Below are 55,925 nucleotides of genomic sequence, written 5' to 3'. Positions count from 1 at the left end.
CTTCTTCGGCGTGGCCGTCGCCTGCCTGTCCGCCGTGGTCGCCGGGCACCGGTACGCCGCCTGGACCTCCGTCGGGCTGCTCTGGGCGGGGCACCTGGCGATCGCGCACTGGCTCTACCGGTGGCTGCCGCCCGCCGGGGACGGGCCGGCTCCGTGGGCGACCGAGGGCCCGGTCATCGCCTGGGTGCTGGCCCTGCTCGCCGCGTCCGAGGTGGTGCGCGTGCGCCGGGAGCAGCGGGCCCGCGAACGGGCCGAACGGGCGGTCGCGGAGCGGCGCCGGGCGGACGAGGAGCGGCTGCGGATCGCCCGCGAACTGCACGACGTCCTGGCCCACAGCATCTCCGTGATCAACGTGCAGGCCGGGGTGGGGCTGGCGCTGTTGGATTCCGATCCCGAGCAGGCCCGAACCGCACTGCGCACCATCAAGGCCGCCAGCAAGGAGGCCCTGGGCGAGGTCCGCCAGGTACTGGACACCTTGCGCGCCCCGGGCGCGGCGCCCCGTACGCCCGCTCCCGGACTCGACCGGCTCCCCGAGCTCTTCGCCCAGGCCGCGTCGGCCGGGCTCACGGTCTCCCTGGAGGGCGCCGCCGACGGTCGCGGCCTGTCACCGGGCACGGACCTGGCCGCGTTCCGGATCGTCCAGGAGGCGCTGACCAACGTGGTGCGGCATTCCGGTTCCCGCACGGCGCGGGTCCGCATCAGCCGCCCACCCGGCGCACTGGAGCTCCGGGTCGACGACGACGGACCGGCGACGGGCGGCGACCCGGGCGGCAGCGGCAACGGGCTGACCGGCATGCGCGAACGGGCCGCGGACCGGGGCGGCTCCATCGAGGCCGGACCGCGACCGGACGGCGGTTTCCGGGTCGTGGCCCGGCTGCCACGGGACACCGGCGCGGACGCGGGAGCGGATGTGCACGGGGAGCGGGCGTGAGCGGGGACGCCCCGGGAGGCCGGCGCCCGGGCCGTAGCCTGAGGCCCATGAACGGGACGACCGCGGACCACCGGCCACCGGTGCGGGTGCTGCTCGCCGACGACCAACAGCTCGTACGGGCCGGCTTCCGCGCCCTGCTCGACGCGCAGCCGGACATCGAGGTGGCCGGCGAGGCCGCCGACGGGGCCGAGGCCGTCGCCATGGCGCGCGCCCTGCGTCCCGACATCGCCCTGATGGACATCCGGATGCCGGTGCTCGACGGGCTGGCCGCCACCCGTGCGATCACCGGGGACCCCGCGCTGGCCGCCGTCAAGGTGGTCATGCTGACCACCTTCGAGCTGGACGAGTACGTCTTCGAGGCGATCCGCGGCGGGGCCTGCGGGTTTCTGGTCAAGGACACCGAGCCGGAGGAACTGCTGCGCGCCGTACGGTCGGTGGTGGCGGGCGACGCCCTGCTCTCCCCCGGCGTGACGCGCCGTCTGATCGCGGAGTTCGCGGCCCGCTCGAAGGCTCCGCGGGACCCGGCCGTGGCCGGGGAACTGCGGCGGCTGACCCAGCGGGAGCGCGAGGTGGTGGCCCTGGTGGGCATGGGGCTCTCCAACGAGGAGATCGCCCGCCGCCTGGTGGTCAGTCCGCTGACGGCCAAGACGCACGTCAGCCGGGCGATGGTGAAGGTGGGCGCCCGCGACCGGGCGCAACTGGTCGTACTGGCCTACGAGTCGGGGCTGGTACGCCCCGGCTGGCTCGGCTGACCCGGGCACGGCGGAGGCCGGACCCCTCGCGACCGGCGGGCGTCGCTCGGCCCGCCCGGCTACTCCCCCGGGGGTACGCGCGGTGCCGCCGGGGGTACGACGACCGGGGCGCCCTCCCGGGGCGAGGCTCGGGGTGACGGATCAACCCCTTTCCGAGGAGCGCAGTCGTGATGAACACCCTGGCGTACGACGGGCCCGGCCCGTGGATCCTGTTCTTCCCGCTGGTCTGGGCGGCCGTGATCTTCACCGTGGTCACGGTGCTGCGCCGCACCGTCTGGCGCGGCCGGCGCGGTGGTCGCGCCCCGTGGGCGGCCGCCGGTCGCGTTCCCTACGGCGAGAACTCCCCCATCGTGATCATCGGCCGGCGGTTCGCCACCGGCGAGATCGACGAGGACGAGTACTGGCGTCGGCTGTCGGTGCTGGACGAGCAGTTCGGCCGGGCCGGTGTCGAAGGCCCCGGACGCGGCCGGGACATGTCCGACTGACCGACCGGGCCGCCTGGCCCGACCGGCCCGACCGGTGGTCCGGTGCGCCGACGCGGTGCGCCGGACCACCGGTCGGACCGGGCGGTGCGGGTCAGGGGGCGCGGCCGGCCCCGGGGTGGGTCCTGGCCAGGGCCGTGAAGGTCAGCAGCCAGGCCGCCAGCGCGATCCAGAGCAGGATCTCGCCGAGGGGGCGCAGCCACCCCACGCCGGTCGGTCCGGCCGCCGAGAGGCAGGACGCGGCGGTCATGCCGAGCGGGAACACGGTGGCCCAGCGCCGGATGTCGTAGCGCGGGCGCGGCCGGGCCGCTTCGGCGGCCAGCAGGACGACGTACCAGGCGAGCGAGAGGCCGAGCGTGACCAGAGTGGCGGTACGCAGGGCTTCGTGCGCCCCGCCTCCCCATACGGGTGAGGCCGTGAGGGTGGAACCGGCGAGGGCGCAGATGGCGAGCGCGCCGCCCGCCACCCACTGGTCGCCCGCGCCGTGCAGCACCTCGCGGAAGTCGAACCGCACCAGGGCCTCGACGTAGCACAGCAGCCCGAGGCAGAACGCGCCGAGCGCCACCCGCGCGAGCCAGTCCTGACCGCGGTCGGCGGCGACCACGGCCGCCAGGACGGCCACTCCCTGGGTGGCGACGCAGACGAGGAACGCCACCCCCGTCTCTCCCCGGCGCCGGTGTCGCAGGACCGCGAGCATCAGCCCGGGCCAGAGCAGCACGGCCAGCGCCAACAGGACGACGGCGGCCGGCCGCCAGCCCAGCAGGGACAGCCGGGCGCCGAGCACCGTGGTGGCGGCGACGGCGGTGAGCGCCGCCGGAGTGTCGGCCTCGGACCGGAAGCGGCCGCGGTCGGCGAGCAGCCGGACCGCGAAGTCGGCGGCGAGTACGCACCACAGGGCTCCGGCGACGGCCAGTGCGACGAGCGACGGCACGCCGTGCCCGGTCAGGTGCAGGCCGACGGAGATGATGCCGGCGGCCATGACGGCGGCGCCCGCCGCCGGGGGCAGGTCGGCCCACCAGCGGGCACCGGGTGCGCGGTTCACCCTTCCAGCGGACACCGCGGCCGTGCGGCGCGCGAGCGTAGGGGGCCATTGGGGCCAACGGTCGGGCCCGCCCGTGAGGCGGAGGCGGGGCGCCGGCCCTTTGATGACCTCATGGCGGATCACCGGCAGCGGCAGCCCACCGCGACCAGGCGCGGCACGACGCGCTCGGCGCGCACGCCCCGCCGCGCCGCCGGACGGCGCGGGCGGCCGCGGATGTCCGCGGCACCCGCGCGGTACCGGACGTACCCGGCGGGGGCGGCGCGCGTGTCGCCCGTGCTGCGCACGGCCGCCGCCTACGCGTGGCGGCTGCTGGTCGTGGCCGCCGTGGCCTACGGCGTCTTCGTGGTGCTCGGGCGCTTCCACGAGATCGGGCTCGCCGTCTTCCTCGGGCTCGTCGCGACGGCGCTCCTGCGACCGCCCGCCGACCTGCTGGCCCGGTGGCTACCGCGGCCGCTGGCGGTGGCCTGCGCCCTGATCGGCTCCATCGTGCTGGTCCTCGGCGCGCTGGCGTTCGTCGGCGAGACGGTGGCCAGCCAGTGGACCGACCTGATCGCGGAGTTCCGGGACGGGCTGGCACGGATCGAACCGTGGCTGGAGCGGGCACCGTTCCGGCTGGACCCGCATGCGCTCAGCGACCTACAGGCCCGGATCGGCTCGTACCTCTCAAGCCATCGCTCCACGCTGCTCGACACCGCCGTGACCGGCGCGGGGAGGCTGGTGCAGGCGCTGACGGTCATCGCCTTGGCCCTCTTCTGCTCGGTCTTCTTCATCCACTCGGGCGACCGGCAGTGGGCGTGGTTCTGCGCCCAGTTCCCCACGGACGCGCGGCAGCGGCTCGCGGACGGGGGCCGGGCCGCGTGGCGGACCTTCACCGGATACACCCACGGCATCGTGCTGGTGGCCGCCACCAACGCCGTGCTCGTGTGCGTCGCGCTGCTCCTGCTGGGCGTGCCGCTCGCGGTGCCGCTCGCCCTGCTGGAGTTCTTCGCCGCCTTCATCCCGCTGATCGGGTCCCCGGTGGCGCTGGCCGTGGCCGCCATCGTGGCACTGGCCGTCAAGGGGCCGCTGGTCGCCGGCCTGGTGGTCGTGCTGATCGTGGTCATCGGCCAGATCGAGGGGCACCTGCTGCATCCGCTGGTGATGAGCTGGGCCGTGAGCCTGCACCCGGTGGTGGTGGCCCTGTCGGTGATCGCGGGGGCCATCGCCGCGGGGGTGGTGGGCGCGGTGGTGGCGGTGCCGCTGGTCTCGGTCCTGTGGTCGGTCCGCCAGGCCCTCCGCGCCCCCGCCCCCACCCCCGCTCCTCCCCCCGGCTCCTGACCCGGCGGGGGGGGGTCACTTGCCCAGACGGGCGCCCATCCACTCCATCGCCGGCGGGATCTCCCGGCGCCAGGTGTTGAAGCCGTGCCCGCCGCTGTCGAGGGTGATCGACGAGACGTTCGCGCGGTCCTTCACCTTCTCGACGAACTCCCGCGTCGGCTTGAGGTTCGACTCCCCGATGAGCGAGGTGGTGACCAGGAAGGAGGACTTGCCCTTCGGCAGCTTCTCCAGGTTCGTCATCAGGTCGGAACGCTTCTCCAGCTTCTTGTCCCCGTGGAAGAGGTCGCCGGACTGGGCGTCCACCTCGGGCTTGTAGTCGGCCGACAGGCCGATCGCCACGGAGTACGTCTCCTGGTGCTGGAGTCCCATCTTCAGCGCGCAGTACCCGCCGGTGGAGTCGCCCATGATGCCCCAGTCGCGCGCCTGGGTGCCGGTCCGGTAGGCGCCCGCGATCGTCCGGGGAAGATCGGTCCCGAAGAAGGTCTCCGTCGCCGGGCCGCCCGGGATGTCGATGCACTGCGAGTTGAAGGGCACGACGGTCGGCCGCATCATCACCAGGATCGTCGGCGGCATCTTCTTCTCCTTGGCCAGCGTCCACGCCGTCCGCGGGTACTTCAGATTGCGCACCAGGTTCTCGGCCATGCCCGGGTAGCCGGTGAGGACGACCGCCGCGGGGAACTTCCGGTGCTCGTTGCCCTTCTGGAAGTACTCCGGGGGCAGGTAGACGTACGCCTCGCCGCCCTGCCGGGACCGCTCGCCCTTCAGCATGACCTTCTCGATCACCCCGGCCGACCGGGGGTCGGCGCCGCCGGGCACCTCGGGCTTCTGCCGGCCGAGGACCTTGACCGCGACGCCACCGGGCAGGCCGTCGCCCTGCTGGGCGGCCTCCGTCTTCTGTCCGGCGAACAGGTCGCCCCACCCGGCGTAGAGCAGGAAGTGCCGGTTCGCCACCAGCCCGACCGAGGCCAGCACGAGCACCTGCGCGGTGAGGATCAGGCCGACGCGACCGAGCACGGCCCGCCAGCTGCGCCGCGCGAGCCGCGGCCACAGCCACACACCGGCCGCGAACACCAGCACCGTACCCAGCAGGATGGTCACCAGGAACGCGTTACTCATCAGACTCACGGATCAGAACTGCTCTCTGCGATGTTCCGGGCCGGACCCCCGGGTCCGGGGCGCACCGCTTCAGGTGCGCGACAGGGTAGACAGCCACACCGGACGATCCGTTCCACCTCAACGCCCCTCATATCACCCGGGCGGGTCACACCCGCGCCCAGATCCGCCCACGCGCCGCATGAAGTAAAGAAACATTGACACGAGGTCAAGCAGACCTTACGTTCATCGTGTCAAAGATGCTTTACACAGGAGCGGGATCGGGATCGGAGGGTGCACGTGTCGTTCGAAGAGAAGCGCGCCTGGACCATGGGGCTGGTGGCCGTCGCGGCGTACGCGGTGTACCTGTCCCTGGTGCTGGTGCGGGCAGGGAGCGGTTCCCCCGCGGACGTGCCGTACGTACCGCTGATGCTGTGGTCGATCGGCGGCTCGATCGCCGCGACGATCGCGGTCAACATCGCCCTGGGCATCGGCTCCCCCGGGAGCGGCCGGCGCACGGACCAACGCGACCGGGAGATCAGCCGGTTCGGCGAGCACATCGGGCAGTCGTTCGTCGTCATCGGCTCGGTGGCGGCGCTCCTGATGGCGATGGCCGAGCTGGACTACTTCTGGATCGCCAACGCCGTCTACCTGGCCTTCGTCCTGTCGGCGGTCCTCGGCTCCATGGCCAAGATCGCCGCCTACCGGCGGGGCTTCCAGCCATGGTGAAGCCCACGGAGGTCACCAACAGCATCCGCGCCCTGCGGTTCGCGCACGGGGAGATGACCCAGGCGGAGCTCGCGGACCGGATCGGCGTGACGCGCCAGACCGTCATCGCCATCGAGAAGGGGCGCTACTCCCCCTCGCTCCAGATGGCCTTCCAGATCGCCCGCGTCTTCCGGGTCCCGCTCGACACGGTCTTCCAGTACCCGGACGACGACGCGTCCGGGGCCGGCACGGAGACCGACACCCACACCGACGGCACCACCGACGAGAGAAGCGAGGGGTCATGAGGGCCATCGTCCAGGACGCGTACGGCTCGGCCGACGCGATGTGCTTCGACACCGCCGTCGAGCGGCCCGTCCCCGGCGACGACGACGTCCTCGTACGGGTGCGCGCGGCCGGGGTCGACGCCGGGGTCTGGCACCTGATGACGGGGACGCCTTATCTGATCCGACTGATGGGCTACGGGCTCCGCCGACCCAAGTACCGCATACCCGGCATGGACCTCGCGGGCACGGTCGAGGCGGTCGGGGCGCACGTGACGCGATTGCGGCCGGGCGACGAGGTGTTCGGCATGGGCAAGGGCGCCTTCGCCGAGTACGCCTGCGCGCCGCAGGCCAAACTCGCCCTGAAGCCGCCCTCCTTGAGCTTCGAGCAGGCCGCCGCGCTGCCGGTGTCCGGGCTCACCGCCCTCCAGGCCCTGCGCGACAGCGGGGGCATCCGCGCGGGGCACAAGGTGCTGGTCATCGGGGCCTCCGGGGGCGTGGGGTCGTACGCCGTGCAGCTCGCCAAGGCGTACGGCGCGGAGGTCACCGGGGTGTGCGGGACCGCCAAGACCGACCTGGTCCGCTCGCTCGGCGCGGACCACGTCATCGACTACACGCGCACCGAGATCGGCGCGGGGCCGGGTACGGGCGCGGCGGGCGGGGCGCCGGACCGCTACGACCTCGTCCTCGACATCGCGGGCGGCAGGCCCGTGACCCGGCTGCGGCGGGCCCTCACGCCCCGGGGGACGCTGGTCCTGGTGGGCAACGAGGCCGGCGGCCGCTGGTCGGGCGGGATGGGCCGGCTGCTCCGGGCCGTGCTGCTCTCGCCCTTCGTCGGCCAACGGCTGCGCCCGATGGCCGCGGTGGAGCGGTACGAGGACCTCGACGTGCTCGCCGGCTTCGTCGACGCCGGCCGACTGACCCCGGCCCTGGACCGGACGTACCCGCTGAGCGAGGCACCCGAAGCCGTGCGGAGCCTGGCGGAGCACCGCGTCCGGGGCAAGTCCGTCGTCACCGTCTGACGCGCGGCCCGACCCTGCGACGCGCGGCCCGCACGACGAGCGACCGGGCCGTCAGGCCGTGAGGCGGCGGACCGCGTCGACCAGGGCCGCGCGCCGCGCGGCGGCGATGGCCGCGATCTTCTCGTCGTAGTGGTCGGTGCGTTCGCACTGGGCGGCGGCCACCCGGTCCTGGCACCGGAGCCCTTCCCAGGCCAGCAGCCGGACGAAGTGCGGTGCCGCTGGTGGTAGTCGAAGATCCGGCCCGCGTAGTCCCCGAGGTCCTCGGCCTGCTCCGGCGCCAGCGGTACCGCGGCGGCGAGCTTCTGCAGTTCGGCCTCCAGGACGGCGACGAACAGCTTCCCCTTGCCGCCGAAGTAGCCGAAGTACTGGTAGATGCGCTCTTTGTTGACGCCCGCCCGGGTCGCGACGCGGGCGATCCGGGCGCCCTCGGGGCCGCGCTCGGCGAACCCCTCGACCGCGGCGTCCACCACCCCGCCCGCCGCCGCCGGCCGCCGCGCGAGGGGAGCCATTCGGCCAATTGCTTGACATGGGCCTGACATTTCAAGGTCCTTGTGGGACGTTCCACGGCGCGTCGGTCCACCCCCACGAGGACATGACAATGAGGAGCACATGATGAGCATCAGGAAATGGACGGGCCTGACCGCCCTGGCCGCCGCCACGGTCCTCGCCGGATCCTCGGCGGCGATCGCCCTCGGCCCCACCGCGGACCAGCGGGCCGACGGCGTCATCGTGGTCGCCGGCAACACCTGCACCTGGACCAACGCCAGGACGAGCGCGAATCCCCCCACCGCGCTGACGGTCGACCGCACCACCATCAACACGCCCGGCGGCAACCTGTCCTGTACGGGCGGCATCACCGCGACCCTCAACAACAACCCCGCCTTCGCCTTCGACGACGCGAGCGGCGTCGCGAAGACGGACGCGATCGACATCACCGGCAAGCAGAGCTTCATCTCCTGCCGCTACAAGGCCACCAACATCGTGTGGAACCGCGACGGCGCCACCCGCAAGTACCTCAACCAGGCCTTCACCGCGACCAAGACCTCGGGGAGCTTCCTGTGCCCCGGATCGGTCACCACGGCCGCCGGCGGCGCCTCGATGCTGTTCCACTGAGCCCCGCTCCGCCGTGCGCCGCGTCCCCCACCCGGGGGCCGCGGCGCACCGCGCGATCAGCGCGGGTCGAAGCCGACCGAAGGGGCCTTGTCACTCAACAAGGTGCGCCCTGCATTCCGGCTGTGGCGCCGGATGTCCCGAGGTCAGCGACAGATGCCCTGCTCGTAGTCGACCGTGGCGGTCGCCTTGGAGTACTGCCACTGCGGCGCGAGGAGCTGCGTGCGCAACTGCTCGGCCGCGGCCGGGCTCTCCACCACGTAGCCGAAGTCCTGGAGCCAGGCGGGGTAGAGGTTCTTCGACCCGATGTAGAAGGCGGCGTCGTCGACGGAGACGAGCTTGTGGTGCAGGGCGTACGGGCGCCCGTCCGCCCAGGTCGGGTTGGCCGAGCTGCGGAAGGTGGCGAGCTGGAGCCCGGAGCACATCACGGCCTTGGCGCCGGCCTGGTCGCCCGTGACCCGCGCGAGGCGGTCGCGGAGCGTGTCGCTGATCTCGGCGAGGGACTTGATCTGCGAGTAACCGCCGCTGCCCACGGCGCCGCGGTTGGCGGGGTCGCTCACGACGATCCGGACCTTGACGCCCGCGGCCAGGCGCGCGGCGAGGGCGTCGTAGGTCCGGACGTCGTAGCGGGGCAGGGGCGGGCAGGTCGCGTTGAGGTCCTGCTGCGAGATCTCGATGTGTGCGCCCGCGCTGGAGATGAGCGTGCGCAGCGCGCTCTCCTCCGGGTTGACCGTGTCGTAGTCGCGGTCGGCGTTGGTGCTGTCGTGCAGGCCGACGACGCACTTGGTGTCGGTCGCGGTGGGCAGGGTCGGCCGGAAGGTCGAGGTCGGGTCGTCGCGCCGGATCCCCACGCCGAGTCCACCGACGGCGATCACCGGGACGTCACCGCCCGCGGGCGTACGCGGCTGCGGTCGCGCCAGCGCGGGCAGGCACCCGGCGCCGTTGGAGGAGGCGAACCAGACGCTGGCGATGTTGCCCTTGTTCTGGCAGGTCCAGGACCACAGCTCGTCCAGGTACTTCCCGGCGGACGCGGCGGCGGGGCCGCTCAGCGCGAGGTCGACGTCGGTCACCGGGTGGGCGGTGTCGAGGTAGTCGTCCTTCCAACCGTTGATGCCACCGGTGACGACCGACTGGCCGTCGACCACGAGGAGTTTGGAGTGGTTCCAGGACAACCCGGTCTTGGAGGTGGTCATCGAGGCGACGTTGAGCGTGACGTTCGGCGCGTCGCCGCCGAGCTTGCCCACCAGCTCGTCACGGTACTTCGACGGCACGACGTTGAAGTGGTAGAGCGGGGCCGCGCCGACCAGCACGCGGACGGTGAGCTTGTTCCCGGCGGCGGCCGAGGCCTTGAGGCCGGCGACGACGGCGTCCTGGAAGGCCCCGTTGGGGAACGGCGCCAAGGTGGATATGTCCACGGTGTGCTGGGCCCGGGAGATGTTCTCGGTCATCTTGTCGAGCAGCCGCCGGGTCCCGGGGCGCTCGGTGCAGGTGGCGTCGCCCCAGCAGCCGGGGGTCTGGAGGAGCCAGTCCCCACCGCCCGGGGTGGACGCGTCGAGGCTGTTGCCCGCGGTGCGCTCCCACACACGGCCTTCGAGGCCGGGGCTGACCTGGCGGAGCGTCCGTTCGACGGAGTCCAGGTGCGGCGTCTCGGCGGCGGCCGCCGGGAGGGCGGGCACCAGGGCCAGCAGGAGCGCGGGCAGGACGGACAGCGCGACGCGGGTGAACGACGCGGCATGACGGTGTGACGGCTGGCGGACCAATGTGGGATTCCTTGCACGAGGGGATCGCCGGGCCACGCGGGGGCGACCGGCAAGATCAACTCGCGGAACGTATCAGTCCGATATGGGAAGTTGACACTCCGGAAATCGGATCAGGCCATTTTCGGCATTCCGGGATCGACACGGGCAGGAGCGGCCCCGCCGGCGCCTACGCTGGCGGTCCGGTGATCACGTCCGATGATCACATCCGACCCACGAGGAAACGGGAATCCCATGAAGGCTCTTGGCCGCGCCGCCACGTCCGCGGCGCTCGTCCTCGCCCTACTGCCCGCCGCCGGGCTGCTCGCCGCCGGGACCGCCTCCGCGACGCCCGCCGGCTCCGTCGCCGCGGCGGCCGACGGCGGCCCTCGCACGGACTGGCCACTGACCGGTGTGCAGTGCGGCTGGGACATCCGCACCACTCCCCCCACCGTCCAGCAGGGCAGCCTGGGCGCGACGGTCCGCGAGGCCCAGTGCCTGCTGGACTTCTGGGGCGTTCCGGTGTCCTGGTCGCAGGCCGAGCCCGAGGGCACCTTCGGCGCGGCGACCGCCGAGGCCACGCGGCGCTTCCAGCAGCAGCGGGGGCTGACCGCGGACGGGATCGTCGGCGCCGACACCTGGGCGCAGCTGCGCATGGGGCCCTTCTAGGGCGTGCTTCGGATCCCCGGCGGTCCCCGGTCCGGCCTCCCGGGACCGGGGATCGCCACGCTCCGTCACCCCCTCGCGTCCCGGGATGCGGACGCGCCGCACTGCTGCTTCGCTGAGTGCGCCCGCTCTCCCCACCGATCCGAGGAGTGATCATGAGCGTTGCAGGCGAGTCCGGCGGCCGGGCCGGGCAGATGCGCGCCAAGGCGCAGGAGCTGAACGAGGCGGCCGAGCGCGCCGCCGACCCGCAGGACCGCAAGCGGCTCCAGGACAAGGCCCGCCGGCTGCAGGAGCAGAGCGAGCAGGAGAGCCGTATCGACGACCCGGGCATGGACATGCGTTAGGGCGTCGCGGTCGGGCGATGATCTCGGGCGGCCCCGGGAGTCCTCCCTCCGAGGGGCCGGCCGCGGGAGCGCGCCCGGCGAGCATCGCGAATGGGGAGCGTGGGGACATGACCGGTCTGCGCGGGATGCTGGAACCCTCGGTGGACGCGGGGACGCTGCCGGGTGCGGTGGCACTGGTGGCCCGCGGGGACTCGGTCGAGGTGGCGGCCGTGGGGTCCTCCGATGCCCGGGGCGGCGCCCCGATCGCCCGGGACACGATCTTCCGCATCGCCTCGCTGACCAAGCCGATCACCGCCGCTGCGGCCCTGTTGCTGGTCGAGGAGGGCCTGCTCGCGCTGGACGCTCCGGTCACGCCCTGGCTGCCGGAGCTGGCCGACCGGGTGGTCGTCCGTACGCCGTCGGGCCCCGTCGACGACGTGGTGCCCGCGCTCCGCCCGATCACCCTGTCCGACCTGCTGACCTTCCGCGCCGGGTACGGCTTCCCGGAGGACTTCTCGCTCCCCGCGGTCGGCCCGCTCTTCAGCGAGCTGCTCCAGGGGCCCCCGCAGCCGCAGCGCGTCGCGTCGCCGGACGCCTGGATGGCGGCGCTGTCGCGGATACCGCTGCTGTACCAGCCGGGCGAGGCCTGGCTCTACCACACGTGCTCGGACATCCTGGGCGTATTGATCGCGCGCGTCGCGGGGCAGCCCCTGGCCAGGTTCCTGGACGAGCGGGTCTTCGCTCCGCTGGGCATGGTCGACACCGGCTTCGCGGTGCCGGCGGCTTCGCTGGGCCGCTTCACCGAGCAGTACCGGGCGGCCGCCGACGGGAGCGGCGTCTTGGAGCTGGTGGACGTCCGCGACGGTCAGTGGAGCCGTGAGCCGGCGTTCCCGTCCGCCGCGGGCGGGCTGGTCTCGACCGTCGACGACTGGTACGCCTTCGCGCGGATGCTGCTCGCCGGAGGGGCCGTGGCAGCGGGTGGCGGCCGGCTGTTGTCGCCAGAGTCGGTGCGCATGATGACCACCGATTGGCTGACTCCGGCCCAGCGCTCGGGGGGTGCGCTCTTCCTGGAGGGCCAGGGCTGGGGCTTCGGCGGGTCGGTCGACGTGCGGGCGCGCGATCCGTGGAACGTGCCGGGCCGCTACGGCTGGGTCGGCGGCACCGGTACGGCGGCGCACCTCGTGCCGTCGACCGGGGCCGTCTCGATCCTGCTGACCCAGCTGGAGCTGGCCGGCCCGACCCCGCCGCCGCTGATGCGCGCCTTCTGGGAGTACGCGGCGAACGGCTGATCCCCCTCCCCCGCGGCCCGGCGGTCGTCCGTCAGCCGCGGGCCGCCGCCCGCCGCGCCAGGGCCTCGTCCGGGCCGCGCACGGCGTCCGGGTCGGTGGTGCGGGCGCCGGGTCCCGCTGCCGCGCCGCCGCCGCACAGGGCCTCGTCGATGAAGACGCTCCTGGCCGCGTCGATGGCGTTCGGGAGCGGGTTGCCGCTGGCGTCCAGCCGCTCGTACTTCGTCAGGTTGGAGCCGAGGGCGAGCTGGCGCCCGCCGTCCGCCGAGGACAGGGCCAGCGTGCCGCCGCCGAAGACGGCGCCGTCGTGGCCCCAGACCGGCCCGCACCGGGTGTCGAGCCGCACGATGCCGAGGCCGTAGCGCATCGTCACCCGTCCGTCCGCGTCCTTGACGGGGACCGTGGTCAGCAGCTGCCGGAGCTGTTCGGGGCGCAGCAAGCTGCCCTGGAGCAGGGCGCGGTAGAAGGTGTTGACGTCGTCCATGGTGGCGACCAGGGCGCCCGCCGTGCCGCCCCACGACATGTCGTAGTCGCTGTAGTCGCGGGGCGGGTCGATGTATCCGAAGAACGACTCGTAGAGCTTGGCGTGCGGGCCGCGCACCGTGGTCTCGGCGCCGGGGAAGTAGGTGTCGCGCAGGTGGGCGCGGTGGATCACGTCACGGGTGATGACGGTCTCCGGGTCCTCGCCGGTGCGGGTCAGCAGGAGTTCGCCGAGCAGGACGTAGTTGGTATTGGAGTACGACCACCCCGCGCCGGGTTCGAAGACCTGCGGCGCGGCCACGCCGTACCCGATCAGCTCGGTCGGGGCGAAGCGGCGGTGGCGGTTGTCGTCGATGCTCCGGGTGGAGCCCTGGAGGAGGGACGGGAAGGCCGTCGGCAGGTAGTCCGCGATGCCGCTGGTGTGGTTGAGGAGCATGCGGACGGTGATCTTGCGCCCGCGCTCGCCCGGGACGAGGTCCGGCAGGTAGTCGCCGACGGGCCGGTCCAGCTCGATCCGGCCGCGGCCCGCCTGTTGGAGCACGGCGACCGCGGTGAACGTCTTGGTGACGCTGCCGATCCGGTGGCGCATGTCGGGGCGGGTGGGCCGCCGCGCGTCGACGTCGGCGAAGCCGGTGGCGCCGCGCCACCGGTCGGCGCCGTCCCGCACGGCCGCGTAGGCGCCGTACAGGCCCGCCGCGTGCACGGCGTCGAGGTCCTGGTCGAGCCGCTGCCGGTCTAGGGCGGGGCCCGGGGCCGGGCGGTCGGCGGCGGTCGCCGCCGGGACCGCGCCGGCCAGGAGGGACAGCAGTACGGCGGCGGTGGCCGCGGTCCTGCTGATGCGGTGGCGGTGGCATCGATCGAGGCATGGGGAAGGCACCTGCGGCTCCCGTTCTCTGCGATCCGCGGGCCCGGTCCGGCCACGGACATTCGTGATCATTCTCGCCTTCCCGGGCCCCGCCTCCACCCTTCCCCCGCGCTTTTGGCCGGAGTTGACCGCAATCACCGGACCGCGCCGCGGGCGCGCGCTACAGACGGACCTGCCACTCGACCGACGACCGCAGCTTGCGGGCGATCTCCGGGTCGCGCACCGAGGGGGTGCGGTCCTCGACCGTGACCGTCAGCCGGTGCGCCCGCAGGTCGAAGAGCCACAGTTCGCCGACGTGCACCTCCTTGCGGCCCTCGAACCGCTTCTGCTCGCGCCCGTCCAGGTACCAGCGGACCACCGGCTGCCGCCCGTCCGGACCGGTCAGCCGGGGTACGGATACCTTCGCGGCATCCCGCAGCCGCAGGGTGCGCCCGGTCGGGGCGAGCGGGGTGGCCAGCCGCGCGTACTGGTGGAACCCCGCGATCATCGCCTCGACACCGGGCAGGTTGAAGGGCTTGCCCAGGACCCGCATGATCGAGGCGTCGGTCGGCCGGTAGAGGCCGGTGACGAAGTAACCGCCGCCCTCGTAGGCGCCGACCGCACCGCCGTCGGGCGAGGGCTCGCCGAGCCAGCGGTACCACTTCGTCCGCTGTTCGCCCATCGGACCGGCCGCGAGGGTGGAGGTGTTGGAGTCGGCGGGCTCGGGACCGGTGTAATGCTCGTACTCCGGGACCCCGGGGTAGAAGTACTCGTCGGCCAGCTTGCCCAGCGAGTGGCCGGTCTCGTGGACGGCTACCTGACCGGACTTCGGGTTGCCCGCCGAGGCGGTCGATATGCCGGCGTAACCGAGGGTCGCGCTGGGCTCGTTGTATCCCGCGCCGCCGTACTTGGCGCTGTTGGCGAGGACGATCACCAGGTCGGCCGCGGGCGCCTTGGCCACGTAACCGTCCACCTTGGGCTGGTCGATGCAGAGCAGCCGCTCGATCTGCTCGCACCAGAAGTACGAACCGAGCGCGGTGTCGCGGACCGTCGCCGGGGCGGGGTCGCCGGAGACACCGGACTCCCGGGAGACGGCGTCGACGGTCCAGACGTTGAAGAGGTTGCGGTAGCTGGCGTAGGGCTCGACCGCGGAGAGTTCGGCCCACTTCTCCTTGGCGTCGAGGTGGAAGCGGTCCAGCTCCGCGGCGGTGTAGCCGTCGCCGACGACCACGATGTCGAGGCGGTCGGCCACAGCGCCGTTGTCGATCATCTTGGTGACGGCCCCATCGGCCGCCCGCCCGGCCTCGGGCAGCCGCAGCCCGGGCTTCGCCCGACCCCCGGCCGGTACCTCGACCGATCCGGAACCGGCTTCGCCGCCGTGCTCCGGCCCCGGCACCTCCACCGGCACGCGGGCGCCGCCGGGCGGTGCGGCGGTCGGCCGCGGCGCCGGGTCGGCGCCCGCCTCGCCCGGCCCCGCGGCCAGCAGCACGGCGGTGGCGCAGCACGCCACGGCGACCGCGCGCACGATCCGCCTCGGCGACCGCCCCCGCCCCGCGAAGTGCCCCGATCTCACGAAATGCGCTCGTCCCACGAAATGCCCCCTACGACAAGGAAGTCGAGCAATGGAAGTACGGAAGTTAAGTGACTGGTTAAGCAGACTGAATCGATTGCTTAAATTAGGGGGCGCAGCAGGCGTGCGCAATGGTCCGCGCGCCCCAATACTGTTCACTCGGCGGCGCGTTGGCGCGAACAGGGAGCATCGATGGACGAACCGATCGAGATCGGGCGCAGGGTTCAGCGACTGCGGGCGGAACGCGGTCTGACCCAGCGGCAGTTGGCCGAGCCCGCCTACAGCGCCGCGTACGTCTCGACGCTGGAGTCAGGCAAGGTCCGCCCCTCCGAGACCGCCTTGCGCTTCCTCGCCGGACGCCTGGACGTCAGTTACGAGGAGCTGGCCACCGGCCGGTCCGCCGCTCTGGCCACCGAGCTGCGGCTCGGCCTGACCGACGCGCAACGGGCGCTCGCCACTGGCGCCGCCGACGAGGCCGCCGACCGCTACCGGCCGCTCCTGGCCGAGGCGGAGCGGCTCGGCCTGACCGCGGAGCGGGCCGAGGCACTGCTGGGCCTCGGCGACTGCGCCCTGGAATCGGGTGAACTCACCGACGCCGTGGCCCGGTTCGAGGCGGCGGAGCGCCTGCTGGAAGGTGAACCGCTGCACCGCAGGGCCCGCCCGATCCGCGGCCGCGCGGTCGCGCTGCTCCTGGCCGGCGAGCTGCGCTACGCCTGCTACCTGCTCGAATCCACCATCGACGAGCTGAACACGGGCGGGCTGCCCGATCCCGAGGCGCTGGTGCTGCTCTACGCGGCCGTCATCGGCCCCTACATCGACATGGGCGCGCACGCGCGGGCCGCGCACGCGGCCGAACTCGCGCTGGCGCTCGCGCCCCGGGTCGGGGATCCGGCCCTGGTCGCGGGCATGCACCGGCAGGTGGCCCGGACCTTCCTCGCCGAGGGGCGACCCGCCGACGCCGACGCCTCGCTGGCCAAGGCGCAGGCGATCTACCGGCAGCTGCGCCTGGGCGCCGACCTCGCGCACTGCCACTGGATGCGGGGGTACGTACAGTCGCAGAACGGCGAACTACACGCGGCCGAGACCGAGTTGCGGACGGCGCGGGACATGCTGGCGGCGCGCCGGGCCGCGCTCTACACCGCGCAGGTCGAGGTGGAGCTGGCCGACGTACTGCGCCGGCTCGGCCGGTACGAGGAGGCGGCCGCGCTGCTGGCGGAGCTGCTGGAACTGGGTGACCGGCACGGCGCGGTGCACGCGGGCGGGGCCCACCGGTTGCTGGGGCTGATCGCGCAGGAGCGCGGGGACACCGACGCGGCCGAGGAGCACTACGTACGGGCGCTGGCCCTCCTGGAGCGCAGCGGGGCGTCGGGGGACCTCGCGGACCTGTGCCGGCTGCTGGGCGATCTGCTGCGGCAGGCGGGACGCACGGAGGCGGCGTTGGACGCGTACCGCACGGGCCTGGGGCACCGCGCGGCGCCGGGGACCACCACCCTCGGCCCGGCGCCCGCGGCCCCGACCGGTGCGCTGCGGCTGTCCCGGTGACCCGAGTCGGCCCGTGGACGAGCGGGCGGGCGGGCGGTGCAGCCGGACGGGCCGGGGCGGAGCGTCGCGCGGTGTGCGCGGCGGCGTCCGTCCCGGCCCGTGGGCCGTGCGGTGGGGGAACCGGTCCGTTCCCGGCTCAGGCGGGGCGTTCCCAGCGGTAGAAGCGCTGGGCCATCGCGTCCTTCGGGCCGCGCCAGGTCTCGGGGTCGTGCGGGCTGATGTACCGCGTCAGGCTGTCGCTGAGGCTGCGGAACTCCGGATGCTCCGTGACCCCGGCGATGGCCGGGCCCGGCGGGACGTCGGATTCGATCAGGTGCAGGTACACCTCGCCGAACTGGAACAGGCTGCGGCGCTTGACGCCGACCAGGTGAGGCAGTTCGCCCGCGTCCGAGGCCGCGAACAGGTCGGCGATGTCGGGTGCGGAGCCGGGCGCCATACGGGCCACGATGAGCGCTTGGTGCATGGGAGGGAGAGTGCCTTCCTACTCGTGGTGACGGGTTTCAGCGGCCACCGGCGACGGGGACGGGGCGCTCGGCCTTCTCCCGGCCGTGCCGCTCGATCTTGTCGCGGATCAGCTCCATCTGGATGCGGGAGTTGTGGTTGATCCGGTCGGTCATGCCCGCGTCGTCGATGGGGGCCTCGGGCTTCATCGCGAAGTCCTGCACCCACCTCATCCGGGTGCCGCCGGGGACCGGGGCGTACTCCCAGTGGATGTCCATGTGCGCGAACGGTCCGGTCTCGACGCGGCGGGCCCGGACGGTCAGGCCCGGGCGGTCGACGGTGCGCTCCGAGACCCAGCTCCACACGACGCCGTTCTCGTCCGGGTGCATCGCCAGCCGGAAGCGGGTGGTGTCACCGGCTCGGTCGAGGATCTCGATGGACGCGTACTCGCTGAAGAGCTGCGGCCAGTTGGGGAGGTCGTTGGTCATCTCCCACACGAGGTCGACGGGGGCCTTGACGGTGATCTCGTTGTCGGTGTGGCCGGCCATGTCAGGCTCCCGTCATCAGGCTGTTGTTGACCAGGTCGAGGAATTCCGCGGGGCTCTTGCAGCGGTCCGCGTCGGTGGGGAGCGCGCGGCCCCGCCGGTTCTCCAACTCGCCGACGACGCCGAGGAGCCCCAGCGAGTCGAGGCCGTAGTCGTCGAAGACGGCGTCCGGCCGGCTCGCCATCTCGGCGGGGTCGACGGTGATTCCGGCGGTCTTCATCAGGCCCGCGAGTTCTTCCATGGTGAGTCGGTCGGACATGGTGGGTGCCTTTCTCTCTGCGACTGCGACTACGGCTACGGCTGAGGCCGCGACCACGGCGGGGACTGAGGCCAAGGCCGCGGCCACCTGCCGGTGGGTGCTGCCGGTACGGGCAACGGCCCCTTACGGGTGCTGCCCGCGGACGACGAGCGCCGAGTTGGAGCCCATCAGCCCCCGGCTCAGTACGAGGGCGGTGCGCAGCTCCGCGGAGCGGGCGCCACCGGTGACCACGTCCAGGTCGTGACACACGTCGAAGACGTTCGGGGTGGGTGGGAGGATGCCGTGTTCCAGCGCCAGGACGGCGGCGGCCACGTCCAAGGTGCCGGCCGCGCAATAGGCGCGCCCGGTACCGCTCTTGGGCGCGGTGACCGGTACGGTCCGGCCGTGCGCGCCGAGGGCCTCGTGCAGGGCCCGGGCCTCGGCCGCGTCGGCCTCCGGCGTGCCGAGGGCGTCCGCGAAGACGACGTCGATCTCCTCCGGGGCGCAGTCGGCCTCCCGCAGCGCGCCCCGGATCGCGTGGGCGAGGCCCTCGGCGGACTCCGCCCAGCGGCCGGGTCCGGTGAAGGTCGCCGCGTGTCCGGCGAGGGTGGCGCGTACGGGCGCACCGCGCTCGGCGGCGGCGTCCGCGTCCTCGACGACGAACATGGCGCCGCCCTCGGCCGGGACGAAGCCGCAGGCCTTCTCGGTGAAGGGGCGGTAGGCCCGTTCGGGGTCGTCGCTGACGCTCAGCCCCGGGTATCCGAGCTGGCACACCACCGAGTACGGCGCGAGCGGTGCTTCCGTCGCCCCGACCACCATGGCGCGACTGCCCTGCCGGATGGCCCTGGCCGCGTGCGCGAAGGCGTCGAGCCCGCCGGCCTCGTCGCTGGCCAGGACCCCGCAGGGGCCCTTGAACCCGCGCCGGATGGAGACCTGGCCGGTGCTCGCCGCGTAGAACCAGGCGATGGACTGGTACGGGCCGACGTAGCGGGGTCCGCGTCCCCACAGGCGTTGCAGCTCGCGCTGGCCGAACTCGCCGCCGCCGGATCCCGCGGCGGTGACCACGCCCACCGCGTACGGGTCGTCCTCGTAGTCCGCGCGGCCGAGCCGGGCGTGTTCCAGGGCCAGGTCGGCCGCGGCGAGGGCGTGGTGGCTGAACCGGTCGGTCTGGACGAGGAACCGCTCCTCGACCAGCGTGGCCGGGTCGAAGCCGCGGACCTCGCCCGCGACGCGCAGCGAGAGGTGTTCGCAGCCCTGTCGGGTGATCCGGCCGATGACCGGGTCGCCCGCCTGGGTGGCCTTCCAGTAGGCGTCGGCGCCGATCCCGTTGGGGGCGACGACCCCGATGCCGGTGATGACGACCGCCGGGGGGCCGGACGGCCGACGGGCGCTACCGGTGGGGGCGTTGCCCCGCTCGTTCCCACGGGCGTTCACACGCGCACCTCCTTCGGCTGGGACATGACCACGGCGGACTGGAACCCGCCGAATCCGCTGCCGACGGAGAGCACGCTGCGCAGGGGGTGTTCACGGGCGGTGCGCGGGACGTAGTCCAGGTCGCATTCGGGGTCGGGGGTCTCGTAGTTGGCGGTCGGGGGCACCACCTGGTGGCGGAGCGCGAGGACGCAGGCGGCGAGTTCGATGGCTCCGATGGCGCCGAGCGAGTGCCCGACCATGGATTTGATCGAGCTCATCGGGGTCTTGTAGGCGTGGTCGCCGAGGACCCGTTTGACCGCTGCCGTCTCGTGCCGGTCGTTCTGCTTGGTGCCGGAGCCGTGCGCGTTGACGTAGTCGATCCCGCTCGCGGCGACCTGCGCCTGGGCCAGGGCCGTTTCGATGGCGCGGGCCATTTCCAGGCCCTCCGTGGTGAGCCCCGTCATGTGGTGGGCGTTGCCGAAGGTGGCGTACCCGCCGATCTCGCAGTAGACGGTGGCGCCGCGGGCCCGGGCGTGTTCCAGCTCCTCCAGCACGAGGACGGCGCCGCCCTCGCCGAGCACGAAGCCGTCGCGGTGCGCGTCGAAGGGCCGGGAGGCGTGGGCCGGGTCGTCGTTGTTCGCCGAGGTCGCCTTGATGGCGTCGAAGCAGGCGACCGTGATGGGGGACACGGGTGAGTCGGAGGCGCCGGCGATGCACACGTCCATCCGACCCTCCTGGATGGAGTGGACGGCGTACCCGATCGCGTCGAGTCCGGACGTGCAGCCGGTGGACACGGTCTGGACCGGGCCCCGCGCGCCCGTCTGCTCCGCCACGGCCGAGGCCAGGGTGGCGGGGGTGAACGCGCGGTGCAGGAAGGGCGAGGCGAGGCGCTGGTCCACGTCCCACCACTCGCCCTGCTGGCTGACCGCGACGTAGTCGTGCTCCAGGCGGGTGGTGCCGCCGACGGCGGTGCCCAGGGAGACCCCGGTGCGCCAGCTGCCGTCGGCGGTCAGGTCGAGGCCCGCGTCGGCCACCGCCTCGCGGGCGGCGACCAGGGCGAACTGGATGTACCGGTCCGCCCGGGCCGCGGTGTCCTCGTCCAGGCCGTGCGCGGCGGGGTCGAAGTCCACCTCCGCGGCGATCCGTGAGCGGAATCCGGCCGGGTCGAAGAGGGTGATGCCCCGGGTCGCCGTACGGCCGTGGGACAGCAGGTCCCAGAAGGCGGCCGTGCCGATGCCGCCGGGCGCGACGACGCCGACTCCGGTGACGGCCACCCGGCGGCGGGTCACGACACCACTCCCGTGCGGTCCGGCGGACGATCCCATTCGACGGCCGTCGTATGGGCCGACGCGTGCGCGGACGCGTGCGGGGATTCCTCGGTGTCGACGTGTCCCAGTTCCGGCCGGGGGGCGAGCGGGCCGAGGTGGAAGACCATCCGGGCCTCGGTGTCGCCGACGTTGCGGAAGCGGTGGCGCACGTTGAGGGGGACGAGCAGCCCCTGGTCGGTGCGCAGCGGGTGGGCCTCGCCGTCGAGGTCGACCTCCAGGTGCCCGGCGACCACGTACACGAACTCCTCGGAGTACGGGTGGTAGTGCTCGGCGATGGATTCACCGGGGGCCATCACGGCCAGGCCCATGAAACCGCTGGTGCAGCCCACCGAGGTCGGTGTGAGCACGGCTCGCAGATCTCCTCCGCGCCGGGTGTTGGGCTGCGTCTCGCTGAGGTCGACGATGCGTGGGCGTTCTCTGGTCATGGCGGACTTCCTCCGGGCGGAGACGGAGCCTGCACGAGGCTGTCGTCGCTGGGCGTGGGGGGCGGTGCGGGGTCGGCCCGGCGCGGGCGGCGCCGCGGCCGGATCAGGACCGCGCGGGAGCGTGCCGGTCCGTGATCAGCTTCATGGGGTGGGGCGCGGCCGGGAAGTGTCCGGCCGGGCCCACGAGCATCCGGGCGAGGACCGCCGCCTTGCGCGGCCCTTCGATGCCGACGGCAGCGGCGGGGCGGGCTTCGGGCGGTCCGCTGACGTCCAGGAGGCGTACCACGATGTCGTCGCGCTGGAAGACGCTGCTGCTGCGCACCGCCCCGCCGGGGCGCCGGGCCGCGGCCTCGTCCTGTTGGGAGAGAAACCGGGCCAGGGCGGGCCCGTAGCCCGGCTTGGCGGGGTAGAGGACGGCGTGCCGGTGGACCTCGGCCGGGGCCGCCTCCCCGTCGCGGGCCGCGATGTGGTGGACCGCGGGGAGCCCGGCGCGCATGAAGAACATCCGGGCCGATTCGGGGTCGGCCAGGTCCCGGTCCTGTTCCAGGTAGGGGTTCAGGGCCTCTTCCACCGCACGGACCTCGGGCTGTTCGGACACGTGGCGCAGGGCCGCCATCAGGTCGCCCTGGACCTCGACCGTACGCACCACCCGGTTGCCGTGCATGAAGAGGGAGGTGCGGCACAGCCGCGTGTGGTCGTCGACGCGGGCGGCCGGAGAGGCGTAGGAGGAGAGGATCTCCGCCACGGCCGCCTCGCTGCCCGGCTTGACCGTGAAGGTGAGGCCGTGGCGGACGATGCCGGCGCCGAGCCGGGGCGCGGGCTGCAGCCGGGCCCGGACCGCGGGGGCCTCGGGGGTGTCGTAGCGCTTGCCGGTCTCGCGCAGGACCGTGAACTTCAGCGGTCGCATGGCGCGGGCGCAGGCACCGAGCGGGCGGACCTGCTCGGCGTGCTCCTCGCTGTTGACCCAGGCGAGGTACTGCGGTGCGCTCTCCCACTCGCTGGTGATGAGCCATTGGGAGGGGTTCTCGAAGGACTGGCACAGCTGGTCGCCGAGGTGGCCCGGGACGGACGCGATGTCGTGGCGGAGCTGCTCGTACGCCTCGAAGAACCGCTGCTGGGTTCCTTCGTGGAGGTCCATCAGCAGGACGACCCGGAGCATCGAGCCGTCGAAGGCGGACTGTGACACCCGTTCGGCCAGGGTGTGGGTCATCTACTCACTCCTTCGTGAGGACGTGCGGGCCAACGCGTTTCCGCTGCGGGGGGTCCGCTGTCCCTCATGGTCATCCGGACCGGGACGAATCGCTACATCTCACAATCAAGCGGGTGACAAGCGGCGAATCGCCCGGGCTCCGTCGCCGATCGGGGGCATAAAGGAGTTCACTCCCCCGCACGATCCGCAGGATCCGCACAGAAATCAGGAGCCCCTTGCCGATGGAAGAGAACCCCGATGTCCGCGTACCGGTCCTCGTCGTGGGCGGCTCCCTCGTGGGCCTGTCCACCTCGCTGTTCCTGAGCCGCCACGGGATCAGGCACCTGCTCGTCGAGAAGCACGCCGGTACGTCCGAGCACCCGCGCGGACGCGGGATCAACGCCCGGACCATGGAGCTGTTCCGCACGGCCGGCGCGGAACCGGCCATCCGGCGGGCCGCGTCCGCCCTGGAGGGCAACAACGGCATCCTGCAGACCGAATCGCTCACCGGCGACCAGCACAACTGGCTGGTCAAGGAGGTCGACCCGGGCGGGGCGCTGGCCCGCTTCAGCCCCACCGGCTGGTGCCTGTGCAGCCAGAACAACATCGAGCCCGAACTCGCCGCACAGAGCCGGGCGCAGGGCGCCGACGTGCGGTTCTCCACCGAGCTGATGAGCTTCGACCAGGACGAGCACGGTGTGGACGCCCTGGTGAAGGACCGGGAGACCGGCGAGCACATCCGGGTGCGCGCCGACTTCCTGATCGCGGCGGACGGCCCGCGCAGCCCCGTGCGGGAGGCCCTGCGCATCCCCCAGACGGGTGGCGGCGAGCTGTTCCACAACGTCAGCATCACCTTCCGGTCCCAGCGGCTGACCGAGGTGCTGGGCGACCTGCGCTTCATCGTCTGCTACCTGATCCGCCCGGGCGCGGACGGTGCGCTGCTGCCGGTGGACAACGACACGCAGTGGGTCTTCCACGCCCCGTGGCACCCGGACCAGGGCGAGACCTTGGAGGACTTCACCGACGAGCGGTGCGTGCGCCAGATCCGCGAGGCGATCGGCGTCCCGGACCTGGACGTCGCGATCGGCGGGAAGGCACCCTGGCACGCGGCCGAACGGGTGGCGGTGCGGTACTCCTCCGGACGGGTGTTCCTGGCCGGCGACGCCGCCCACGAGATGTGCCCGACGGGCGCCTTCGGCTCCAACACCGGCATCCAGGACGCCCACAACCTGGCGTGGAAGATCGCGGCGGTGCTCGACGGCTCGGCCGGCATCGAGCTGCTGGACACCTACGAGGCCGAACGCCTTCCGGTGGCCAGGGCCACCAGCGAGCGGGCGTCGGCGCGTTCGGCCGAGCACAGCCACCCGGGTTACGCGCCGCCGCCGACGATGGGCGGGGGCGGCCCCAAGAGCGGGGTGCTGCCCACGGCCATGGGGTACTGCTACCCGGTCGGCGCGGTCGTGGGCGGCGACCGGGACCGCCCGGTCATCCCGGACGGGCTGCGCCTGAAGGGCGACGTCGGCACGCGGGCCCCGCACCTGTGGGTGACCCGGGCCGGGCAGCGCCTCTCCACGCTGGACCTGTACGAGCGGTCCTTCGTCCTGCTGACCTCGCCGGGCACCCCGTGGGCGGAGGCCGCCGGGAAGGCGGCCCGGCGCAGCGGCGCGCGCCTGGACTGCTACACGGTCGGGTCCGCCGGGTCGGGGGCCGACCTGGTGCAGGCGGACGACGCCGACTGGACCGAGGTGCACGAGCTGCCCGCCGGGGGCGCCGTACTGGTCCGCCCCGACGGGTTCGTGGCCTGGCGCACGGACGGCGGCGGGACACCGGAGTCCGGCGCTCCCGAGGCGGTCCTGCTCGACGTGTTGTCGCAGGTGCTCCGCACCGGCTGAGGCGGGACGGGTCCGGGACCGGTCCGCTGGACCGGTCCCCGGGCGTGCGGGTCAGCCGCAGGCCCAGCACCCCGCCCAGCATCCGTGGGCACGCGGCGCCTGATGCCGGTGGCGGGGTGCCCGGGCCGGCCGGGCGGGGCCGCCGGCTTCGCGGACGGCGTGCGAGGCGCGTCCCACGAGGCAGGCCACCACGACCGCGATCGCGGCCAGCTCCTCGGGTTCGGCGGTGCCGCGGTGGACCCGCAGCAGGCTCGATATCGGCGCGTCTGACTGCATCGACATGGCCTCTCATCAGGGGAGAGTTCACCGTGTCGGGCCGAGTGGCCCTGACGCTCACGACGCTACGAGCACCCCACCGCCCTGTCGTGCCGGGCGGCCCCGTCCACACCCATCCGGGCGACACGCCCGACGCCGGGGGGCGATCCGCCGCGGCGCCGGGCGGCGCGGCTCAGGACAGGGTGCGCACCCGCTGGTCGCGCAGCTCGTAGCGGGCCGCGACCACGGCCAGCCTGCCGGTGGCCACGCGCCGGGCCAGGTCGGGTTCCGCCGCCAACCGCTGCCGGGTGCGCCGGGCCTGGGCGTCGATGGTCGCGTCGACGCGGGCGGCGCCCTCGCGGGTGCGGTCGATCGCGGGTCGGATCTGGTCGGCCAGGTACTGGACGTGCGCGGGCAGCGGCTCGCCGCTCTCGTCGGCGTGGACGGCGGCGCCGACGGCCCCGCACGACTGGTGCCCCAGCACCAGCACCAGGGGGACGTCCAGTTCGAGCACGCCGAAGGCGATGCTCCCGAGCACCGCCTCGTCCAGCACCTCGCCCGCCGAGCGCACGGTCAGCAGGTCGCCGAGGCCCTGGTCGAAGACCAGTTCCGGCGGGACGCGGGAGTCCACGCAGCCGAGGACCACGGCGAACGGATGCTGGCCCGCCACGAGCTGGAGCCGCACGGAGGGCGTCTCGTGCGGGTGTTCCTGGCGCTGCGCGGCCCAGCGCCGGTTGCCGGCCGCCAGGCGGCGCAGTGCCTCCTGCGGGGTGGCGGGGCGGGGCCCGGCCCCGGAGCGGTCCTCGGGCGCGGGGGCGGCGGAGGCGGGGAAGGCGGAGCCCAGGGCGAGGACGGATCCGGCGGCGGCCGTTCCGGCCACGGCGGTGCGCAGCAGGGCGCGGCGACTCGGCGGGGCGGGAGCGGGGGCGGGTATGACCGGTGCGGGTATGACCGGTGCGGTGACGACCTGGGCGGACGTCCGTCTGTTCGAATGCATGGCCGGACGCTAAGCCGTGGTCCGCCGCACCGGACCGACTACCGGGCGGTATTGGCGTGATCGGCCCGGGACTCGGCGCGATCGAGACCGCCGCCCCAAGGGCTGGACGGCCCAACCCCCGCGCCGCGCGCGCGGCACGTCCAGCAGTTCGCCCCTTTTCTCCTACTATGGGCGGCGATTCGGCCCGAGGGTGCGGGAGATCACCCGGTGGCGCCCCCTCCCCTCTCGCGTCCAGGAGCCCCATGCCCCGCGCACACCGGTCCGCCGCACGCTCCTCCACCGCACGCGCCTCCACCTCGACCGCCGCCCGGTCGGCCCGCGCGGGCCTCGTCGCCCTGTCCGCCGTCGCCGCCCTGGCCGCCACCGCCCCAGCCCCCGCCACGGCCGCTCCCCGGGGCGCCGCGCCCCCGCCGGCCGTCGCCCACCGGCACGACGACGCAGCGGCGGAGCCCGCCCGGTCCGGGCCCGCACCGGACCCCGGTGAGGTCGCCCTGCTCGGCGAGGACCACGCCCGGGAACACGCCCGCCGGCGCCTCGCCGTCGGGAACACCGGCTCGGCCGAGTACCCGCAGGCCAAGCGCACCGCGAGCCTGGAGGCGCTGCGCTCCTCCCAGCGGACGACCAACGCCTCCTTCGACCCCGCCGCCTCCGGCCGGTTCACCGACTACTTCCCCTCCCCCGACTTCGGGGTCCACGTCGCGCAGTTGCCGACGGGCAAGGTCCTCCTCTTCTCCTTCGAGCGCGTCGGCACCGACCCCACCAAGGAGACCGGCCCCACCGACCGGATCGGCCGGACGAACGCCGGCCGCGCCTACCTCTGGGACCCGGCCAAGGGCACCGGAGCCCGCTCCTTCAAGAAGGTCGAGCCGCCGACCGTCCTGATGCCCGACGGCACCTACGCGCCCCGGCCCGCCCCCTTCTTCTGCGCCGGGCACGCCTTCCTGCCCAACGGCATGGTCGCCGTGTTCGGCGGCAACGTGGGCGGCAAGGGCGGCACCGGCGCCAAGCTGTCCTTCGTCTTCGACCCCTGGACCGAGACCTGGTTCCGCAACCGCGACATGTCCGTGGGGCGCTGGTACCCCTCGGTGGTGACGGGCGCGGACGGCCGCCAGCTCGTCATGTCCGGCCAGTCGGAGCGCGGTACGGGCACCCCCACCCCCGTCGTGGAGCGCTTCCCCGCGCGCTCGCGTCCCGTGCCGTGGCGCACGTACGACATTCCCGCGGGCCTCCCGGTGGAGCGGTTCGGAGCGGACGCGCCCTTCCGCAACGACTACCCGCACCTCTTCTCGCTGCGGGACGGCATGATCTACGGGCTCGGGCGCGACGCGGACCAGCAGTGGCTCTTCGACCCGGTCAAGGAGACGCGCGCCGACCTGGCCCGGCGGCCCGCCGACTTCCGCGGCTACGGCTCGGCCGTGCCGCTGCCCGCCGGCTTCCGCGGCCCCGACGCGGTCCTCGTGCTCGGCGGCGACCCGCACGACCCGAACACCTACCGGCTCGCGGGCGGCGCGTGGACCACCGAGGAGCCGCGGGCCTTCGGCCGGACCCAGGACGACACCCTGATCCTGCCCGACGCCACCCTCCTCACGGTCAACGGAGCCCTGGACACCCGGAACTACGGCCACGGCCCCTTCAACCCGGAGGCGGACCTCAAGTACCGGCAGATCGAGACCCGCGGGGCGGACGGCCGGTGGCGGCTCGGACCGGCCCAGCGGCTCCCCCGCGGCTACCACTCCAACGCCCTCGTACTGCCGGACGGCCGGGTCATGGTCACCGGCGACGAACTCCAGCAGATCGCCAACGACCCGGACGTCCGCGACGGCATGGACGGCAGCATCGAGCTCTACGAGCCCGCCTACCTGCACCGGGGCGCGCGGCCCGCGCTCGACCGGGTGCCGGCCGGGAACCTCGGCTACGACACGGAGTTCCGGGTGGGCACCAGCACGCCCGGCGAGGTCCGGCGCGCGGTGCTCCTCGCCCCCACGACCGTCACCCACTCCGTGAACACCAGTCAGCGCCACCTCGAACTGCGCCTGGCCGCGGTCCGGGGCGACACGGTCGACCTGCGCACGCCCCCCAGCGCCGCCGACGCCCCTCCCGGCCACTACATGCTCTTCCTGCTGAACGCCCGGGGCGTCCCGAGCACCGCCCGCTGGATCACCCTGGGCACCCGCTGACCGCCGGGCGTCCCGGTCGCGGGGTACCGCGATCTCACCCCCGGTCGGCCCGCTTAGTCCGCTGATCACGGGGGAACACGAATCGCGTGAACCAACGCATCGAGGACTACGCGCTGATCGGCGACCTGATGACCACGGCCCTGGTCGGCAGGGACGGCTCCATCGACTGGCTGTGCCTGCCCCGCTTCGACTCGGGCGCCTGCTTCGCGGCGCTCCTGGGGGACGAGGAGAACGGCCACTGGCGGATCGCTCCGGCGGTCGCACCGGCCGGGACCGGATGCACCCGCCGGAGCTACGTGGGCGACTCGCTCGTGCTCGAATCGATCTGGGAGACCGACGAGGGCACCGTCAAGGTCACCGACTTCATGCCGCAGCGCGATGTCGCCCCCGATGTCGTGCGCATCGTCGAGGGGCTCTCCGGTGCGGTGCCCATGGCGGCCACGATCCGGCTGCGCTTCGACTACGGCGCCGTCGTGCCGTGGGTGCGCCGCAGCGACGGCCACCGGGTCGCCGTGGCCGGACCCGATTCGACGTGGCTGCGCAGCGATCCGCCCGTGGAGACCTGGGGCGAGGACAGGAGCACCCGCTCTGAGTTCACCGTCGAGGCCGGCGAACGGGTGGCCTTCGTGCTGACCTGGCACGCCTCGCACGAGCCGCGCCCGGACCTCATCGATCCGTACGAGGCGCTGGAGCAGAGCCTGGAGGACTGGCGGGCCTGGTCCGAGCAGTGCCTGTACGAGGGCCCCTACCGCGAGGCCGTCATGCGCTCGCTGATCACGCTCAAGGCCCTGACCTACGCGCCCACCGGCGGGATCGTCGCCGCGCCCACCACCTCCCTCCCGGAGGAGATCGGCGGGGTGCGCAACTGGGACTACCGCTACTGCTGGCTGCGCGACTCGACCCTCACCCTCGGGTCGCTGCTCCAGACCGGCTTCCTCGACGAGGCGCGGGCCTGGCGCGAGTGGCTGCTGCGGGCGGTCGCGGGCGATCCGGCCGACCTCCAGATCATGTACGGGATCGCGGGCGAGCGCCGGATCCCGGAGACGGACCTGCCGTGGCTGGCCGGCTACGAGTCGTCCGCACCGGTGCGGGTCGGCAACGCGGCGGTCGACCAGCTCCAGCTCGACGTGTACGGGGAGGTCATCGACTCCCTCTACCTGGCCCGCACCGCGGGGCTGCCCGCCGAGCCGCACGCCTGGCAGATCAACGTGGCGCTGCTGCGCTTCGTGGCGGACAACTGGCACCGGCCCGACGAGGGCCTGTGGGAGGTGCGCGGTCCGCGCCGGCACTTCGTGCACTCCAAGGTGATGGCGTGGGTGGCCGCCGACCGGGCGGTGCGCACCCTGGAGGCGAACCCGGAGATCGAGGGCAACATCGAGCGCTGGCGCACGATGCGCGACGAGGTCCACCGCGACGTGTGCGAGAAGGGCTTCGATCCGGTGCGGGGCACCTTCACCCAGTCGTACGGCTCCACCGAGCTCGATGCGGCGACCCTGCTGATCCCCCGGGTCGGGTTCCTGCCGCCGGACGATCCGCGGGTCATCGGCACGGTGGACGCGGTCCGTCGCGAGCTGAGCCACGGCGGGCTCGTCCGCCGCTATTCGACGGAGGGACCGCCCGTGGACGGGCTGCCGGGGGCCGAGGGGACCTTCCTGGCCTGCTCGTTCTGGTTGGCCGACGCCCTGCTGATGACGGGGCGCGAGAAGGAGGCGCGCGAACTCTTCGAGCGGCTGCTGGAACTGCGCAACGACGTGGGGCTGCTGGCCGAGGAGTACGACCCGGTGAGCGGACGCCAACTCGGCAACTTCCCGCAGGCCTTCAGTCACATCGGGTTGGTGGGCACGGCCCTCGCCCTCGGCGGCAGCTGGCCGGTGACCGCCGGCGGGCGGTCGTCGGGCGAGTAGTCGCGCGGGGGGATGGTCGGGGGCAGGGCCGGGGGGATCATCGGGCGCACATATGCCGAAGCTGGTCTAGACCTTGACAGGTCCAGACCAGCTTCGCTTGAGTGGCGGTAGTTGCCCCCCACGGCAAGTCCCCCCACCCAAGGAGCAGTTCCGTGATCCGTGCGCTACGCCGCCGCGCCCTCGCCCTGGCCTCCGCCGCGGCCGTGACCACCGCCCTCGCCATCGCCCTGCCCGCCGGTCCCGCCGCCGCGGCCGCCGCGTGCGCGGGCCCGTGGGCCTCCTCCGCCGTGTACACGAACGGGATGACCACCTCGTACGGCGGCCACAACTGGCAGGCCAAGTGGTGGACGCAGGGCGAGACGCCCGGAACCACCGGCCAGTGGGGCGTCTGGTCCGACCAGGGCTCCTGCGGCGGCGGCCAGGACCCGGACCCGGGTCCCGGGCCCAACCCGTCCGGATTCGTGGTCTCCGAAGCCCAGTTCAACCAGATGTTCCCGAACCGGAACCCCTTCTACACGTACAACGGCCTGGTCGCGGCGCTGTCGGCCTACCCGGGCTTCACCCACACCGGCGACGCCACCACCCAGCGCCGCGAAGCCGCCGCCTTCCTGGCGAACGTCGCCCACGAGACGGGCGGGCTGGTGTACATCGTCGAGCAGAACACGGCCAACTACCCGCACTACTGCGACGCGTCCCAGCCCTACGGCTGTCCGGCCGGACAGGCCGCCTACTACGGCCGCGGTCCCATCCAGCTCAGCTGGAACTTCAACTACAAGGCGGCCGGCGACGCCCTGGGCATCAACCTGCTCGCGAACCCGTACCTGGTCGAGCAGGACCCGGCGGTGGCCATGAAGACGGCCCTTTGGTACTGGAACACCCAGAACGGCCCGGGCACGATGACCGCCCACACGGCCATGGTCAACGGCGCGGGCTTCGGCGAGACGATCCGGTCCATCAACGGCTCGCTGGAGTGCAACGGGGGCAACCCGGCGCAGGTCCAGAGCCGCGTGGACAAGTACCGCTCCTTCACGCAGATCCTGGGCGTCACCCCGGGCGACCGGCTGACCTGCTGACCGACTGACCTGCTGACGCGCACGGGCCGTACCCGCCGACCGGCGGGTACGGCCCGCAGGCTCACCGGCCGCTCAGAAGGGCTTGGTGGGGAGGTACTTGCCGTCGAGGGTGATGACGGCGCGCTCGCCGCCGTCCGGGTCCGCGACCTTCTGGACGTCGAGCCGGAAGTTGATCGCGCTGATGATGCCGTCACCGAACTGCTCGTGCACCAGGGCCTTGAGGGTGGTTCCGTACACCTGGAGCATCTCGTGGAACCGGTAGATGGTCGGGTCGGTCGGGATGCCGCCCGGGATCGAGCCGCGGGTCGGGACGGTCTGGAGCAGGCGCACGGCGTCGGCGTCCAGGTCGAGCAGCCCCCCGACGGCGACGGCCGCGTCGGCCGGCAGCGGGTGCTGGCCGAGCAGGGCGGCGGTGACGAAGGCGACCGAGAGACCGGTCACGTCGGCGATCTCCTGCCAGGACAGGTCCTTGCGGGTCTTGGCGTCGACGGCCGTGATCGCGAGGGCCTGCCGGGCGGAGGGGTCGAACTGGGCGTGCAGCATGGGGGCTTCTTCCTTCGGTAGGGGTGAGGGGGGAGGGGGGACGGGTCAGGCCGCGCGGGCGAAGTCCTCGACGGTTCCGGTGGGGATGTCGTAGACCCAGCCGCGCAGCGCGAGGGTGCCCGCGGCCAGGGCGCGGGCCACCGACGGGTGGGTGGCCAGGTTGGCCAGCTGGGCGCTGACGTTGTCCCGGATCAGGGCGCCGACCCGGTCCGCGGCGGCGTCCGTGCCGGCGCCACCGGCATGACGGGCACTAGGGGCGCTCCGGGCCAACGACGCGTCGGCATGGCGCAGCCAGCGTGCGACGGCGGGCAGGTCGGTCAGGTCGTGGCCCTCGGCGAGCGCCGTCATGGCGCCGCAGGCGGAGTGTCCGCAGACCACGATGGAGCTCACGCCCAGGACGGCGACGGCGTACTCGATGCTGGCCCCGACACCCTCGTCCCCGGGGGCGTAGGCGGGCACCAGGTTCCCGGCGGTCCGGATGACGAACAGCTCCCCCGGCTCCTGCTGGGTGATCAGCTCGGGCACGACGCGGGCGTCGGAGCATCCGATGAACAGCGTGTGCGGCCGGTGGGTGGTCGCCAGGCGGGCGAAGAGCCCGGCCTTCGTGGGGAAGACGTCCTGCTGGAAGTGCGCGACGCCCACTGCGAGATCGTGCATGGCCGCTCCTTTCGGTGTGCGTCGGCCTGGCGTCGGTGGTGCCGGGCTGACGAGATCCACCATGCACGACCTGGACCTATAGCGTCCAAGTCGTACTGAGCATGATCGATATTGGTCTCATCTATACCTGGGTCTATCCTGGGGTCCATGGCCCCGGAACTGCGTCACCTCCGCTATCTGCTCGCCGTCGCCGAGCAGGGCAGCTTCACCCGCGCCGCCGAAGAGCTGCGGGTCTCCCAGCCGACGCTGTCGCAGCAGATCAGGCAGCTGGAGCGGGCCGTGGGCGTCCAGCTCCTGGACCGCAGCGGGCGTACCGTGCGGGCCACCGACGCCGGGGCGGCCTACCTGCACTACGCCCGGCGCGCCCTGCGGGACCTGGCCGCGGCCGAGCGGGCCGTGCTCGACGTGGCGGACCTCTCCCGGGGCACCCTGCGGCTCGCCATGACCCCGACCTTCACCGCCTACCTGCTGGGTCCGCTGGCGGCCCAACTGCACCGGCGCCACCCCGGGATCGCCCTGGACGTCAAGGAGATGACGCAGGCCCAGCTGGAGTCCGCCCTGCTCGCCGACGAGTTGGACCTCGCCATCGCCTTCGACGGGCCGCACCTCGCGGGCATCGGGGCCACGGAGCTCTTCACCGAGAGCCTCGGCCTCGTCGTGGGCGACTCCCACCCGCTCGTCGGACGCACCGCGCCGCTGCCGGCCGCCGATCTCGCTCGGTGCGATCTCGCCCTGCTGAGCGGCGAGTTCGCGACGCGCTCGCACATCGACGACTACTTCGCCGCGCAGCGCGTCGCGCCCCGGATCGCGGTGGAGGCGAACTCGCTGGGCGCCCTCACCGAGATCGTCCGGCGCACCCCCCTCGCCACCGTGCTGCCCGACGCCCTGGCCCGCGACCGGCCCGGCCTGCACCCCGTGGACCTCGCCCCCGCCCTGCCCGCGCGCACCGTCGTACTGCTGCGCCGGGAGAGCGCGTACGAGAGCGCGGCGGCCCGCGCCTTCACCGCGCTCGCCCGCGGATGGAGCGGAGTCCCGGCCGCCGGAAATTCCGATGCGGCCGCGCGGCAGACGTGATGGGGTCATGACGGCCCCGCGCCGGCGCTCCGAGCGCCCGTGCGTGCGACGTCGTACGGCGTACGGGCCACCTCCCCCACCCCCGGATCCGAGGACCACGTGCCCGACACCCCGCCCGACCGCATCACCGAACTCGCCGCCGCGATGGCCGCCGCCGACCAGGACCGCGCGGTCCAGGAGGTGCAGACCCGGCACCGGGTGGAGCTGGTGCGGCACTGGGACATCGCGCCCGGCGCGCGGGTGCTGGAGGTCGGGTGCGGCCAGGGCGACATGACCGCCGTGCTCGCGGACGCCGTGGGGCCGCACGGCCACGTGCTCGCCGTGGACGTGGCCGAGTCCTCCTACGGCGCACCGGTGACCGTCGGCGACTCCGCCGCCCGGCTCGCGGCCGGGCCGCTCGGCCCGCGCATCGACTTCCGCTTCGGTTTCGACGTGCTGGACGAGGAGGCGACGGCGGGCATCGCGGACGGTTCCTTCGACCACGTGGTGCTGGCGCACTGCTCCTGGTACTTCGGCTCGACCGGGCAGCTGGCCGACACCCTGGCCCGGGTGCGCCCGTGGGCCCGTACGCTGTGCTTCGCCGAATGGGACCTCACCCCGCGCTCGGCCGACCGGATCCCGCACCTGCTCGCCGTATTGGCCCAGGGCCAGGCGGCCGCGTACGGGCACGGCGAGGGGGCCAATGTGCGGACCCCGATGTCCCGCGACGCGCTGCGCGCCCTGCTCGGCCCCGCGGGCTGGCGGACCGTGGCGGAGCGGGGTGTGCAGACCACCGGGCTCCAGGACGCGGACTGGGAGATCGCCATCTGCCGGGACATGTACGCCGCCCTCGCCCCGGACTCGGCGGTCGCCCGCGCCCTGCGGCCCACCCTGGACACCCTCGACGCGCTCGCCCGCCCCCGGGCCAACCCGCCCCTCGACGCGTACGCCCTGACCGCGCGCTGACGGTCGCCGTCGCCGGAGCGGCCCGAGCCGTTCCCGGTGCGACCGGTTCCGGCCAAGGAAGGGAGCGCCGGGGCGAGGGCGGGCCGGGAGGGGGAGCGGTAGGAGGCGCTGGTCGGGTCGGTGGGGGGTGTGGTCGGGGGCGCCGCGGGACGTCGATGGTCGGGGCACGCACGGCGGAATTCGGTCAGGCGTGCGGAAGCCGGACCCTTGCGGACACCAAGTCACAGAGTGTTTGCTCTGTTTCCGTCCGCGTCCCCACCGACGAAGAGCAGGACCCATGTCGACGACCCCGAAAGTCCACGAACTCCCCCAGACCAACCAGCTGCGCGCCCTGCACACGGTCATCCGGGACCGTGGCGCCACCCGCGCCGACTTCGTCCTGTACTCCCGCCGCGTGATCCGATTACTGCTCGAATCGGCCCTGGACCTGCTGCCCTTCGACAAGCACGAGGTCATCACGCCGGTCGGCGAGACCTACCACGGGCTCAAGTTCACCGGGAAGCTGTGCGCCGTCCCGGTGATCCGGGCGGGGGACGCGATGGCCGAGGCGCTGCGCGAGTTCATCCCCGGCATCCGGATCGGCAAGATCCTCATCCAGCGGGACAAGACCACCAAGCAACCGCACCTGCAGTACTGGAACCTGCCCGACGACATAGCCGAGCGGCACGTCCTGCTGCTGGAGCCGATGCTGGCCACCGGCGGCAGTGCGAACGCCGCGATCGGGGTGCTGACGGACGCCGGGGTGCGCGAGGAGAACATCGTCCTCGTCGACTTCCTCGCCGCGCCCGAGGGGATCGCCGCCGTCCACCGCGAACACCCGGCCGTCACCATCATCACCTCGTCCATCGAGGAGTGCCTGAACCCGAACGCCTTCATGATTCCCGGCATCGGGGACTTCGGGGACCGCTTCTTCGGCACCACCGACTCGGCCGTGGCCGCGCGGTGAGCGGCCACCGGGTCGCGGCGGACTCCGCCGTCACCGCCCTCGCCCCCGCCGTGTGGGGGTCCACGTACCTGGTGACGACCGAATTCCTGCCCGCGGACCGCCCGTTGCTCGCGGCCACGGTCCGGGCGCTGCCCGCCGGGCTGATCCTGCTGATGATCGGGCGCACGCTGCCGCGCGGGATCTGGTGGGCCCGCGCGCTGGTCCTCGGCGTGCTGAACATCGGCGCGTTCTTCACCCTGCTCTTCCTGGCCGCCTACCACCTGCCCGGCGGGGTCGCCGCGCTGGTGGGTTCGGTGCAGCCGATGTTCGTACTGATCCTCTCGGCCCTCCTGTTGGGCGACCGGATCAAGGCCGTGCACCTGGTGGCCTGCGCCCTGGGCGCCACCGGAGTCGGGCTCCTCGTGCTCCAACCGAACGCCGGGCTCAACGCCACCGGCGTGACGGCCGGCCTGTCGGCCGCGGTCTGCATGGCCTGCGGCATCGTGCTCACCAAGCGCTGGGGCCGCCCCGAGGGGGTCGGCCTGCTCACCTTCACCGGCTGGCAACTGACCGTCGGCGGGCTGGTCCTCGCCCCCCTCGCCCTGCTCGGCGAGGGCCTGCCGGACACGATCACCGGGAGGAACCTCGCCGGCTTCGGCTACCTCGGCTTCGTCGGTGCGCTACTGGCCTACGCCGTCTGGTTCCGCGGGGTGGAGCGGCTGCCCGCGCTCGCCGTCTCCTTCCTCGGCTTCATCTCCCCCCTCGCCGCCACCGCGCTCGGCTACCTGGCACTGGGCCAGACCCTGCGGCCGCTCCAACTGGCCGGTGCGGTCGCGGTCGTCGCGGCGGTCGTGGTCGCCCAGCCGCGCGGCGGGCAGCGCAAGGAACCCCTGCCGTCGCCCGTCGAAGCTCCCCCCGTGTCCAGCGGACCTCCGGCGCCCGCCGCGTCCCACCCGTCCGGAGTGGCCAGATGACCGCACAGCAGATCAGCGGGAGAGCGGATCCGATCAGCACGTGGGCCGCCCCCTCGACCGTCCTCTCGGACCTGCTCGCCGAGCAGGTCCGGGCCCAGCCCGACGCGGTGGCCGTCCGCTGCGCGGATCACCAGCTGACCTACGCCGAACTGGGCGCGGCAGCAGCCCTGTTGGGGCGCCGGCTGCGCCGGGCGGGGGCCCGCGCGGACGCCCCGGTGGGCCTGTACGCGGAGCCCTCCCTCGACCTGATGACCGCGGCGTGGGGCATCCTCGACTCCGGCGCGGCGTACCTGCCGCTGTCGCCGGACTACCCCGAGGACCGGCTGCGCTACATGATCGAGGACTCCGCCATGGAGATCGTCGTGACGCAGCGCCACCTCGTCGCGAGGGTGCGGGAGTTGGCGCCGATCGGGACCACCGTCCTGGCCCTGGGCGGCGAACCGCCCCGGACCTCGGGCGAACCGGAGCGCACGGGCCGGCGCCCCGGGAAGCGGCCGGCCGCACGCCCGAGCGACCTCGCGTACGTTATCTACACCTCCGGCTCGACCGGTCGCCCCAAGGGCGTGCTGATCGAACAGCACAGCATCGTCTCCCAGTTGGGCTGGCTCCTGGACCAGGGCCACCTCGGCCCCGGCACCACCGTGCTCCAGAAGACGCCCATGAGCTTCGACGCCGCGCAGTGGGAGATCCTCGCGCCGGCGGCGGGCGGCCAGGTCGTCATGGGGGCGCCCGGCTGCTACCGGGACCCGGAGGACCTGGTCGACACGATCACGGCGCGAGGGGTGACCACCCTCCAGTGCGTGCCCACCTTGCTCCAGGCTCTCCTGGACACCGAACGCCTGACCTCCTGCACCTCCTTGCGGCGGGTGTTCTCGGGCGGCGAGGCACTGACGGTGAAGCTGGCCCGCGCCTTCGCCGCGCAGCTGCCGGACACCCGACTGGTCAATCTGTACGGGCCCACCGAGTGCACCATCAACGCCACCGCGCACACGGTCGATCCCGCGGCCCTCGCCGGACAGGACGCCTCGGCGATCGTCCCCATCGGCGTACCGGTGGAGCGCACCCGGTGCTTCGTCCTCGACGGGGAGCTGCGCCCGGTGGTCGGCGCCGACATCAAGGGCGAGCTGTACATCGGCGGGGTGCAGCTGGCCCGGGGCTACCTGAACCTGCCCGAGCAGACCCGGGAGCGCTTCCTCACCGCCCCCTTCCTGCCGCAGATGCGGCTCTACCGCACCGGTGACCTCGCCTCGTGGAACGAGGACGGCACGATCCGCTTCCACGGGCGCGTCGACACCCAGGTCAAACTGCGCGGCTACCGCGTCGAGTTGGAGGAGATCACCTCCGCGATCGAGGAGCACGATTGGGTCCGGCGGGCCGCCGCGGTGGTCACCGACGACCCGCGCACCGGCTTCCAGCAGCTCATCGCGCTCGTCGAACTCAACCCCCGCGAGGCCTCCTTGATGGACCAGGGCGCGCACGGCGCGCACCACCAGTCCAAGGCGAGCAAGCTCCAGGTCAAGGCCCAGCTCTCCAACCCGGGCCTGCGTCCCGCTGCGGCCCTCCACGGGCGCCCGGTGGCCCTACTGCCCGGCCGGGAGGCCACGGGCGACCAGCGGCGGGCGGCCTTCGCCCGCAAGACCTACCGCTTCTACGAGGGCGGGAAGGTCACCCGCGCCGACCTGCGCGAGCTGCTCGGCTCCCCCGCCGGGACCGACCGCGGGCAGGAACACGGTCCCGCGCGCTCGGCCGCGGACCTCACGGCGGAGCAACTGGGCACCCTACTGCGCTGGTTCGGCCCCTTCGGCAGCGGCGAGCGGTTGCTGCCGAAGTACGCCTACGCCTCCCCCGGCGCCCTCTACGCCGTGCAGATGTACCTGGAGACCGGTGGCGGCGTCGCGGGACTCGCGCCGGGGATCCACTACTTCCACCCCGTCGACCACACCCTCGTCCGGATCGGCGACGGTCCGGCGGGCGCCGCGGCGGCCGGTCGCGGCACCCTCAGGGTGCACTTCCTGGGGCGCCGGGCCGCGATCGAGCCGGTGTACAGCACCAACATCGAGGAGGTGCTGGAGTTCGAGGCCGGGCACATGCTGGGCGTGTTCGAGGAGGTGCTCCCCGACTACGGGCTGACGGTGGCGCCCGCTCCGCACGGCGGAACGGCGGTGAAGTCCGCCCTCGACGTGGCCGACGAGGACCACTTCGTCGGGAGCTTCGAGCTGGTCCCCGACGACCGCCCGGCGCGTCCGGACCCGGTGGACCTCTTCGTCCAGGCGCACCCGGGCCGGGTGCTCGACCTGCCGGGCGGCCTCTACCGGGTCGACGGGGCGGAGTTCACCCCCGTGGCGTCCGAGATCGTCGAGAAGCGGCACGTCATCGCCATCAACCAGGGCGTGTACGAGGCCGCGAGCTTCGGTGTCAGCGCCGTCAGCCGGATCGGGGACGAGCGGCTCGCCTACGTGGGTCTGGGCCGCACCCTGCACCGGCTCCAGCGCAACGGCCTGCGGCTGGGGCTGATGTCCTCCGGCTACTCCTCCCGTTCGGGCCAGCCGCTGCCCTCCGCCCAGCGGATCGACGCGGTCCTGGCCGACGCGGGCATCCCCTCGGGTCCGTCGTACTTCTTCCTCGGCGGGAAGGTCAGCGAGGAGCAGGTCTCCTCCACCGGGATGCGCGAGGACTCCGTCCACATGCGGGGCCCGACGGAGATGATCCGGGACGACCTGGCCCGGCTGCTGCCGGACTACATGATCCCCAACCGGGTCCTGGTGCTGGACGCGCTGCCGCTCACCGCCAACGGGAAGATCGACTACGCGGCCCTGTCCGCCCGGGAGGAACTCACCGCCCCCGCGCGCGGTTCCGGCACTCCGGTACCGCCCCGGACCCGGACCGAGCGGCTGCTCGCCGGGGCCTGGGGCAAGGCGCTGAAGTACCGGGACGCGGACGGCGTGTCGATGACGGACAGCTTCTTCGCGTCCGGCGGCAACTCGCTGATCGCGATGACCCTCACCCGGTGGGTCAACCGGGAGTTCGGGATCTCGCTGCCCATGCAGACCCTCTTCGGCCACCCCCGACTGGCGGACCTCGCCGACCGGATCGCCGACGCCGATCCCGAACCGGCCTCCCGGCTGGTGCTGTTGCACGACAGCGGCCCCTCGGACGGCCGGTACGCACAGGGGCCGGGCTCGCCGGTGTTCTGCTGGCCCGGGCTCGGCGGCTATCCGATGAACCTGCGGCTCCTGGCCCGCGAGGCCCGTACGCGGGGCCCGTTCTACGGGGTCCAGGCGGCGGGCATCAACGCGGGCGAGGCGCCGTACCGGACCATCGGGGAGATGGCCGCCGCGGACGTGGCGGAGATCCGGCGGCTCCAGCCCGACGGCCCCTACACGCTGTGGGGCTACTCCTTCGGGGCCCGGGTGGCCTTCGAGAGCGCCTGGCAGCTCGAACGGTCCGGGCAGCGGGTCGCCGACCTGCTGCTGATCTGCCCGGGCAACCCGAAGCTGCGGGACGCGCGCGGGCGGCCGTACCCCCGCGAGTCCTCCTACGCCAACCCCGGCTACGTGACCATCCTCTACTCGGTGTTCGCGGGCGCCATCGGCCACCGGCCGGACCTCGACGCGTGCCTGGCGGCTGCCCGGGACGAGGCCACTTTCGTGGAGTTCGTGGTCGGCCGCTTCCCGGAGCTGGATCCGGGGACGGTCCGGCGGATCACCCGGATCGTCGAGGAGACCTACGAGTTCGACTACACCTTCCACGAGATGGCCGAGCGGTGCCTGAGCGCACCGGTGACCATCGTCCGGGCCGCCGGCGACGACTACTCCTTCATCGAGGGCCGGTCGGGGTACTCCGCCGCCCCGCCGGTCGTCATCGACCTGCCCGCCGACCACTACCAGGTGCTGCGCCCCGAGGGCATCGACGCCCTCGCCGCGGCCGTCCTGACCCGGACCCCGCCCGACGCCTGAGATCCGTCCGACGCCTGAGACCCGTCCGCCGCCCGAGATCTGCGCGACGCGACGGGGTCCGCCCGCCGCCGTGCCCGTCCAGCCCCGCCCCGCCCCCGTGCGAGGGCCGACCGAAAGGAGGGGCTCCGTGCCCCACGTCCACGTCCGTCACTTCCCCAAGGACCTCACGCCCGAGCGGCTCGCCGCCTTCGACGCGGCGGTCACGGCAGCCGTGACCGCGACCTTCGCCGTCGACGAGGAGGTCGTCTCGATCTCCCTCGAACCGGTGGCGCCCGAGGACTGGGACGAGCGGGTCGTCACCGACATCGCCGCCCACCGCGAGCTGCTGCTGAAGGCGCCGGGCTACTGGGACGGCGCGTGAGCACCGGCGCGGGGGTCCCCCTCGTGTACACGGAGGAGGTCCGCGAGGCCCTCCACGAGGGCCGGGCCGTCGTGGCCCTGGAGAGCAACGTCATCACGCACGGCCTGTCCTACCCGGACAACGCGGCCACGGCCCGCAAGGTCGAGGACGCGGTCCGGGCGGGCGGGTCGGTGCCCGCGACGATCTGCGTCGAGGACGGCGCGCTGCGCATCGGCATGACCGACGCCGACATCGAGCGGTTCGCCTCCCGCGAGGGCATCCCGAAGGTCTCCAGCAGGGACCTCCCGGTGGTCCTCGCCCGGGGCGGGCCGGGGGCCACCACCGTGGCCTCTTCGCTGGTGGCGGCCGAGCTGGCGGGGATCCGCTGGTTCTCCTCGGCCGGGATCGGCGGGGTGCACCGCGGCGCCCAGCAGACCTTCGACGTCTCCTCGGACCTGATCCAGTTCACCCGGTCCCGGGTCGCAGTCGTCTCCGCGGGCGCGAAGATGATCCTGGACCTGGGCCTGACCCTGGAGTACCTGGAGACGCACTGCGTGCCGGTGGTGGCGTACGGCTCGGACGACTTCCCCGCCTTCTACTGCCGTACGAGCGGCCACCGCGCCCCGCACCGGATCGACGACCCGGATGTCCTGGCGCGCGCCGTCGAGACGCACCGGGCGCTGGGCGCCCCCACGGCCTTCCTGATCACCACCCCGGTCAGCGAGGCGGACGCCGTCGACTCGGCGGAGGTGGAGGCGGCCATCGCGCGGGCGGTGACCGCGGCCGAGCGGGACGGGGTCTCGGGGCAGGGGCTCACCAGCTACCTGATGCGCGCCGTGGACGCCGCGACCGACGGTCGGGCGGCGCGGGCCAACATGGCCGTGCTCGTGACCTGCGCCGAGGCGGCGGGCCGGCTGGCCGCCGCGCACGGCGCGCTCCGCGGCGGCGCACCGGTAGGTTCGACGTCATGATCAGACTCGCTGTTTTCGATCTGGACGGAACGCTCGTCGACTCGCCGCGCGCCATCGTGGCGACCTTCGGGGCCGCCTTCGACGCGCTCGGCGTCACCCGGCCCGCGGACCTCGCCGTACGGGCCACCATCGGGCTCCCCCTGGAGCGGGCCTTCGCACTCCTGCTGGAGCGGGAGCCGGAGCACGCCCAGGTGGCCGAGGCGGTCCTGCTCTACCGGAAGTTCTTCGACACCATAGTGCTCCCGCAGGCCCCTGACCTGGTCTTCCCCGGGGTCGCGGAGGGGCTGGCGCGGCTGCGCGAGGACGGGGTGGCGCTCGCCGTCGCGACGAGCAAGTTCCACGGCCCGGCGGACGCCCTGCTCACGGCGGCCGGGCTGCGGGACCACTTCGCCGTCGTGATCGGCGCGGACGAGGTCACCCGGCCCAAGCCGGACCCCGAGTCCGGGCAGGTCGTCCTCGACCGGCTGGGCCTCACGGCGGAGCACGCCGTCATGGTCGGCGACACCACCCACGACCTGTTGATGGCGCGGGCCGCCGGGATGCGTTCGGTGGCCGTGACCTACGGGGTGCACTCCGCGGCCGAGCTGGCCACGGCCGAGCCGACCTGGGTGGTCGACAGCTTCCCGGAGGTCGTCGCACACCTCGCGCCCGTCACGGCGTGAGCGCGTCCGGACATGCGCGCCGCGGGAGGCGCGCATGTCCGGACGCGTGCTTGTCCGGACGCGTGCTTGTCCGGACGCGCGCATGTCCGGATGTGACAGAGAACCGTCATTGCGGCCACCGGAGCGGGCGGTGAGGATGGACGCATGCCCACTCCCCACCGTGTCGTCATCGCGGTCTTCCCGGACGTCGACCTGCTCGACGTCACCGGCCCCGCCGAGGTCTTCGCGCTGGCCAACCGCGAGTCGTCCACCCGTGCCTACGAGGTGCGGCTGGCGGGTCCCGAAGCCGGCCAGGTGACCACCTCGGCCGGGGTCCGCCTCGCCGTCGACCTGACGTTCGCCGAGGTCGGGGCGGCGGTGGACACGCTGCTGGTGCCCGGGGCGGTGGAGCTGGGCCCGGAGGGGCCCGTACCCCGCATCGACGACGCGGTGGTCGAGTGGATCAGGGCCACCGCCCCGCACGCCCACCGGGTCGCCTCGGTGTGCGTGGGGGCGCACCTGCTGGCCGCCGCGGGGCTGCTGGACGGGCGGCGGGCGACCACCCACTGGTCCACGGCCGCGCGGCTGGCGGCCGACCACCCCCTCGTCCAGGTCGACCCGGACCCGATCTTCGTCCGCTCCGGGCGGGTGTGGACCGGCGCCGGGATCAGCGCCTGCATGGACCTGGCGCTCGCCCTGGTCACGGAGGACCTGGGCGAGGAGATGGCCCTGGCCGTGGCGCGCCACCTGGTCATGTACCTCAAACGGCAGGGCGGCCAGAGCCAGTTCAGCGTCCCGCTCAGCCGGCCCGCGGCCGCGCGCCGGGACATCGACGAGCTGTGCGCGTACATCGCCGATCACCTCGACGGCGATCTCTCCGCGGCGGCGCTCGCACAGCGCATGTGCGTGAGCGAGCGGCACTTCGCCCGGACCTTCCGCCGGGAGACGGGCGTCGGCGCCGCCGGATACGTCGAGGCGGCCCGGGTGGAAGCCGCACGGCGGTTGTTGGAGACGACCGACGAGCCGCTCGAACGGATCGCCGCGGCCGCCGGGTTGGGCTCGGTGGAGACCCTGCACCGCGCCTTCCGCAAGCAGATCGCCACCACCCCGGCCGCCTACCGGCGCCGCTTCCGCTCGGCCGGCTGAGCCGACCTCCGCCGCGACCCCGCGGACCACTCGGCCCTGCGGATCCACCAACCCGGCTGATCCACCAACCCGGCCGATCCATCGACCCTGTTGACCCATGAACCCTGTTGACCCGGCACCGCCGCGTCCGCGGCTTCGCCGTGCCCTTTTCCCGTGCCCCGCACGGGTTCCCGTGAACGAACGAGAGGACCTTCCCATGTCCGTCACCACCGCCACCGCCGTCACCCCGTCCGCCACCCTGCGCACGCTGTCCGGGCTCGACCCCGCGCTCCCCCGGCTCGGCGCCACGACGACCCTGATCATGATCGACTTCCAGCAGACCTACCGCACCGGGGTGATGGAGCTGGAGGGCGCCGAGGCCGCTCTGGCGGCGGGCGCGCGCCTGCTCGCCGCCGCACGCGCCGCGGGCTCGCCCGTGGTGCACGTCGTCAACGACGGCGGCGAGGGCGGCCCGTACGACATCCGCGCCGAGATCGGCTCGATCAGCCCCGAGGTGGCGCCCCGGGACGGCGAACCCGTCGTGGTCAAGACCGTCCCGAACGCCTTCCACGCCACGACGCTCGAAGAGACCCTGCGCGGGCTGGACTCCGGCCAGGACCTGGTGCTCGCCGGCTTCATGACGCACATGTGCGTCACCTTCACGGCCCAGGGCGCCTTCAACCTCGGATACCGGCCCGCCGTGGTCGCCGAGGCCACGGCGACCCGCACGCTGGCCGCGCCCGACGGGACCGTGGTGCCCGCCGCGACGCTCCAGAGCGCCGGTCTGACCATCATCGGGGACCTCTTCGGCGTGGTGGCCGCCACCGTCGCGGACCTCGTGGCCCCGTAGGTCCCGGCCCGGCGGGACGCGGCCCGGCGGGACGCGGCCCGGCAGGACACAGCCCGCCAGGCCCCGGCCCGCCGCGGTCAGTCCTGGTACCGGAAGTCGTCCTTGCGGACCGGGGAGGCCTGGGCCAGCGCCTCGGTGACGGCCCCGACGCCCGCACGCAGCCCGTACACGGGGGTTTCGGGCTGCTGGCGCCAGGAGTCGTCGAGGCCGCCGGCGTCGACGGAGTCGAAGCCGAGTTCGTCGATGAGGGCCCGAACGGTCGCCTTCGCCGCCTCGTCGTCCCCGGCGACCGGCAGGGCGATCCGGTCCGGGGCGCCGGCCGGGAGGGGCCGGGTCAGCAGGTCGTCGGCGTAGGTGCCGTTGAAGGCCTTGACCACCGGGTGGCCGAGGTGCCCCTCGGTCCAGCGGCTCTCGGTCAGCCCGTCGTCCTCGATGGCCGCGATCCGGCCGTCGCGTTGGCGCGGGTAGTAGTTGCCGGTGTCGATCACGACGAACCCGTCGGCCGCCCCGTCGAAGAGGCCGGAGGGCAGGTCCGGCACGTTCTTCAGGGGGATGGTGACGACGACGACCTCCGCGCCGCGCGCCGCTTCGGCGACGGTGACGGGGGTGGCCCCGGTCTCCTGTGCGAGCGCGCCCAGGGTCTGCGGGCCGCGCGAGTTCGCCACGGACACCTCGTGGCCGAGGGTGGTGAGACGCCGCGTCAGGTTGCCGCCGATGTTGCCCGCGCCGATGATGCCGATCTTCATGGTCTTCTCCCCTGGGTGCGGATGGTCAGGTCTCGCGCTCATCCGAACCGCCCGCCCGCGCCCCGCATTCCCGGCCCCGGCACACCGCATCGATCCGCGTCCGGGGCCGCCGGGTGGGCCGATCGGTGCGGGGTCGACCGCTTTCGGCGCGTCCCGTACTCCCGGAGCGCGCGGTTCGCGCCAGGTTCGAACCATGACGACCGCACGCTCCTCGACCTGGCCCCCGTCCCTGGCCCTGGCGCTTCCCGCGTCCCTGCGCTGCGCCGCCGCGCTGGCCGCCGTGCTCCTGCTGACCGCGAGCGCGCCCGCCGCGCGCACCGGATCCGGGGCCGGAACGGCGCCCCCTCCCACGTCCGCGGCCGCCGACGGGGCGCGCGCGGGTGTCCGTACGAGCTCCGCGTGGCTGCCCTACTGGGACACCGAGGCCGGTTACGCCTCGGCCCTCGCCCACGCCGACCACCTGCACACCGTCAGTCCGTTCTGGTACACGGCGACGGCCGCCGACACCGTCGAGGGCGAGGCGGGCGCCGGGAACCGTCGGATCATCGACGGTCTGCACGCCAAGGGGATCAAGGTGGCCCCGACCGTGACCGAGACCCCGGGACCGGCGGAGATGGCCGAGTTGCTCGGTGATCCGCAGGAGCGCGCGACGCACGTGGACGCCCTGATGGAGGTCGTGCGGAGCCGGTCCTACGACGGCCTCGACCTGGACTACGAGCGGATGGCCGAGACCACGGACCCCGCGCTGGTCGAGCGGGTCCGCACCGGGTACGACCGGCTGGTCGAGGAGTTGTGCACCCGGCTGCACGCCGAGGGGAAGAGCTGCGTCGTGACCGTCATGCCCCGGGTCGACGGGGACGGTCTCGCCTTCGACTACGCGCACCTGGGCAAGGTCGCCGACACCCTGCGGATCATGGGGTACAACCTGCACAACGCCTTGGCGGAACCGGGCCCGCTGTCCTCCCTGGAGTGGTACGACCGGTTCCTGACCTACGCCGTCGGCGTCGTGCCGCCCGCGAAGCTGGAGGTGGCGCTGCCCGCGTACGGCTGGGACTGGAAGGTGGGCTCGACCGACCGCGCGGGCCACGTGACCAGCCTGGAGGCGGAGGCCCTGCGCGTGCGGATGGGCGCGGAATACGTCTTCGACGAAGCCTCCGGCACTCCGCACTTCGACTACACCGACGACGACGGCGAGGAACACGCCGTCTGGTACCAGGACGCGAAGGGCTCCGCCGCCCACCTGGCCGTGCTGGAGCGCCACGGCGTCCACGGCAGCGGGCTGTGGGCCCTCGGCTTCGAGGACCCGGGCGTGTGGACCGCCCCGCGGCGCTGACCGCCGCCGGGGCGGCCGTCAGCGCACGGTCGGGGTCAGGAGGGGTTCAGCTTGATGGCGAAGGCGTTGAAGATCGACCACACGTCCACCCAGGCCAGGCCGGTGCTGCATTCCTGGGAGGCGTTGCAGCCGTAGCCGTAGCTGACGATGCCGTTGAGCTGGCGGGAGTTCTGGTCGTTGATGAAGATGACGGGTCCGCCGCTGTCGCCGCCCCGGCCGACGATGCCCCCGTAGTGGGGGACGCCGTAACTGCCGTTCACGGTCGTGCCGTTGACGTTCCAGCTGGCGTTGCCCGCGTAGACCGTCCTGATGTTGCAGAAGACCTTGGTGTTGTAGCCGAGTTGGCAGGTGAAGTCGCCGACGGCGACGTTGCGCACGCCGTTGAGGTAGCGGGTGTAGCCGGTGGCGTCCAGGCCGTCCCAGGTGTAGCGGTTGGTGGGCGCCTCGATGAACGCCGAGTCGACCGCGGGGAGTTTGTACTTGACCTGCCCGATGTAGTTGCCGCCCATCGCGTAGACGTTGTCGTTGACGTTGTAGCAGTGGCCCGCGGTGACCAGCCACTGCCGGCCGTCCCAGGTGCTGACCGCCGGGATGCCGCTGGTGCAGTAGGACTTGCCGCCGATGTTGGGGCCGAGCGCCGCTCCCGCGTAGAAGGGCGAGGTGTCGTTCTCCCGGGTCAGCGGCCGGGAGGGCGGCGCCTGGGTGACCTGGACGGCGGTGGCGGCGCTCGCGGCCCGTCGCTCCTTGACCGCCGTCGAGGCGAAGTACCCTCGGGCCGCCGTCGGGTCGTCCACGGCGAGCTGGATGGATCCGCCGTCGGGGGTACTGCCCGCGAGGGCCACCTTGAAGGGGAGATCGGTCCGGTCCGTGATCTCCGCGATCTCCTTCTTCAGCTGTTTTCCGGATTTCTTTCCCTGGACGACGCGAATCAGTCCGGTGTCCACCTTCGGATTCGCTTTGTGGACCGCGGAAAGGAAATCGCGACCCTGGGCGACATCGGTCAGATACACATTGACCGAGCGATAAGTGGGTGCGAGTTCGACCTGGGTGTACACGTCCGCCCGCGCCCCCCGCCCCACCTGCGCCACGGCATCGGCCGCCAGCCTCAGCGGCCCCAGCACTTCCGCCTGCCGCTCCGGCGTCATCGAGGCCACCGCGTCGACGGAGAGCGGAGCGGAGGTTTCCGCGTTGGCGGAGATCGTCATGAGCGGGAGGACGGCCAGGGCTCCCGCGAGTGCGATGGAGCGCCGAATTCCGATCTTCATTTATCCCCCTTGTCGACCCCGGACGAGCGGGGTCACGACCTGGACGCGGGAGACATTAGCCAGAGGGCCGTGCAGCGATAAGGCCAATTACGGCCTCATCGGGGATTCGCACGCCTGTGTTTTAATGGGGCGGGTGATCGAGTTCGTATTCTTCGCAATCGTGGCGGGCGGCGCCGGCTGGCTCCTGCGGCGCAAGCACCTCCAGCGCGTGGCGGCGGGGCCCGACGCCACCCCGCTCGGCATCCCCGGCATGGCACGACTACCGGCGGGGCACGGGCGCTGGCGCATGGGCCGGGTGTGCGGCGGACCGGGGGCGGTGCGCTGGGTACCGCAGCGCGGGGAGCCGGTGGCACTGGACGGAGCCCGTGCCACGGGGGTGCGCACCCCCACCGTGCGGGAGTCGATGGTGATCAACCCCGGCTCCCGGATCGTCTCCTGCGTCTACGCGGGCGGCAGCGCCGACATCGCGGTGATGGCCCTGGACCTGGCCGAATTGCACACCTACATGCCGCAGCCCCCAAACCCCAACTGACCGGGGTGCGCACCCCCGCCCTCCCGACCGGCTTCGCGAGGTGTCCGTAGTGACCCCGTGCAAGCACCCACGTATCCGGCGTCAACGAGGACCGTTCGGGTCGACGTCGATCTCAACGCCGTGAAGTGTGCGGGTTGGTGACGGGCGCGATGCATTCCGCCGCCGCGTGGCATCGGGCTATCGGGCGCCGGTCGCCGGTTCGGTACGTCCTGGGCGTCTACCGTTTGCCAGCGTCGGGATATCGATGCCCAAGGCAGCGTGTTCGTGTGCATCCTGCACGCGGCGTCCCGGTCATGCCGCGCCATGGCCAACGCCGGCCACTCGCGCCGGCGGCGCGGACGGCGACCACACGACCACCGACCCCCACCCTGGGCGCGTCCCGCATTTCCCCACGCGCCCGGACCGGGGCCAAGCCCTGCTCGCCCAGATCGACGTACCGCAATGGCAACTGGATCACCTTCGAATAAGAGGGGCCCGTCACACCCACGCCCCTCGTCCACCACGGCGGCTCCCCGTGAGGGCTGGATCACTGCCCCGCACTTGTCCGGCGCTGCCGCCGGCGGCTCGGACGGCTACGACGCCGGAAACCTCGCCGGCGTCATCAATCCCTCTGGCCTACCCCTGCGCTTCGCCCACGACGAGCACGCCCGCGTCGCATCGTGGACCGATACCAACGGCATTCGTTACGACTGCGCCTACGACCGCCACGCCCAGTGCACCGCCCAAGCCAGCGTCGAAGGACACGTGTCCCGGCGCCGCGACTACAAGGGCATCGACCCCGAATCCGACCTGCCCGCCACCACCACGACCACGCGCAGCGGCGCCCTCCACCGGTACGTCATCAACGCCGCCCATCAGAGATCACCCCTCCCAGTACGGCCACTCCACGACCCAGTGACCATCCCCGCGGGTGCGGGGAGCAGATCTGCATGGCAGCTCCTACTCGGTTGGTGCGGGGACCATCCCCGCGGGTGCGGGGAGCAGCTCCCCTCGACTATCGCGAGGAAAGAGGTGTCGGGACCATCCCCGCGGGTGCGGGGAGCAGAACTCCGGGCGCGAGCGCTGGTAGTCCGCCACGGGACCATCCCCGCGGGTGCGGGGAGCAGGCTCTCTGGGCTGGGACTCTATCGGGGCAGCCAGCTGGATTGGGGCACCTTTGTCGAGTCCGGCATTTCTGTCATATCGCCTAGATCGGTTGAGGGTCGCACTACGGACACGGCGCCTCGTGGGACCATCTCGGCCAGGTACGCGCCGTGTCCGCGCCGACAGCGCTGCCCTCCGGCCGCATGCCCCATCGCCATGAGGCCGCCGTGTCGCTCGGTCCTGACGACCGCGGCCTGGAAGCCCGGCCCGGATGCTGCCCGCGCCGCTTTCGCTCGCGTGGCCCTTCCGGCTTCGCGTGCCGATCCCCCGAAGTCCGTGGCGTGCAGGGCGCCGCCGCACACCCGATTTCGCGTGCCCCATACCGAGGGGCCCAGCGCAAGTGATCTTCGTGGCAGTGGGCTCGTCGGGTCGGGAACCGACTCCGCAGGCGCGGTCCGGGGCGACGGGCGGGCCGCGGCCTGTTCGGTCACGCCTCGCGCAGTCTGCGGGCCACCTCGCCGAGGCCGTCGGCTACTGCGGCGAGTTGTTCCGGGGTCAGGACGTCGATCAGGGATTGGCGGACCGCCGCGACGTGGCCGGGGGCCGCCTCGTCGAGTCGGGCGCGGCCCGCCTCCGTGAGCACCGCGAAGATTCCGCGCACGTCGGAGGGGCAGCTGCGCCGCCGCACGAGGCCGGCCTTCTCCATCTGCGTGACCTGGTAGGTCAGCCCGCTCTTGGAGTTGATCAGCCCGTGGGCCAGCTCGGTCATCCGCAGCTCGCCGTCCGTGGCGCGGGCGAGGCGGACGAGGATCTCGTACTGCGCGTGCGAGAGGCCGGAGTCGTCCTTCAGCTGCTGGTCGAGTCGACGGTTCACCAGTGCGGAAGCGGCGAGGAAGCCCTGCCAGGCGCGCATCTCGTCGTCATCCAGCCATCTCGTTTCAGCCATATCTCCAGCTTACGCCAAGTTGTTCCAATTTGAATCAGCGGCTAGGGTCTGACCCGGTCGTTCAAATTCGAAGGACCTCATCGCTCGCTTCTACGGACAGTCCCCACCGGGAAGGATCTCCCCCGATGACCCCCACCCCCACGCCCACCCTCACCCCCACGTCGTCCCCCACGGCCTCCGCCGCCCCGCACGCACACCCCTTCGCCGGCAGCGGACTGCTGCTCCTGCGCCTCGTCCTCGGCCTCACCATGGCGGCCCACGGCTCCCAGAAGCTCTTCGGCTGGTTCGACGGCGGCGGCATCAGCGGGACCGGCGCGTTCTTCACCGCGAGCGGCTACCCCTCCGGCGAGGCCATGGCGGTCGTCGCCGGTCTCTCCGAGACCCTCGGCGGGCTCGGCATAGCGGCCGGACTGCTGACCCCGCTGGCCGCGGCCGCCGTGGTCGGCACCATGATCAACGCGATCGCGGTCAAGGGCACCGGCTCCTTCTTCGCCCCCACCGGCATCGAGTACGAGCTGCTGCTGACCGCCGCCGCCGCGTCCCTCGCGCTGACCGGCCCGGGCCGCTTCGCCCTCGACCGGTTCGTGCCGGTGCTGCGCGCCCACCGTCCGGTGTACGGCGCGCTGGCCGTGGTCCTGGGCGTCGTCCTCGCGGGCGGGGTGCTCCTCGTACGTTCCTGAGCCCCGCGGCTCAGCCGGCGGTGCGGGTGTAGTGGACGTCCCCTTCACCCGCGCCGCTCCGCGCGAACCCGGCCCGGGCGATGACCGCGTGCGAGGCGAGGTTGTCGTCGTCCACGGTGGCGTGCAGCGTGGTCAGGCCGTCCTGCGCGAGGGCCCAGCCGGCCAGGGCCCGTACCGCCTCGATGGCGTAGCCGTTGCCCCGGGCCGAGGGCACGATGTCGTAGCCGATCTCGGCGTTGCCGTCGCCGTCGGGCGCCGCGTGGAAGCCGATGCCGCCCACCGCGAGGCCGTCGGCGGCGCGGACGATCGCGTACGCGCCCCAACCCGGCCGGTACGTGCCCTCCTCGCGCGCCTTGGCCACCATGCCCGCGGCGAACCGGGTGCCCTCGAACGGCCCGTCCTCGGCCCACGCGAAGCCGCCCGTGCCACCGGTGTTCAGGTCGGCGCCGGTCACCGGGGAGATCTCGCAGAGCACCAGCCGCTCCGAACGGATCGGGTCGGCGTGCCAGCGCCAGGCCCCCGGGCGGGGCAGACCCGGCAGGTCGGTCCGGCCGGTCGCCCAGAGCAGCGTCGGCCACGGGGCGTTCGTGCGCGGCGCGTGCGGGAAGAGCCGGTCCAGGACCGCCGCGCACAGCTGCGCGGGCGGCTCCCAGTCCGTGACCCCGAGGCCGTTCAGGACGTCACGGGTGTGCACGAACGCTTCCAGGACGCCCATCGCGGCGAAGGCGTCCGGACCGCCCGCACCGGACGGGTGCCAGCCCCGGACCTCCGCGGGGCTGGTGGCCACGGCGGCCGAGAGGAGACCTCCGGTCGCCTCGATGATCTGGATCAGCCCGGCGGGCGTGGTCCCCGGATCGGCGGTGATCTCGAAGGGCACCCATCCGTGGGCCGCCCCGGCCGTCAACTGACCGGCGTAGGCCGTGAAGTCACCCGCCACGTGGACGACGGTGTCGTAACAGTTCCACTCCAGCCCGCCGGCCGGGACCGTCCAGTCGAGGTCCGCGACGCCGCGCAGGGCCCGCGTGGTGAGGGACACCGCTTCGTCTATGTGCTGGGCACTCATGATCGTCATGCGCGCACCCTAGGGCCCCCGGCCGTTTCGGGCCAACCGATTACGGCCGCCCCCGCGCGCACCACCCCGCCCGCCCTCACCGCGCCCGCAGCGCGGTGGCCAGTTGCGCCCGGGAGCGCACGTCGAGCTTCTGGTAGATCCGGGTCAACCGCGCCTCCACCGTCTTGACGCTCACGAAGAGCCGGTCGGCGGCCTCCTGGTTGCTGGCGCCCTGGCCGACGAGCAGCGCGAGGCGGTTCTCGGCCTCGGTGAGCGCCGCCGCGCCGGGGTGCCCGACGCCGCCCTCGGGGCCGGCCCCCGGACCCGGCGGGGCCTCGGTGGCCAGGTCCGTCCAGGGCTTGGCCCCGGCCTGCGCGAAGATCTGGGCCGCCGTGCGCAGGGCGGCGCGGGCGGGCGCGCGGCGCCGGCGCCGGCGTTCCACCCGGGCGAGGGCGAGCAGCGTCCTGCCCCGTTCCAGCGGCAGTTCGAGGGCGTCGAAGCGCTCCGCCGTGGCCTCCAGCAGGGCGACGGCCGCGTCGGTCTCGCCGCGCGCCGACAGGGCCAGGGCGCCGGCCCGGTCGAGGGCGGCGACCACGCCGGTACGGCCGAGGTCGAGGGCGACCGTACGGACGGAGGCGACCAGCTCGGCGGCCTCCTCGGGGGCGTCGGCGGCCACCAGCGCCTCGGCCAGCTCCCCGTGCCAGCGCAGGATCGAGGGGTCGACGACCTGCTGGGCGGCCTCCAGCCGGGCGACCCGGCGCAGGGTGGTCACGGCCTTGGCGGTCTCCCCCGTCGCCAGCTCGACCTGGCCGAGGGCGAAGAGGTTCCGCGAGAGGAACACCTGGTCCTGTTCCTCCTCGGAGGCCTGGATGCCGCGTCGGGCGTAGCCCGTGGCCCGCGCGAAGCTGCCGCCCATGGCCTCCGCGGTGGCGGCGACGTACCAGGCCGGGCCCGGCGAGAGGCCCGCCTCGATGGTCAGTTCCAGGGCGCGGCGCGCGTGGGCGCGGCCCGCCGCGCAGCGGCCGCGGCGCAGTTCGACCTCGGTGAGGCTGCGCAGCACCTCGAAGACGTCCTCGGCGGAGCCGGTGCGCTGGACGGCGGGCAGCAGGACCAGGAGCTGTTCGCGGGCGTCGGCGAGCCGGTCGTCGAAGAGGGCGTGGCGGACCGCGAGGTACTGCGGGGCGTTGCGCATGCCGAGCGGCACCTCGGGGGCGGGCAGGGTGAGGGCCTCGGCCAGGATGTCCTCGGCGTCCGGGTCCCCCAGGATCCGGCCCATCCGGGCCCGTACGGTCAGGGCCATGGCTTCGGCGACCTGGTCGCCGCCGATGGCGGCCAGCACCCCGGCTTCCGCCGCCGCGGCGCAGGAGCGGACGGGGTCGCCGTCGCTCAGGTTGAGCTTCCAGGCGACGCGCAGTTGGACGGCGGCCTGGAGCGAGGGGTCCGCGGCGGCGTCGTCGCGGGCGTAGGCGAAGGTCTCGTCGAGGTCGGCGAGGGCCTGGCCGGCCGCGTCGATGACGGCGAGCCGAGCCCGTACCCGGTCGGCGGGCGAGGCGTCGCGGGCCAGGACGGCGCGGGCGGCGCGGCGGGCGAGGTCGGCGCGACCGGCCCAGCCCGCGTCCTCGGCGGCGCCGACCAGGCGCGCCAGTTCGGCGGCGGGGCGGCCCGGCGGGGTGCGTTCGGCGGCGAGCAGCCCGAGCTCGGCGGCCAGGGCGCGCCTGCCCCGGCGGCGGCTGGCCGCGGCCGCCTCGGTGATCTCGGCGGCGAGCTCCTCGTCGGCGGTGTCCACGGCGAGGGCGCGGTGGCGGACGGCCTGCACGGGGTCGTCGACGGCGGCGGCCAACGCGGCGTGCCCGGCGGCCCGTTCGGGCCAGCCCGCGTCGGCGGCCAGGGCCGTGGGCAGGGCGCCGGCGGTGAATTCGACGCTGCCGTCGTCGCGTACGGTCACCAGCCCGGCCCGTTCGGCCTCGGCCAGCTCGGCCTCCGCGTCGGGGCGTCCGGCCCGACGGAGCAGGGCGGTGGTGGGGCGGGCCGCGAGGGCGGCGAGGAGCAGGGTGCGGTGCGCGCGGGCCGGTGCCTCGGCGAGCAGCCGCCGGGCCACCTCGCGGGCCTGTCCGGACAGCGGCAGGGTGTCGGCGTGGTGCGCGGCGCCGTCCCGGGCCTCGGCGAGGGAGTGGCCGAAGGCGAGGGCGAGGCGCGGGTTCCCGCCGCTGGCCTGGTGGATGCGGCCGGCGAGGCGGGCGGGCAGGCCGTGGCGTACGAGGAGTTCGGCGACCTCGTCGGCGCCGAGCGGTGGCACCCGGACCGTCGGGGCGCCCGGACCGCACAGGGTCTCGGCCACCGGGGCGCCGCCCTGCACGCATTCGGCGACGAGGACCCGGACGCCGCGGGGCGTCAGGCGCAGGGCGAAGCGCAGCAGGTCGGTGGTCTCGGCGTCGAGCCACTGGGCGTTGTCGAGGACGATGAGCACGGGGCTGCGTTCGGCGAGGGTGCGCAGCACCTCGACGACGCCGAGGCGCAGGGCGACGTGGTCACGGCCGGCCCGCGGGGCGTCGGCCTCGCGGCGCAGCAGGGCGATGGCGGTGCGCTGGGGTGGGGCGAGGCGGTCGAGGGCGGTGCGCGGGACGGAGGCGAGGAGGGCGGCCGCGGAGGCCTCGGGTATCCACTGGTCGGCGGCTTCCGGCGCGAGCCGGAGCACGCGTTCGCGGCGGCCGAAAGCGGCCGCCGCGACGGCGAGCAGTACTTCGGTCTTGCCCGAGCCTGCCGGTCCGGTGAGGACGGCACGGCCGTGCGTGGTCAGCGCACGGTCCACCGCCTCGATGAGTTCACCGTGTCCGACGGTGGTGTCAGCGTTCCCCGTCGCCGCCACGCACAGCCACCAGCCTCTCGGTCCCCAGTTCCTGTGCTGCTTCTGTGAGCGCGACAATACGAGGTCCGCCGCCGGACGGACCCGGATTGTGACGCAGAAATCAGTCAGGTGACAGGAATGCCCGCCGGACCCGCCGATACGAGCCGTATCAGCAGGTCCGGGGGCCGGCTTGGTCCGTACTATCGGCCCGTCAGGCCCGGGTGGTCAGTCCGGATCGGTGACGCGCGGCCGATCGTGCGTACCTCGCCCGCACCGGTTCAGAAGCCGAGGCTCCAGGAATCGATGTAGCCGGTGTCGGCCGCGGCGACGTCCTGGACCTTCAGCTGCCAGGTGCCGTTGGCGGGGAAGGCCGAGGCGTCGACGGTGTAGGTGGTGAGGACGTTGGCGGCGCTGTCGCCGGAGGAGTTCTGCAGGCGCTTGACCACGGCGCCGCCGGGGCCGACGAGGTCGATGACGAGGTCACCGCGGTAGGTGTGCTTGATGTCGACGGACACCTTGAGGGTGGCCGGGGCGTTGCCACTGCGGCCGGAGACCGTGATGGCGGAGGTGACGGCGCCGCCGTTGTCCGGGATGGCGACGTCGGTGGCGTTCTCGTAGGCCGGGGCCGGAGGCGTGGAGGTCACGGCGGTCACGGCCGCGGCCGCGTCGGCGAGACCCGTTCCGCAGCCCCCGGTGCAGGTGCCGGCCAGCGGGCGCGCGCTGGTCTTGATGGCCGACTCGACCTGGGCCGGGGTGAGGGAGGGCTTGGCCGAGACGAGGAGCGCGGCGAGCCCGGCGACGTGCGGGGCGGCCATGCTGGTGCCCTGGTAGGGCTTGTAGATCTCGGCGCCGGGGGTGGTGGTGCCCGCGTTCAGCGTGGAGAGGATGCCGTTCTCGGGGGTGGTGACGGTGCCGGGGGTGTCGGTGGCGCGGCGGGTCTCGCCGCCCGGGGCGGCGACGTCGACGGCCGGGCCGAAGTTGGAGTAGAAGGAGCGGTCGCCGGTCCGGTTGGTGGCGGCCACGGAGATCACGTTGTTGCAGCTGGCGGGCGAGAAGCCGCTGGCGTCCGCGTTGCTGTTGCCCGCGGCGACGACGACGGTCGTGCCGCGCCCGACGGCGGCGTTGATGGCGTTCTGGTAGCTGGTGCCGCAGGCGCCGGAGCCGCCGAGGCTCATGTTGATGACCTTGGCGGGGGTGGTGTTGGCCGGGATGCCGGGGACGGAACCGCCGGAGGCCCAGGTGATGGCGTCGACGATGTCCGAGGTGGCGCCGCCGCACTTGCCGAGCACCCGCACCGGCTGGATCTTGGCGCCGTAGGCGATGCCCGCGATGCCCTTGCCGTTGTTGGTGGCCGCGGCGATGGTGCCCGCCACGTGGGTGCC

The 55,925-nt window shown here is 73.5% G+C and carries 52 protein-coding genes and 1 pseudogene (2 of these 53 only partly in view); 29 read left to right on the top strand and 24 right to left on the bottom strand.

The genetic code is table 11. The features are described 5' to 3' along the window. The 3 genes from ACZ4UB_RS03735 to ACZ4UB_RS03725 all read left to right on the top strand — a co-directional run. Positions 1–931, top strand: partial view of a sensor histidine kinase gene (locus ACZ4UB_RS03735; protein WP_468068020.1) — the 3' portion only. Its footprint begins 290 nt before the window's first position; 931 of the gene's 1,221 nt are visible here — the last part of the coding sequence; its start codon lies beyond the left edge, outside the window; its stop codon occupies positions 929–931. Positions 932–978: 47 nt separating this feature from the next. After that, positions 979–1,683 carry a response regulator gene (locus ACZ4UB_RS03730; RefSeq protein ID WP_468068019.1) on the top strand — a complete coding sequence of 235 codons (705 nt, stop codon included), beginning with the start codon at positions 979–981 and terminating at the stop codon, positions 1,681–1,683. A gap of 170 nt (positions 1,684–1,853) precedes the next feature. Then, positions 1,854–2,168, top strand: a complete 315-nt coding sequence (locus tag ACZ4UB_RS03725; protein WP_468068017.1) for an SHOCT domain-containing protein — start codon at positions 1,854–1,856, stop codon at positions 2,166–2,168. Positions 2,169–2,259: 91 nt separating this feature from the next. On the opposite strand, the gene ACZ4UB_RS03720 is transcribed toward ACZ4UB_RS03725, so the two are convergent. Further along, positions 2,260–3,207 (bottom strand): tellurite resistance/C4-dicarboxylate transporter family protein, encoded by a 948-nt coding sequence (locus tag ACZ4UB_RS03720; RefSeq protein ID WP_468068016.1) that lies wholly within the window; start codon positions 3,205–3,207, stop codon positions 2,260–2,262. A gap of 213 nt (positions 3,208–3,420) precedes the next feature. On the opposite strand from ACZ4UB_RS03720, the gene ACZ4UB_RS03715 reads away from it, so the two are divergent. Further along, positions 3,421–4,524, top strand: a complete 1,104-nt coding sequence (locus tag ACZ4UB_RS03715) for an AI-2E family transporter (protein WP_468068180.1) — start codon at positions 3,421–3,423, stop codon at positions 4,522–4,524. 15 nt (positions 4,525–4,539) lie between these two features. Here the strand turns inward: ACZ4UB_RS03715 and ACZ4UB_RS03710 are convergent, their stop codons facing one another. Continuing rightward, on the bottom strand, positions 4,540–5,649 hold the full coding sequence (locus ACZ4UB_RS03710; protein WP_468068015.1) for an alpha/beta hydrolase: 1,110 nt from the start codon (positions 5,647–5,649) through the stop codon (positions 4,540–4,542). Positions 5,650–5,916: 267 nt separating this feature from the next. Between ACZ4UB_RS03710 and ACZ4UB_RS03705 the strand changes: the two genes are divergently transcribed. Genes ACZ4UB_RS03705 through ACZ4UB_RS03695 form a run of 3 tightly spaced genes read left to right on the top strand, consistent with a single transcriptional unit; the run spans position 5,917 to position 7,627 of the window. Then, positions 5,917–6,345: a hypothetical protein gene (locus ACZ4UB_RS03705; protein WP_468068014.1), complete on the top strand. Its 429-nt coding sequence runs from the start codon at positions 5,917–5,919 to the stop codon at positions 6,343–6,345. Continuing rightward, complete coding sequence (locus tag ACZ4UB_RS03700; protein ID WP_468068012.1) at positions 6,339–6,629, top strand: helix-turn-helix transcriptional regulator; 291 nt, start codon at positions 6,339–6,341, stop codon at positions 6,627–6,629. The genes ACZ4UB_RS03705 and ACZ4UB_RS03700 overlap by 7 nt, the downstream gene beginning before the upstream one ends. Further along, positions 6,626–7,627: an NAD(P)-dependent alcohol dehydrogenase gene (locus ACZ4UB_RS03695; RefSeq protein WP_468068011.1), complete on the top strand. Its 1,002-nt coding sequence runs from the start codon at positions 6,626–6,628 to the stop codon at positions 7,625–7,627. Before ACZ4UB_RS03700 ends, ACZ4UB_RS03695 begins: the two co-directional genes overlap by 4 nt. A gap of 51 nt (positions 7,628–7,678) precedes the next feature. Here the strand turns inward: ACZ4UB_RS03695 and ACZ4UB_RS03690 are convergent, their stop codons facing one another. Together ACZ4UB_RS03690 and ACZ4UB_RS03685 are read right to left on the bottom strand one after the other, a co-directional pair. Continuing rightward, the gene (locus tag ACZ4UB_RS03690; protein WP_468068010.1) at positions 7,679–7,789 is read right to left on the bottom strand and encodes a hypothetical protein; all 111 of its coding nucleotides are present in this window, start codon (positions 7,787–7,789) and stop codon (positions 7,679–7,681) included. 221 nt (positions 7,790–8,010) lie between these two features. Then, positions 8,011–8,136 (bottom strand): annotated as a pseudogene (locus ACZ4UB_RS03685) (TetR/AcrR family transcriptional regulator); the annotation flags it as partial. A gap of 103 nt (positions 8,137–8,239) precedes the next feature. Between ACZ4UB_RS03685 and ACZ4UB_RS03680 the strand changes: the two are divergent. After that, positions 8,240–8,740, top strand: a complete 501-nt coding sequence (locus ACZ4UB_RS03680) for a hypothetical protein (protein WP_468068009.1) — start codon at positions 8,240–8,242, stop codon at positions 8,738–8,740. Positions 8,741–8,883: 143 nt separating this feature from the next. On the opposite strand, the gene ACZ4UB_RS03675 is transcribed toward ACZ4UB_RS03680, so the two are convergent. Next, entirely contained in the window at positions 8,884–10,497 is a 1,614-nt protein-coding gene (locus tag ACZ4UB_RS03675; RefSeq protein ID WP_468068008.1) for a phospholipase D-like domain-containing protein, read from the bottom strand. 231 nt (positions 10,498–10,728) lie between these two features. Here ACZ4UB_RS03675 and ACZ4UB_RS03670 point away from each other — a divergent pair, with 231 nt between their 5' ends. From ACZ4UB_RS03670 to ACZ4UB_RS03660, 3 genes are all read left to right on the top strand, one after another. Further along, on the top strand, positions 10,729–11,142 hold the full coding sequence (locus ACZ4UB_RS03670) for a peptidoglycan-binding domain-containing protein (protein WP_468068006.1): 414 nt from the start codon (positions 10,729–10,731) through the stop codon (positions 11,140–11,142). Between the two features lie 152 nt (positions 11,143–11,294). Beyond that, a complete protein-coding gene (locus tag ACZ4UB_RS03665; RefSeq protein ID WP_399257288.1) occupies positions 11,295–11,483 on the top strand; it encodes a DUF6381 family protein in 189 nt (62 codons plus the stop codon). 107 nt (positions 11,484–11,590) lie between these two features. Next, entirely contained in the window at positions 11,591–12,751 is a 1,161-nt protein-coding gene (locus ACZ4UB_RS03660) for a serine hydrolase domain-containing protein (protein ID WP_468068005.1), read from the top strand. 31 nt (positions 12,752–12,782) lie between these two features. Here ACZ4UB_RS03660 and ACZ4UB_RS03655 read toward each other — a convergent pair whose 3' ends face one another. Next, entirely contained in the window at positions 12,783–14,105 is a 1,323-nt protein-coding gene (locus ACZ4UB_RS03655; protein WP_468068004.1) for a serine hydrolase domain-containing protein, read from the bottom strand. 148 nt (positions 14,106–14,253) lie between these two features. Then, complete coding sequence (locus tag ACZ4UB_RS03650) at positions 14,254–15,597, bottom strand: M64 family metallopeptidase (RefSeq protein ID WP_468068002.1); 1,344 nt, start codon at positions 15,595–15,597, stop codon at positions 14,254–14,256. 237 nt (positions 15,598–15,834) lie between these two features. Here ACZ4UB_RS03650 and ACZ4UB_RS03645 point away from each other — a divergent pair, with 237 nt between their 5' ends. Continuing rightward, positions 15,835–17,184 carry a helix-turn-helix domain-containing protein gene (locus tag ACZ4UB_RS03645; RefSeq protein WP_468068001.1) on the top strand — a complete coding sequence of 450 codons (1,350 nt, stop codon included), beginning with the start codon at positions 15,835–15,837 and terminating at the stop codon, positions 17,182–17,184. A 136-nt stretch (positions 17,185–17,320) separates the two neighbouring features. Here the strand turns inward: ACZ4UB_RS03645 and ACZ4UB_RS03640 are convergent, their stop codons facing one another. The 7 genes from ACZ4UB_RS03640 to ACZ4UB_RS03610 all read right to left on the bottom strand — a co-directional run bounded on the left by ACZ4UB_RS03640 (position 17,321) and on the right by ACZ4UB_RS03610 (position 22,784). Continuing rightward, on the bottom strand, positions 17,321–17,647 hold the full coding sequence (locus ACZ4UB_RS03640) for a TcmI family type II polyketide cyclase (protein ID WP_468068000.1): 327 nt from the start codon (positions 17,645–17,647) through the stop codon (positions 17,321–17,323). 37 nt (positions 17,648–17,684) lie between these two features. Continuing rightward, positions 17,685–18,173, bottom strand: a complete 489-nt coding sequence (locus ACZ4UB_RS03635) for an SRPBCC family protein (protein ID WP_468067999.1) — start codon at positions 18,171–18,173, stop codon at positions 17,685–17,687. A 1-nt stretch (position 18,174) separates the two neighbouring features. Beyond that, positions 18,175–18,429: a phosphopantetheine-binding protein gene (locus tag ACZ4UB_RS03630; RefSeq protein ID WP_467964916.1), complete on the bottom strand. Its 255-nt coding sequence runs from the start codon at positions 18,427–18,429 to the stop codon at positions 18,175–18,177. Between the two features lie 123 nt (positions 18,430–18,552). Further along, the gene (locus ACZ4UB_RS03625) at positions 18,553–19,764 is read right to left on the bottom strand and encodes a beta-ketoacyl synthase N-terminal-like domain-containing protein (protein ID WP_468068179.1); all 1,212 of its coding nucleotides are present in this window, start codon (positions 19,762–19,764) and stop codon (positions 18,553–18,555) included. Between the two features lie 74 nt (positions 19,765–19,838). Further along, complete coding sequence (locus tag ACZ4UB_RS03620) at positions 19,839–21,110, bottom strand: beta-ketoacyl-[acyl-carrier-protein] synthase family protein (RefSeq protein WP_468067998.1); 1,272 nt, start codon at positions 21,108–21,110, stop codon at positions 19,839–19,841. Beyond that, positions 21,107–21,574, bottom strand: coding sequence for a cupin domain-containing protein (locus tag ACZ4UB_RS03615; RefSeq protein WP_468067997.1), 468 nt, complete (start codon positions 21,572–21,574; stop codon positions 21,107–21,109). Before ACZ4UB_RS03615 ends, ACZ4UB_RS03620 begins: the two co-directional genes overlap by 4 nt. 103 nt (positions 21,575–21,677) lie before the next feature. Then, a complete protein-coding gene (locus ACZ4UB_RS03610; RefSeq protein WP_468067996.1) occupies positions 21,678–22,784 on the bottom strand; it encodes a SchA/CurD-like domain-containing protein in 1,107 nt (368 codons plus the stop codon). 221 nt (positions 22,785–23,005) lie between these two features. Between ACZ4UB_RS03610 and ACZ4UB_RS03605 the strand changes: the two genes are divergently transcribed. After that, entirely contained in the window at positions 23,006–24,655 is a 1,650-nt protein-coding gene (locus tag ACZ4UB_RS03605; protein WP_468067995.1) for an FAD-dependent oxidoreductase, read from the top strand. A gap of 51 nt (positions 24,656–24,706) precedes the next feature. Here ACZ4UB_RS03605 and ACZ4UB_RS03600 read toward each other — a convergent pair whose 3' ends face one another. Next, complete coding sequence (locus tag ACZ4UB_RS03600; protein WP_467964906.1) at positions 24,707–24,937, bottom strand: acyl-CoA carboxylase epsilon subunit; 231 nt, start codon at positions 24,935–24,937, stop codon at positions 24,707–24,709. Positions 24,938–25,103: 166 nt separating this feature from the next. After that, the gene (locus ACZ4UB_RS03595; protein ID WP_468067994.1) at positions 25,104–25,907 is read right to left on the bottom strand and encodes a carbonic anhydrase; all 804 of its coding nucleotides are present in this window, start codon (positions 25,905–25,907) and stop codon (positions 25,104–25,106) included. A 242-nt stretch (positions 25,908–26,149) separates the two neighbouring features. Between ACZ4UB_RS03595 and ACZ4UB_RS03590 the strand changes: the two genes are divergently transcribed. From ACZ4UB_RS03590 to ACZ4UB_RS03580, 3 genes are all read left to right on the top strand, one after another. Further along, entirely contained in the window at positions 26,150–28,084 is a 1,935-nt protein-coding gene (locus ACZ4UB_RS03590; RefSeq protein WP_468067992.1) for a galactose oxidase-like domain-containing protein, read from the top strand. Between the two features lie 86 nt (positions 28,085–28,170). Beyond that, positions 28,171–29,988, top strand: a complete 1,818-nt coding sequence (locus ACZ4UB_RS03585; RefSeq protein WP_468067991.1) for a glycoside hydrolase family 15 protein — start codon at positions 28,171–28,173, stop codon at positions 29,986–29,988. A 152-nt stretch (positions 29,989–30,140) separates the two neighbouring features. Beyond that, the gene (locus ACZ4UB_RS03580) at positions 30,141–31,061 is read left to right on the top strand and encodes a glycoside hydrolase family 19 protein (RefSeq protein ID WP_468067989.1); all 921 of its coding nucleotides are present in this window, start codon (positions 30,141–30,143) and stop codon (positions 31,059–31,061) included. A gap of 72 nt (positions 31,062–31,133) precedes the next feature. On the opposite strand, the gene cynS is transcribed toward ACZ4UB_RS03580, so the two are convergent. Together cynS and ACZ4UB_RS03570 are read right to left on the bottom strand one after the other, a co-directional pair. Continuing rightward, a complete protein-coding gene (gene cynS, locus ACZ4UB_RS03575) occupies positions 31,134–31,604 on the bottom strand; it encodes a cyanase (RefSeq protein WP_468067988.1) in 471 nt (156 codons plus the stop codon). Between the two features lie 45 nt (positions 31,605–31,649). Then, entirely contained in the window at positions 31,650–32,261 is a 612-nt protein-coding gene (locus tag ACZ4UB_RS03570) for a carbonic anhydrase (protein WP_468067987.1), read from the bottom strand. A gap of 147 nt (positions 32,262–32,408) precedes the next feature. Here ACZ4UB_RS03570 and cynR point away from each other — a divergent pair, with 147 nt between their 5' ends. The 10 genes from cynR to ACZ4UB_RS03520 all read left to right on the top strand — a co-directional run bounded on the left by cynR (position 32,409) and on the right by ACZ4UB_RS03520 (position 44,062). After that, the gene (gene cynR, locus ACZ4UB_RS03565) at positions 32,409–33,335 is read left to right on the top strand and encodes a transcriptional regulator CynR (protein ID WP_468067986.1); all 927 of its coding nucleotides are present in this window, start codon (positions 32,409–32,411) and stop codon (positions 33,333–33,335) included. Positions 33,336–33,374: 39 nt separating this feature from the next. Beyond that, complete coding sequence (locus tag ACZ4UB_RS03560; RefSeq protein ID WP_468067985.1) at positions 33,375–34,280, top strand: methyltransferase domain-containing protein; 906 nt, start codon at positions 33,375–33,377, stop codon at positions 34,278–34,280. A 277-nt stretch (positions 34,281–34,557) separates the two neighbouring features. Next, positions 34,558–35,226, top strand: coding sequence for a uracil phosphoribosyltransferase (gene upp / locus ACZ4UB_RS03555; RefSeq protein ID WP_467964889.1), 669 nt, complete (start codon positions 34,558–34,560; stop codon positions 35,224–35,226). After that, on the top strand, positions 35,223–36,179 hold the full coding sequence (locus ACZ4UB_RS03550) for an EamA family transporter (RefSeq protein WP_468067984.1): 957 nt from the start codon (positions 35,223–35,225) through the stop codon (positions 36,177–36,179). The genes upp and ACZ4UB_RS03550 overlap by 4 nt, the downstream gene beginning before the upstream one ends. Continuing rightward, positions 36,176–40,135: a non-ribosomal peptide synthetase family protein gene (locus tag ACZ4UB_RS03545; protein ID WP_468067983.1), complete on the top strand. Its 3,960-nt coding sequence runs from the start codon at positions 36,176–36,178 to the stop codon at positions 40,133–40,135. Before ACZ4UB_RS03550 ends, ACZ4UB_RS03545 begins: the two co-directional genes overlap by 4 nt. A 127-nt stretch (positions 40,136–40,262) precedes the next feature. Next, on the top strand, positions 40,263–40,496 hold the full coding sequence (locus ACZ4UB_RS03540; protein ID WP_399257239.1) for a tautomerase family protein: 234 nt from the start codon (positions 40,263–40,265) through the stop codon (positions 40,494–40,496). After that, on the top strand, positions 40,493–41,446 hold the full coding sequence (locus ACZ4UB_RS03535) for a pseudouridine-5'-phosphate glycosidase (RefSeq protein WP_468067982.1): 954 nt from the start codon (positions 40,493–40,495) through the stop codon (positions 41,444–41,446). The genes ACZ4UB_RS03540 and ACZ4UB_RS03535 overlap by 4 nt, the downstream gene beginning before the upstream one ends. Continuing rightward, positions 41,443–42,108 (top strand): HAD family hydrolase, encoded by a 666-nt coding sequence (locus tag ACZ4UB_RS03530; RefSeq protein WP_468067981.1) that lies wholly within the window; start codon positions 41,443–41,445, stop codon positions 42,106–42,108. Before ACZ4UB_RS03535 ends, ACZ4UB_RS03530 begins: the two co-directional genes overlap by 4 nt. Positions 42,109–42,252: 144 nt before the next feature. Then, positions 42,253–43,233 (top strand): GlxA family transcriptional regulator, encoded by a 981-nt coding sequence (locus ACZ4UB_RS03525; RefSeq protein ID WP_467964879.1) that lies wholly within the window; start codon positions 42,253–42,255, stop codon positions 43,231–43,233. A 196-nt stretch (positions 43,234–43,429) separates the two neighbouring features. Further along, complete coding sequence (locus ACZ4UB_RS03520; RefSeq protein ID WP_468067980.1) at positions 43,430–44,062, top strand: isochorismatase family protein; 633 nt, start codon at positions 43,430–43,432, stop codon at positions 44,060–44,062. 77 nt (positions 44,063–44,139) lie between these two features. On the opposite strand, the gene ACZ4UB_RS03515 is transcribed toward ACZ4UB_RS03520, so the two are convergent. Next, positions 44,140–44,808 carry an NADPH-dependent F420 reductase gene (locus ACZ4UB_RS03515; protein ID WP_468067979.1) on the bottom strand — a complete coding sequence of 223 codons (669 nt, stop codon included), beginning with the start codon at positions 44,806–44,808 and terminating at the stop codon, positions 44,140–44,142. A gap of 193 nt (positions 44,809–45,001) precedes the next feature. On the opposite strand from ACZ4UB_RS03515, the gene ACZ4UB_RS03510 reads away from it, so the two are divergent. Continuing rightward, a complete protein-coding gene (locus ACZ4UB_RS03510) occupies positions 45,002–46,141 on the top strand; it encodes a glycosyl hydrolase family 18 protein (protein WP_468067978.1) in 1,140 nt (379 codons plus the stop codon). Between the two features lie 35 nt (positions 46,142–46,176). Here ACZ4UB_RS03510 and ACZ4UB_RS03505 read toward each other — a convergent pair whose 3' ends face one another. Continuing rightward, positions 46,177–47,406: a chymotrypsin family serine protease gene (locus ACZ4UB_RS03505; RefSeq protein ID WP_468067977.1), complete on the bottom strand. Its 1,230-nt coding sequence runs from the start codon at positions 47,404–47,406 to the stop codon at positions 46,177–46,179. A gap of 133 nt (positions 47,407–47,539) precedes the next feature. On the opposite strand from ACZ4UB_RS03505, the gene ACZ4UB_RS03500 reads away from it, so the two are divergent. Continuing rightward, positions 47,540–47,938, top strand: coding sequence for a hypothetical protein (locus ACZ4UB_RS03500; RefSeq protein WP_468067976.1), 399 nt, complete (start codon positions 47,540–47,542; stop codon positions 47,936–47,938). A gap of 1,570 nt (positions 47,939–49,508) precedes the next feature. Here the strand turns inward: ACZ4UB_RS03500 and ACZ4UB_RS03495 are convergent. Then, positions 49,509–49,967, bottom strand: a complete 459-nt coding sequence (locus ACZ4UB_RS03495) for a MarR family winged helix-turn-helix transcriptional regulator (RefSeq protein ID WP_468067975.1) — start codon at positions 49,965–49,967, stop codon at positions 49,509–49,511. Positions 49,968–50,092: 125 nt separating this feature from the next. Between ACZ4UB_RS03495 and ACZ4UB_RS03490 the strand changes: the two genes are divergently transcribed. Then, entirely contained in the window at positions 50,093–50,647 is a 555-nt protein-coding gene (locus ACZ4UB_RS03490) for a DoxX family protein (protein WP_468067974.1), read from the top strand. A gap of 10 nt (positions 50,648–50,657) precedes the next feature. Here ACZ4UB_RS03490 and ACZ4UB_RS03485 read toward each other — a convergent pair whose 3' ends face one another. The 3 genes from ACZ4UB_RS03485 to ACZ4UB_RS03475 form a co-directional block, all read right to left on the bottom strand. After that, a complete protein-coding gene (locus tag ACZ4UB_RS03485) occupies positions 50,658–51,719 on the bottom strand; it encodes a GNAT family N-acetyltransferase (RefSeq protein WP_468067972.1) in 1,062 nt (353 codons plus the stop codon). Positions 51,720–51,795: 76 nt separating this feature from the next. Beyond that, a complete protein-coding gene (locus ACZ4UB_RS03480; protein WP_468067971.1) occupies positions 51,796–54,564 on the bottom strand; it encodes a helix-turn-helix transcriptional regulator in 2,769 nt (922 codons plus the stop codon). A gap of 257 nt (positions 54,565–54,821) precedes the next feature. Beyond that, positions 54,822–55,925: the 3' portion of a S8 family serine peptidase gene (locus ACZ4UB_RS03475; protein WP_468068178.1), read on the bottom strand. Its footprint extends 666 nt past the window's final position; 1,104 of the gene's 1,770 nt are visible here — the last part of the coding sequence; its start codon lies off the right edge, out of view; it ends in the stop codon at positions 54,822–54,824.

Source organism: Streptomyces sp. NPDC028419 (assembly GCF_055565515.1).
The sequence above is the reverse complement of the archived record's forward strand: the minus strand, read 5'-3'. Positions and strand labels throughout refer to the sequence as shown.

Bases quoted from the DNA above. Each gene is read 5' to 3' on its own strand.
- ACZ4UB_RS03605 (WP_468067995.1), top strand. From the start codon at position 23,006: ATGGAAGAGAACCCCGATGTCCGCGTACCGGTCCTCGTCGTGGGCGGC.
- cynS (WP_468067988.1), bottom strand. From the start codon at position 31,604: ATGCTGCACGCCCAGTTCGACCCCTCCGCCCGGCAGGCCCTCGCGATC.
- ACZ4UB_RS03490 (WP_468067974.1), top strand. From the start codon at position 50,093: ATGACCCCCACCCCCACGCCCACCCTCACCCCCACGTCGTCCCCCACG.
- ACZ4UB_RS03485 (WP_468067972.1), bottom strand. From the start codon at position 51,719: ATGACGATCATGAGTGCCCAGCACATAGACGAAGCGGTGTCCCTCACC.
- ACZ4UB_RS03520 (WP_468067980.1), top strand. From the start codon at position 43,430: ATGTCCGTCACCACCGCCACCGCCGTCACCCCGTCCGCCACCCTGCGC.
- ACZ4UB_RS03645 (WP_468068001.1), top strand. From the start codon at position 15,835: ATGGACGAACCGATCGAGATCGGGCGCAGGGTTCAGCGACTGCGGGCG.
- ACZ4UB_RS03635 (WP_468067999.1), bottom strand. From the start codon at position 18,173: ATGGCCGGCCACACCGACAACGAGATCACCGTCAAGGCCCCCGTCGAC.
- ACZ4UB_RS03695 (WP_468068011.1), top strand. From the start codon at position 6,626: ATGAGGGCCATCGTCCAGGACGCGTACGGCTCGGCCGACGCGATGTGC.
- ACZ4UB_RS03725 (WP_468068017.1), top strand. From the start codon at position 1,854: ATGAACACCCTGGCGTACGACGGGCCCGGCCCGTGGATCCTGTTCTTC.
- ACZ4UB_RS03640 (WP_468068000.1), bottom strand. From the start codon at position 17,647: ATGCACCAAGCGCTCATCGTGGCCCGTATGGCGCCCGGCTCCGCACCC.
- ACZ4UB_RS03545 (WP_468067983.1), top strand. From the start codon at position 36,176: ATGACCGCACAGCAGATCAGCGGGAGAGCGGATCCGATCAGCACGTGG.
- ACZ4UB_RS03730 (WP_468068019.1), top strand. From the start codon at position 979: ATGAACGGGACGACCGCGGACCACCGGCCACCGGTGCGGGTGCTGCTC.
- ACZ4UB_RS03505 (WP_468067977.1), bottom strand. From the start codon at position 47,406: ATGAAGATCGGAATTCGGCGCTCCATCGCACTCGCGGGAGCCCTGGCC.
- ACZ4UB_RS03610 (WP_468067996.1), bottom strand. From the start codon at position 22,784: ATGACCCACACCCTGGCCGAACGGGTGTCACAGTCCGCCTTCGACGGC.
- ACZ4UB_RS03590 (WP_468067992.1), top strand. From the start codon at position 26,150: ATGCCCCGCGCACACCGGTCCGCCGCACGCTCCTCCACCGCACGCGCC.
- ACZ4UB_RS03510 (WP_468067978.1), top strand. From the start codon at position 45,002: ATGACGACCGCACGCTCCTCGACCTGGCCCCCGTCCCTGGCCCTGGCG.
- upp (WP_467964889.1), top strand. From the start codon at position 34,558: ATGTCGACGACCCCGAAAGTCCACGAACTCCCCCAGACCAACCAGCTG.
- ACZ4UB_RS03615 (WP_468067997.1), bottom strand. From the start codon at position 21,574: ATGACCAGAGAACGCCCACGCATCGTCGACCTCAGCGAGACGCAGCCC.
- ACZ4UB_RS03715 (WP_468068180.1), top strand. From the start codon at position 3,421: ATGTCCGCGGCACCCGCGCGGTACCGGACGTACCCGGCGGGGGCGGCG.
- ACZ4UB_RS03670 (WP_468068006.1), top strand. From the start codon at position 10,729: ATGAAGGCTCTTGGCCGCGCCGCCACGTCCGCGGCGCTCGTCCTCGCC.
- ACZ4UB_RS03595 (WP_468067994.1), bottom strand. From the start codon at position 25,907: ATGCATTCGAACAGACGGACGTCCGCCCAGGTCGTCACCGCACCGGTC.
- ACZ4UB_RS03570 (WP_468067987.1), bottom strand. From the start codon at position 32,261: ATGCACGATCTCGCAGTGGGCGTCGCGCACTTCCAGCAGGACGTCTTC.
- ACZ4UB_RS03515 (WP_468067979.1), bottom strand. From the start codon at position 44,808: ATGAAGATCGGCATCATCGGCGCGGGCAACATCGGCGGCAACCTGACG.
- ACZ4UB_RS03660 (WP_468068005.1), top strand. From the start codon at position 11,591: ATGACCGGTCTGCGCGGGATGCTGGAACCCTCGGTGGACGCGGGGACG.
- ACZ4UB_RS03680 (WP_468068009.1), top strand. From the start codon at position 8,240: ATGAGCATCAGGAAATGGACGGGCCTGACCGCCCTGGCCGCCGCCACG.
- ACZ4UB_RS03665 (WP_399257288.1), top strand. From the start codon at position 11,295: ATGAGCGTTGCAGGCGAGTCCGGCGGCCGGGCCGGGCAGATGCGCGCC.
- ACZ4UB_RS03600 (WP_467964906.1), bottom strand. From the start codon at position 24,937: ATGTCGATGCAGTCAGACGCGCCGATATCGAGCCTGCTGCGGGTCCAC.
- ACZ4UB_RS03630 (WP_467964916.1), bottom strand. From the start codon at position 18,429: ATGTCCGACCGACTCACCATGGAAGAACTCGCGGGCCTGATGAAGACC.
- ACZ4UB_RS03525 (WP_467964879.1), top strand. From the start codon at position 42,253: ATGCCCACTCCCCACCGTGTCGTCATCGCGGTCTTCCCGGACGTCGAC.
- ACZ4UB_RS03700 (WP_468068012.1), top strand. From the start codon at position 6,339: ATGGTGAAGCCCACGGAGGTCACCAACAGCATCCGCGCCCTGCGGTTC.
- ACZ4UB_RS03495 (WP_468067975.1), bottom strand. From the start codon at position 49,967: ATGGCTGAAACGAGATGGCTGGATGACGACGAGATGCGCGCCTGGCAG.
- ACZ4UB_RS03530 (WP_468067981.1), top strand. From the start codon at position 41,443: ATGATCAGACTCGCTGTTTTCGATCTGGACGGAACGCTCGTCGACTCG.
- cynR (WP_468067986.1), top strand. From the start codon at position 32,409: ATGGCCCCGGAACTGCGTCACCTCCGCTATCTGCTCGCCGTCGCCGAG.